A 56,725-nucleotide genomic window follows, 5' to 3' on the forward strand; every position below is an offset into this window, starting at 1 on the left:
CCGTGATCTCCCCGGAGACGAGTTCTTGGTTGACTCCGTCGCTGCCGTTCCCGCTTGCGCTTCTCCGACAGCTTGACACCTGCAACGGGTGCCAGGACCACACGGTTTTGCCGTACGCCCGTCCGCGCCGTCGTCTCAGCGCAAACCAGCGTCCACCGCAACCCGTCCAACGTCCGTGACGACGGCCGACGCCCTTCTGAGTAGGACGGGATGGCGGGAATATGCCTCTGATTTGCATTCTGGTAAACAGAAATATTTTTAATTTTAGGGCTTGACATGGATTCTGCAAATCAGAAGTGTTCTGCGAACGTGATGAGCATCACAGCTCCACAACAACCCACCGCCTATTCCATCCGGACTACGCTTTTAGGAGTTGTCCGTCCTCTTGGACTGCGACAGACGCGAAGCGTTTGCGCGAGAGATAAACATCCGTTCATCAACCTTGCCGGTTCATCCTGAAACAATCATTCGGGAAAAAGTGGAACATGCGCGCGCACCGCGCATTGATTGCCGATAGCCAGGAGGAGAAACACGATGTTCAAGAAATCCCTGATCGTCGCGGCGTCGCTCGCGTTGGCTTCGTCCGCCTTTGCGCAATCCGGAACCAAATCACCTGGAGCATCGGATAGCTCACCGGGCCATCAGATGCAGGGCGCCAAGAAATCAACGGCTCCGGGTGCGTCGGAATACGCGCCGGGTCACAAGATGAAGGCCGCCAAGAAATCGACGGCACCGGGCGCATCGGAACACGCGCCGGGTCAGCAGACCACGGGCAGCGCCACCAAGAAGAAATAGGCTCGCTCGCTAGAGCGACGCGCCGCGGAGGCCCGGCACCCAAAGTGTCGGGCCTTCGTTTTGCGCGCGGCAAGATTTCGCACCTTCGGCCGGAAATCAGCTTCGTCATTCCCCGATGCGCAATTGCGCATCGGGGAATGACGAAGGTCCGCAAGGCGGGTCAGGCTTCCGCCTTCACGCGCTGAGCTGTGTCGAACAGGTCCGCCTGCGCATGAGGCTCTACGGCAGAAAGGTCGTTGACCGGCCCTGCTTTGCCGGCGCCCAAAAACTTGACGCCGTAGGTCTTGCCGCGGCGCCAGACGACTTCGCAGGACTGGTGCTTTGGGCGATCGCGCACCAGCGCCAATCCGAACTTGTCCCTGACGTCGATCGCGACATCGGTCACGATCCTTGCGCCGCCCGGCGATACGTCGAGCACGAAGCATTCACGGTTGGTGAGGCCATCATCCACCGTCATCCAGGCCGGCTGCTTGTGCAGTTGCCGGCGCGGTTCGCGCACCACCTTTGGCTTAAGGGCATCCATCGTCACGGGTGACATCCGTTGGGTCAGACCACCAACTTGAAGGCAGGACCGTAAGGTTCCCTTAGCGCTTTAACGGCGCATTGAATCGAAGTTTATGGATTTGCAGCCGCGCGCCATCGGGGCGGCCGGCATTGTGACGTCGGTCACGGTGGCGGACCGGCCGCTGTGGTTCTTCCATCACCATCGCATGTGGCTTTGCCACCAATCAATGGAGACTGGACATGAACACCGACAATCGCGAACTCAACGCAATCGAGCTCGACGCCGCGAGCGGCGGCATGAAGTGGACGCCCGGCACCAAGAACCCCGACGTGATCGACGCCCGCGGCGGTCAATTGTCGTTCCTCGGCTTGACCTTCACCTTCGACATCAACGGCAAGGTCAGCAGCTACGGCCCGAGGCCGTAACCCGGCGCGGCGCGGCGTGGATGCCCCACGCTGCCGCCGCCTTGAGGAACTGATGTTGCCTTAGGGAGTTTTATTTCCATGACCGAACCATTGCCATTGCTGATGGAAAATTCGATCCAGATCGCCTGGGATTATCTCGAGGGGACCGCCGAACTCGGCGATCCCGAAGTCGCGGCGCGCTTCCTGACGGATGCCGTCGAGACCCTGATCCGGCGCGGCGAAACGCGAAAGCTGATGCTCGCGAACCGGGCGATCGACGCCTACAAGCGGTTCAAGGAAGAGCGCCTGCTGTCGCTGGTCTCCTGAACCCACCTGCCGACAGTAGCCGCATGAGCACCGCGATATGCGGGCTAATGGCTGATCTGGCTTTCCCTGTGTGATTCAGCGCACGGTTGGTTTTCAGAACGACGGCTAGTGTGCCTGCATGACGCGCGATCACCGCGCGTCCTTCGGACACAACGGAGCGGGACAATGACCAACGAAATTCGCGAACTGAACCTGAACGAGCTTGCGTCCGTCAGCGGCGGCACGGATCCCCTGCGCCTTCTGGCTACGGTGTCGCATTTGCAGGCCAGCAACGCGAACGACGCGTTGGCCGGTGCGCTGGCCGGCGCTCTGGGCGGCGCAGGGACAAAAGGCCCGTCGCGCAAGATTGGCTAACAACAAGACATTGAGGGCCGGCCCGGTCTGCTTGACGGGAGGCCTCGCCTCGACGCATCGGCGGACAGGCCCGAGCAAGTAGCCCGCATGAGCAGCCCGATATGCGGGGACCAAGACCCGGATGTCGCGTTGCTCAGCCGGGCTAACCTGCTGCCTCACATTTCCGGCGTTGAGCCGACGCCCGGCCGGGCATCGGCGTTGTCATCAACCATGTCAGCGAAAAATTAGACGAAGGTGCTGCGCTCGCCGCTGGAACCAACGCTTCGATTCAAACTTGAATAAGCGTTCCACGGAGTGCCCAGGCCATGACTGGATTGCCGTTAACCGTGCCCTATGGCGCCGATCAAACGCTGTATCTGGTGATGGATACGTTCGGTCCGAGGGATTTGCAGCTGCAGAATCCGATCGAGCGCCCCGATCTCGATACCGTGATCAACGATCTGATGCTGGCGCGCTTCAACAACCCGGTCGGAATCTACGCCTTCAACACGCTCGAACACTGGACCGCCGACATCTCCAAAAATGTCGCAGAGGAAATTCAGTGCCGCTGTGATATTGAGGGAGCTCCGGTGCCGGCGCATCTCGAAGACTTTATTGCGAACAGCCTGAGCAGCGTTCGGACCCGGAAGCCCTAGATGGATTGGAAGCACCAATGAATTGGGTTTACTGGAATACGTTCTTGTCGCTGGTCGTCAGCTCGATCTGGTTCATGACCATCGTCTCGCATCCCGACTCCGTCGTCGTCGACAGGCATCCCTCCAAGCCGCCCGCGCGTTAAGCGCACGAAATAGGCGCTGCCCAAAAAAGCAGCCGCTTCGCTCCCGCGGAATCCCGGGAGGTTGCGCCTCGACCACCCAGGGGATCGCTGAGCCATTGCGCCCAGCGCGCGGACGCATCCTCGCGCCGCACCGTGCGGGCGAAATAGCGGCCGCTACTGAAACCAGACTTTGCAGGCCGGTTTCGACCGGAAGACTGCAGGCACGCCCCGAACGCCTGACTGCGTTCGAGGATTCCAGGCCGGCAACGCCAAAGCGTCGATGCAGGGAAACGCAATGACACCGTAGTGATACGGAAGACAAATCACCCGCAAATCATTTATGCACGTACCATGGAAATCGCCCTCACCGTCATGCTCGCCTTCGTCGGCATCGCCTCCTGCGCGGTCGTGATGATCAGGATGTGGGGCCCGGAGGCATTGGCTTTCCGAAGAAGGTCGTCGCGGGATACGAAGTAGCTCGCACGCTGGTCAGGCAAATTGCTCGCCGTAGCCCACGGCGGACTTGTCGCCGCCGTAGCTCGCAGAGCGAAGGCGGAAAGAGGTCCGCATGCATTCGATGTTCGTCGCACTCACGCATTTGCTACTCGATGGCACCCGCCGCGAATGCGGGCTGCACCTACCACTCCACCGGTTTACCCGTCGTCTGGCCGGCGGTAACGCCCCCGGTTGTCGCCCCGTCAGGCGGGCCGGCAGGCCAAGGGTTGCGATCGTGACGACAAATGCAGGAGGGAGTTGGTGTGACGGTGAGGCGGACACGCCGAGTGTGGGTAGCTACTTCGTGATTTCTGCTCCGCCCCCTGAAGACAGGTCCGCTTGCGTTTTCTCGCAATACTCAGTCACCTTTGATACCCAAGTATCATAGTAATACCATTGGTTATCAGCCAGTTCGACGCCAAAGCCATTTTTCGGATTCTTCGCATCTAGTTGGCGCCACAGCACAATGTGGGTCGCCATGTTAAACCATTTGAAGCCACGCTTCCGCATCTCGGCAACAATCTGTGCGGGTTTAAATTTTGGCTTCTCTCGCTCTTTGAATATCACCCGTTCGATTTCACCAGCTGTTTCGGTTCCAGCCCGGATGAACTCAACAACCTTATTGGCTTGGCCAGGCCGGTTGCAGGCTTGCTCTACAAAAAGAACATTGAAGGCGTATTTGGTGTCGCCGAGTGTCCGCTCGCTAACTCTATCGTCCAATTTATCGATGATGGATGCAATCTTCGGATCAACACTTTGCGCTGCATACACGAGTTTTGCTTGGTCGTGAGAGAACGATGACATCTGAATTGCGACGCCAAAATCACTATCAATTCTATATTCGCCACCAAATTCACTCGCCAACCAACTAGCAAAGTTGAGGGCCGCAGCCTGCAGCTTGCTCGCCACCTTGAGGTCGATATTTCCGGTGAAACGATGCGCTATCGAATTACGAACTTCTATAAGATAACAAAGATTTTCTTTGACTGGTTTAGCCAGGGGACATTGCTTTGCCTCGAGGCAACTCGTTAGCTCCCAATAGCGTTCAAGCCCATCCTTTGTCAGTTCAACAGTACGGACTCCATTCACCTCCTTGTAATAGCGATAATCCACCGAACGTTTCTTGAAGAAAGCGTGAAATAGGTAGGTCCAAGCAATCACCGAGAGAACGATGAAGGTTTCTGCTCGAAAGTTGATGGCCGGATTGTTGAAAATTTGTATCGCTGCAATCTGCGACTCGCGGGCCTTTAGAATCAGCTCTTCAATCTCACGCTGCTTGCCGGATTTTACAGAATAGGAATACCACCGCTCCCGAAATACTCTGAGTTCTTCTTCACTTGCCATTTCGACGTCACCGAAATGGCTGCCGCTTCTGATTTCGCCAATAACTCGATGATTTATCGAACGACCAGGCCGGCTAAAATAGGGAAGTATTTCTTGGTCATTCATTTCTACAAAATGGATGAACGCTTTTATCAGAGCGATTTCCCAAGTACCCAAAGATTCGCGCGGTGCCACTAACTATTCCTCCGGCTCGCTCCTAAACCCGAGACGCTTTGAGAATGTGCCTTCTCGTTGACAGCGGACGGCGCCAAACTCGTCACATGGCTTTCAACCCAAAGTATTATAGAGTAGTTGTTAGGCACCTCTCACATCGCAACCGCGCTCAACGCTTTGTCGAGTGAAAATCGGTTGGTTGAGCCGTCCTCAAACCTCACGCCGAAACATTTGGTTGTGTACCCTTTGCCTTTTTCATGCATCGGGAAAAAAGCAACTGGCTGCGAACTAAGGGACCAATCGGTCTTCTTACAATACAACTCATAGAGTGAATTTAAGTCTTGGAGATCGCTACCAGCTACTTCGACGCCTAGCGGGGTGTCGTTCAATATCTTCTCGAAATAAGCTTTGCCGGTACTAATGCTATGAAATTGCAGCCCGTTATTGAGATCGATACTCTTGCTGACCATCACGCGTTCCCCATATCTGGCGGATCAAAAGCTCGAAGAGTGTGTTAGCAGAAGGCGTAATCCACCTTTTTATCATCGACGAACGGCGGACCGCTCTGCGCTAATCCGCGCCAAGAGCTACCGCTTCCTGACACACGCATTGACAGCATAAGCACATTGTTCGCCTGCGGTGATCAAGCCACCTGTTGGACCTTGATAGTTGACGGCACTCACGCTGCCCGCTGCAAAGACTAGATTGATTTTGCAGAAACGGCTTGAGGACACTCCGGAGAAGCTCCCGCCGGAGACGGACCCGCTGGCCACCACCGTTCCGTCTCCAGAGTTGTAAGACCACACTTCGGTTTGAGCTTCCGCCGCCTTGCTGGCGGGCGGTCCCATGCATGTCAAAATTTGCTCCTTTGACATCCCGACCAGTTGGGCTCTTGCGTCCTCAGCTACTTGGGCGCGTTGGATCGCGCAGCCGGCCAACGTGACGCTAAGCGCCACGACCCCCAAAATTCGCATTAAGATTATTCCCCAGCCGAATTCACCCAACCTCAACCATTGGTCGAATGCAATAGGAACCGCTAGTGAGCGGGATTCTACGGGGCCTTGGAAACCGTCGCGACGTTGGTCTGATAACTCAATGTGGCCGGGGCGATACGCAAGGCAGGTTGTCGAAACGTAACCCCTTTTTCGCCTCGTAAGCCGCCGATTGCCACACGGCCAGGGAAACCTTCGCTGCCTCGCGCGTTTGTTGGCAGGGGAATACGGAGGACGGCCGATGCGAACCCTGATTCCAGCCATGGCCCTGAGCGGGATGGCGTGCCTCGTGTTGTCGTCGTCAGCCGCATCGCAAACGCCGGCGCAAGGCGCGGATGCGGCGGCCGGCCAACAGGCGTTCAACAATGCGTGCCGGACCTGCCACACGGTCAAGGAGGGCGATAACCGGCAAGGCCCAAATCTGCATCGAATTATGGGACGGAAGGCAGGATCGCTGCCCGACTACGGCTATTCCAGCGCCATGAAGGAGGCAGGCTTCGCCTGGGATGCGGACAAGCTCGAGCGTTTCATGGCTAACGCCGATGCGGTCGTGCCCGGCAACACCATGAAGCCGTATGGCGGTCTCGCCTCGGCGGACGACAGGGCAAAGATCATTGCGTACTTGCAGTCGGGCACGGCCGGACAATAACAGGCGGGAGGGGTTGGCCCGCGTCATGGTCGCCAGGCTGGTCAAGCTCACCGGCTATGGCGGGGTTCGGCATGTCCGGGTGTCGCTGGCGCTGGTGCGCGCATTGATGGAAAGGAGTACACAAGACTGACGCGCGCTGGCTGCACGTGTGACCTATCCTGAATACATTGACTTGGATCCATACTGCCTGCGGTCCAAGTGCACCGATGGTGTGCCGACGTTGTGCCGACTTCGAGGAGGCTCCAATGCGCACTTTGGCTTTGACGATTTTGACGATGAGTATGGCCCTAACAGACGGGCAAGCCCGGGCTCAGACATATGGCCCAGGTTTTTACGGTCCCCAGGCTTATGAGAGCGTACCGAGCAGCTACTGCCTGCAAGGGCGCGTATGGGGCTATCCGGGCAATTGCCAATTCTCCAGCTACGCCCAATGCATGGCCACCGCCAACGGGACCGACGCCTATTGCGGGATCAATCCCCACTACGCTTTCGCACTGCAGCGGCGCGGCGACTATCGACCCCGATACTGAGCGGCAGTGAAGCAATGCCGCTGCAGTAGCTGATATCTCGTCGATAGCATCGTTCTCGGGGCGCGCGGACCGCTGACCGGATCATGCGCGCTCATCCGGGCTACGCGCCCTACTCCGCCGCCGCTTCCCGCACATAGCGCGCCGTGGGCGTCCGCATCGTCACGAGTTCTTCGGCCGCGGTCGGGTGCAGCGCGATGGTGGCGTCGAAATCGGCCTTGGTCGCTTTCATCTTCACGGCGATGCCGACGGCCTGCGTGATTTCGGCGGCGGCCTCGCCGACGATGTGGCAGCCGAGCACGCGGTCGCTCGTGCCGTCGACCACGAGCTTCATCAGCACGCGGGTGTCGCGGCCGGACATCGTCGCTTTAATGGGCCGGAAATCGGTCTTGTAGATATCGACGTGGCTGAACTGCGCGCGGGCTTCGGCTTCGGTGAGGCCCACGGTGCCGACTTCGGGCTGCGAGAACACCGCGGTCGGGATGGTGGCGTGATCGACCTGCACCGGGCGCTTGCCGAACACGGTGTCGGCGAAGGCATGGCCCTCACGGATCGCGACCGGCGTCAGGTTGATACGGTGGGTGACGTCGCCGATGGCGTAGATGTTCGGCGTCGACGTTTTCGACCAGGCGTCGACGGCGATGCCGCCGTTCTTCGGATTGATCGCGACACCCGCCGTCTCCAGCCCGAGATTGGCGACGTTGGGATGGCGGCCGATCGCGAACATCACCTGGTCCGAGGCGATGCTCGATCCGCTTGAGAGGTGCGTGGTGAATTCCTTGCCGTGTTTTTCGATTTTCGCGATGGTGCAGCCGGTGATGATGTTGATGCCCTGCTTCTCCATCTCCGCGCGCACATGCTTGCGCACGTCCTCGTCGAAACCGCGAAGGATGTTGTCGCCGCGATAGATTACGGTCACGTCGGCGCCGTAGCCTTTGAAGATGCCGGCGAATTCCAGCGCGATATAGCCGCCGCCCTGGATCACGATGCGCTTTGGCAACTCAGTGAGGTGGAACGCCTCGTCCGAGGAAATCACGTGCTCGATGCCGGGAATCTCGGCGCCGTGGTTGGGCCGGCCGCCGGTCGCGATCAGAATGGTTTGCGCGGTGACGCGCTTGCCGTCGGACAGGCGCAGCGTGTGGGCATCTTCGAGCACCGCGCGGGCCTTCACCACCTGCGCGCCTGTCTTCTCGACGTTGGTCGTGTAGATGCCCTCGAGCCGGGCGATCTCCCTGTCCTTGTTGGCGACCAAAGTGGGCCAGTCGAAGGAAACTTCCGGGATGGTCCAGCCGAAGCCGGCGGCGTCCTCGATCTCGTGACGGACATGCGAGCCGATCACGAACAGTTTTTTCGGCACGCAGCCGCGGATCACGCAGGTGCCGCCCATCCGGTATTCTTCGGCGACCATCACCTTGGCGCCGTAGCCGGCCGCGATGCGCGCGGCGCGGACGCCGCCCGAACCGCCACCGATGACAAACAGATCGACGTCGTATTCAGCCATGGTCAGCCCCTGTCAAATTCCCCCTCGCCCCGCTTGCGGGGTCTAGACGAGCAAAGCTCGCTCTTAGAGGGTTGGGGTGAGGGGCTCCCTCCACGAGCAACATGCGCGTTGAGACCTGTACCCCCTCACCCGGCGCTGCGCGCCGACCTCTCCCCGCAAGCGGGGCGAGGTAACCGAAGATCAGATTTCCTTGCCGCGCTTCCTCATCTCGGTGCGGAACTGGCCGTTGATCACCTCGGCAAAGGACTGCGCCCACTCGTTCATATAGGCCATGCTGCCCGAGATCGCCTTCGGCTCGTTCAGGATCAATTTCTGGCCGAGCGGCGATTTGTAGAACGTCGCCAGATCCTTCAATTCCTGCTCGGTGAACTCGTTGGCGTAGATCTGCGCCATGCCGTCGCCGATTTCCTTCTCGCGGCCGGCCAGATTCTTGGCGACGATCACGGCGACCTCGTTGAGGTCCTTCTGATAATTGAGGTTGGCGCCGAGCAACACGTTCTTGGTCTTATCGACGAGGCCTGGAACGGCGTTGGAATACATCGCGCTCGCGTTCTTCATGTTCAGGATTTCCTTGGCCGCGGCGATGGCGCCAGGCGACGCGGGCTTGCCGGGTATGGCCAGGGTGGGCGCAGGGGCATTTTTCTGCTGCGCCATGGCTGGCGCTCCGATCAGCGCCAGCGCCACCGCGAGACCCGCAGCCGACAAACTTCCGGAAAGACTCTTCATTCCAATTCTCCTCAAAGATTCGGCGCTATCGCCGTTCAACTACGCGAATTCCCTGTGCGCCGGCCAGCACGGCCGTGCGGGCCAGGCCAATGAACAGGCCGTGTTCGACGACGCCCGGGATCACGCTCAACAAGCCTGCCAGGCGCGGCGCATCCGGTATTTTCCCAAGATGGGCATCCACAATCCAGTGGCCGCCATCGGTGACAAAAACGTGGCCGTCTTTGGCCTTCCGGACCTCCATTTGCCCGGAAACGCCGCTTTGCGCAAATGCTGACACGATCGCCCGCTGCGTTGCGGCGAGCCCGAACGGGATCACCTCGACAGGCAGGGGGAAGCGGCCGAGAACATCGACCCATTTGGTGTCGTCGGCGATCACGATCATGCGATCGGAGGCGGCCGCCACGATCTTCTCCCGTAGCAGCGCACCGCCGCCGCCCTTGATGAGATTGAGCGCGCCGTCGCACTCGTCGGCGCCGTCGACGGTGAGATCGAGGTGGTCGATCTCGTCGAGCGTGGTCAGCGGCACGCCGCAGGCCTGCGCCTGTGCGCGGGTCGCCTCGGAGGTCGGCACGCCGATCACGCGCATGCCCTTCGCGACCTTCTCGCCGAGCAGTTCGACGAAGTGCTTGGCGGTCGAGCCGGTGCCAAGCCCGAGCTTCATGCCGTCCTGTACATGCTCCAGCGCGCGCGCCGCCGCCTGCCGTTTCAATGCGTCCATGTCCACGTGGATATGCCCTTTGAAAATCCGCCGGTCTGGCGGCGCATATCTAGCGTCGTTTGGGCGGCAGGAATAGCGCTAACGAGGCCAAATCGGGCCTATCGAGCCCTTGCATCATCACGCCCGGGCCGGTAGCGAATGCCAAATGACACCTCCCCGCACCCTCGTATTCGATCTCGACGGCACGCTGGTCGATACCGCACCGGATCTGATCAGCGCGCTCAATTTCGTGCTTCATCGCGAGGGCCTCGCCCCCGTGCCGCTGGCCCGCGCGCGCAACATGATCGGCGCCGGCGCGCGCAAGCTGATCGAGCGCGGCCTCGAACTCGAGGGCCGCACCATGAGCGTGGACGACGTCAACCGCCTGACCAGGGATTTCGTCGAATATTACGCCGCCCACATCGCCGATGAATCACGCCCCTTCGAGGGGCTGGAAGCGGCGCTGGATGAACTGGAAGGACAAGGCTTTCGCTTTGCGGTCTGCACCAACAAGCTGGAATGGCTTTCGAAACTGCTGCTCGACAAGCTCGACCTCAGCAAGCGGTTCGCCGCGATCTGCGGCGCGGACACTTTTGGCGTCTCAAAGCCCGATCCGGTGATCCTGCAGCAGACGCTGGCCCGTGCCGGCACGCAGCTCGAGGGCGCCATCATGGTCGGCGATGCCGGTCCCGATATCGGCGTGGCCCGGCGCGCGGGCATTCCGGTGATCGGGGTCGAATTCGGCTACACCGACGTGCCGATTGCCGAGTTGAAGCCGGACCGGCTGATCGGCCATTTTCGCGAACTGCCCGCGGCCGTGAACAGTCTTAGCGGGGCCGCGACGGCCTCCTAACATGCTGATTTATATATCATATCCGAATCGCTACGGAGCGACATTAACCATCCTTTAGCGAATCTGCACGCCGCGGTTGCGGCCCTCTTCTCACGCTCCTATGGTCCGGATCGGGGATTGTGGCTGATCGCCGCAGGTGAGTGATGATCATAGGTCGTGTGTTCGCGATTGCCGTCGCCGGAGCCTCTCTGGCCGGCTGTTCCTCGTTTTCCATGGATTCCTTCAAGCCGACGCCGCCGCCGATCCAGGTCCAGCTGGAGTCGGTGCCACCAGGGGCGGATGCCACCACCTCGGTCGGACCGGGCTGCAAGACCCCCTGCTCGGTTGCGGTCGCCGCCCCCGATTCCGGCTTTACGGTCACCTTCGCGATGCCGAGGTTCCAGCCGGTCACGGTTCCCGTTCAGATGATTCGCGACCCCGGCGACTACGTAACGCCGGCCTCCACCACGATCGATCCCAACCCCGTGGTCGCCGAGCTGAAGCCCGCGGGGCCGCCGCCGCGCAAAAAACCGATGCGGCCGAAGAAAAAGCCGAAGCCTGCGGCAGCCGCGCCCGCCGCCGCCTCGCCGTCCCCGAGCCCCGCCGCGCCGGCGGCGCAGCCGGCCCGCTGATCGGCATCGCACCCGAAAGCTGCGGATTGTAGCCGTCCTGCTTCGTGCCTATATCCCGGCTCTGATTGAAGATCAGAACCGGGATATAAGTCTTTCGTTTGACGCGCTTTCTTCACGCCAACCGGTATCCACGTCGCTCGAAAGCGCTATAGAATGATGGGCGACAGACGTTGCGGCGGTTCCGCCGCACGCGGCGCGCAGGCAGGGTTTGCAAGGCAGTTTGGATGAGCGGATTGTCGACTTCTCCCGATCAGCTGTTTTCTCCGATGACCGATCCGTTCGGGCGGAGCATCCGCTATCTGCGGGTCTCCGTCACCGATCGGTGCGACCTGCGCTGCTTCTATTGCATGTCCGAGGACATGACGTTCCTGCCGAAGGCCGATTTGCTGACGCTGGAAGAGCTTGACCGGCTGTGCTCGGCCTTCGTCGCCAAGGGCGTGCGCAAAATCCGTCTCACCGGCGGCGAACCGCTGGTCCGGCGCAACGTGATGTCGCTGGTACGCTCACTGTCGCGGCATCTTTCGAGCGGCGCGCTCGATGAGTTGACGCTGACCACCAATGGCTCGCAGCTGGCGCGCTTTGCCGGCGAGTTGCGCGACGCCGGCGTGCGGCGGATCAACGTCTCGCTGGACACGCTCGATCCCGCCAAATTCCGCGCCATCACGCGCTGGGGCGACATCGACAAGGTGCTCGCCGGCATTGAAGCGGCGCGCGCGGCGGGCCTTGCGGTGAAGATCAACGCGGTGGCGCTCAAGAACATGAACGAGGAGGAGATCCCCTCGCTGATGCAATGGGCGCACGAAAAGGGCATGGCGCTGACGCTGATCGAAGTGATGCCGATGGGCGATATCGGCGAAGGCCGGATCGATCAGTACGTGCCGCTGTCATTGTTGCGCGCGCGTCTCGCCCAGCACTACACGCTTGATGACCTCGACGACGACACCGGCGGCCCTGCCCGCTATGTCCGCGTCAGCGAGACCGGAGGCAAGCTCGGCTTCATCACGCCGATGACCCATAATTTCTGCGAGTCCTGTAACCGGGTACGGATCACCTGCACCGGCACGCTGCACACCTGCCTCGGTCACGAGGATGCCTCCGATTTGCGCAAACCCTTGCGGGCATCTGCCGACAACGACCTGCTCGCCGCCGCGATCGATCGCGCCATCGGCCTGAAGCCGAAGGGCCACGACTTCATCATCGACCGCCGCCATAACCGCCCAAGCGTCAGCCGCCACATGAGCGTCACCGGCGGTTGAAATTTCAGCGTGTATTTCAGCCGTCCGGCGCAACGAAGCGCGTCCTCCCCGCGCAACTGATAGCCCGCGTCAATTTGTCCATTTTCCGATTGACGCCGCTGCAACGCACTGAAATGGTGCGGCTGCTTTACGCCAGCACGGCCGGATGGGCCGCTGTTTCCCAATGGAACAGCCAAGACGGCGGAAGCGTGCGAACGGGGGAGGACTATCGTTGCAATCGCTCCAGCGAATGAGCTGCGAACCTGCGCGTTTTTCGCGCCGGAACGAAGCTGCGCGTTTGCCGCGCGGCAGCGGCTCTGCGCGCCTGACGCGGGGTGGCGACGCAATATCAATGAAGAAATCCGGCGCATGTCGATGACGTGCCCGAGGAGAACGTAATGCGTCCATTGTTGGCAATCAGTAACGGCATCGACTGGATCAACGAACAACTGGGCGGCATCTGCAATTGGCTCGTGCTCGCCGCCTGCGTGGTCAGCGCCGCCAACGCGATGATCCGCTACGCGTTCGGCTACAGCTCCAACAGCTGGCTCGAATTGCAGTGGTACATGTTCGCCGTCTTCGTGATGTTCGGCGCCTCCTATACCTTCAAGAAGAACGAGCATGTTCGCGTCGAACTTCTTTATCTCATGCTGTCCGAGCGCGGACAGCTCTGGCTCGACATGATCGGAACGCTGTTTTTCCTGATCCCGTCCTGCCTGCTGCTGGCCTATCTGTCGTGGCCTTTCTTCATGCAATCCTACGCCGTCAGCGAGATTTCGAGCAATGCCGGCGGCCTGGTGCGCTGGCCGATCAAGGCCGTCGTTCCCGTGGGCTTCGTTTTTCTCGCTCTGCAAGGACTCTCCGAAGTGATCAAGCGTATCGCGGCGTTGAAGGGCTATGTGATGATCGACGCCAAATACGAGAGGCCGGTGCAATGATTACGCTGGAAATGATGCCGCCGCTGATGTTCGGCGGCTTGATTCTGGCCATGCTGATCGGCTTCCCGGTGGCCTTCACGCTGGCCGCGCTCGGGCTGTCGTTCGGCTTCCTGTCGATCTATCTCGGCTTCTTCGACATGAACTTCCTGCAGGCCATTCCGGGCCGCATCTTCGGCAGCGTGCTCTCCAACGAATTGCTGCTGGCGATCCCGTTCTTCACCTTCATGGGCTCGATCCTGGAACGGTGCGGGCTTGCGGAAGACATGCTGGACTCGATGGGCCAGCTGTTCGGACCGATCCGCGGCGGCCTCGGCTATTCCGTCATCATCGTCGGCTTCATCCTCGGCGCGATCACCGGCACGGTGGCGGCGCAGGTCATCGCCATGGCGCTGATCTCGATGCCGGTGATGATGCGCTACGGCTACAACATTCGCTACATCACCGGCGTGCTCGCCGCGTCCGGCACGATCACCCAATTGGTGCCGCCCTCGCTGGTGCTGATCGTGATGGCCGACCAGCTCGGCAAGTCGGTCGGCGACATGTATCTCGGCGCCTGGGGGCCATCAATCCTCCAGATCGCCCTGTTCGCCGGCTATACGTTCATGCTCGGCCTCATCAAACCGGATCACGTCCCTCCGGTTCCGAGAGACGCGCTCACGCTGACGGGTTGGCCGCTCTGGAAGAAATGCCTGATGGGCATCATACCGTCGGCCGTTCTGATCTTCGTGGTGCTGGGTACCATGATGCTCGGCCTCGCAACGCCGACCGAAGCCGGCGCGATGGGCGCCATCGGCGCCATCGTGCTCGCCGCGATCCACCACAAGGATCTGAGCAGCAAGGGGCACAAGATGCTCCTCATCGGCATCGCCGCCACCGGTGTCGCCGTGATCGTCGGCATGCTGCTCGGTGAAGGCAAGGTATTGAAACTCACCTTCGCGGTGGTCTATCTCGCCGTCGTCTGGCTCTGCCTCGAAGCCGTCCGTATCCCCGACCTGCGCGGCCTGATCAAGCAGGGCTACGAGTCGACGATGCGCCTCTCCACCATGGTGGTGTTCATCCTGATCGGCTCGACCTGCTTCTCGGTGGTGTTCCTCGGCGTCTCCGGCGGCGTCTGGCTCGAGCATCATCTGACCTCGATCCCCGGCGGCGTCTGGGGCTTCCTGATCTTCATCAACCTCTTCATCTTCTTCCTGGCGTTCTTCCTCGACTTCTTCGAGATCGCCTTCATCATCCTGCCGATGGTGGCGCCGATCGCGCAGAAGGTATTGGCGCCGGTCGTGGGGCCCGATGCGGCGCTGATCTGGTTCGGTGTCATGCTGTGCGTCAACATGCAGACGTCGTTCCTGCATCCGCCGTTCGGATTTGCGCTGTTCTATTTGCGCGGCGTCGCGCCCAAGGAAGTAAAGAGCTCCGACATCTACTGGGGTGCCCTGCCCTGGATCGGCCTGCAGGCGATCATGGTGGCGATCGTGATCGCCTTCCCGATCGTGGTGACCGTGTTCCTCGACAAGCCGCTCGACGTCGATCTCAGCAAGGTCAGGATCGAGGTGCCGCAGATCGAGTTGCCACCACTGGATTTCGGCCAGCCTAAACAATAGCGGGCGCGCTTCCCGCCGAGATCCCTGCCAAGATTCCTGTAACGAAAAACCCCGGAGCTTTCGCTCCGGGGTTTTTGTTTGTCAAAGCTGCTGCTTGTTTGGCGATCAACCCTGCGGGTTGCGCGCCATGAAGCTGTCGTAGCCGAGTTCGGCGACCTGGAACCACTGGTAGCCGTTGCTGGTGAAGCCGTTCAGCGAGTCCAGAACCTTCTTGAAGTTCGGGTTGGTCGCCGACGTCTCGGCATAAATCTCCTTGGTCGCCTTCAGGCATGCCTGCATGATCGGCGGCGAGAAGCTGTGCAGCTTGGTGCCACCGGCGAGCAGCTTTTTGAGTGACGGCGGATTGAGCTGATCGTACTTCGCCATCATCCAGCTGTTGGCGGACTGCCCTGCCAGCTCGAGCACGGTTTGATAGTATTTCGGCAGCGTGTTCCACTTTTCCAGGTTGACGATGCCGAGCAGCATCGGACCGCCTTCCCACCAACCGGGATAGTAATAATGCGGGGCGACCTTGTTGAAGCCGAGCTTCTCGTCGTCATAGGGGCCGACCCATTCCGCCGCGTCGATCGTGCCTTTTTCGAGCGCGGGATAGATGTCGCCGCCGGCCAGCTGCTGCGGCACGACGCCCAGTTTCTGCATGACGCGGCCGGCGAAGCCGCCGATGCGCATCTTCAGTCCCTTCAGGTCGTCGACGGTGTTGATCTCCTTGCGGAACCAGCCGCCCATCTGGCAGCCGGTATTGCCGGCCAGAAACGACGTGACGTTATAGCTCTTGTAGAACTCGTTCAGCAGCTCCCTGCCGCCGCCCTGCATGTACCAGGCCTGGTTGAGGCGCTGGTTGGGTCCGAACGGCACCGCCGTGCCGAACGCAAATGTCGGGTCCTTGCCGAAGTAATAGTAGGACGCGGTATGTCCCATCTCGACGGTACCGTTCTGCACGGCATCAAGAACCTGTAGACCCGGAACGATTTCACCTCCGGCAAAGGTCTGGAGCTGGAATTTGTTGTCGGTGGCTTCGGCAACCTGCTTGGCCATCACCTCGACCCCGCCCCACAGCGTGTCGAGCGATTTCGGCCAGCTCGCCGTCAGCCGCCATTTGATTTCCGGCATCGATTGCGCGATCGCGGGCGCCGCCAGAGTTGCGGCACCTGCGGCGCCAATACCTGTGACCTTGAGAAAATCTCTTCTTTTCATGGAATCCTGCCCTTGTGGATGTGTGTCCGATAGCCTTCTTGCCGAGGCTTTGGCGGCACCATGGAACATCCGGTTCCCGATTTCCATCCCGAACTGCAGGGCGTAACGCAAAAAGCCCGGCCTCCTCGCGGAGACCGGGCTTGCTTGTGCGACTTAGATCAGCCGCGCGTGCGCGAGCGGATCATGAAGCTGTCGAAGGTGTATTCGGCAACCTGCCACCACAGATACTGGTCGGAGCGGTAGGCCTGCATCGAATCGATCGTCTTCTTGAAGTCGGCATTCTTGGCCGACAGTTCGGCCCACAGCTCGTTGGTCGCCTTCAGGCAGGCTTCCAGCACTTCGTTGGTGAAGGGGCGGAGCTGGGTGCCGCCGGCGACCAGACGCTTCAAGGCTGCCGGATTGAGCATGTCATAGCGTTCGTTCATCCAGCCGTTGGCGTGCGCCGCAGCGTTGGTGAGGATCGCCTGATAGTTCTTCGGCAGCGAATTCCACTTCTCCAGATTGGTGAAGGCGTGGACCATCGGGCCGCCTTCCCAGAAGCCGGGGTAATAATAGAACTTCGCGACCTTCTGGAAGCCGAGCTTTTCGTCGTCATAAGGACCGACCCACTCGGCGGCGTCGATGGTGCCTTTTTCCAGCGCCGGGTAGATGTCGCCGCCGGCGATCTGTTGCGGCACGACGCCGACCTTCTGCAACACCTGACCGGCGATACCGCCGATGCGGAATTTGAGGCCCGACAGATCGGCGACCGTCTTGATCTCCTTGCGGAACCAGCCGCCCATCTGGGTGCCGGTGTTGCCGCAAGGGAAACCGATCACGCCGAACTTCTTGAAGAACTCGTTGCCGAGTTCCCCACCGCCACCCTGCGACCACCAGGAGTTCTGCTGGCGTGCGTTCAGGCCGAACGGGACCGACGCATAGATCGCAAAGGTCGGATCCTTGCCGACGTAATAATAGGAGACGGTGTGGCACATCTCGACCGTGCCGTTGGAAGTGGCGTCGAGCGCCTGCAGACCGGGAACGACCTCGCCCGCGGCGAAGACCTGGATCTGGAATTTGTTGTCGGTCATTTCGGCGACATATTTCGACAGCTGGTCAGCACCGCCGTAAATCGTGTCGAGCGACTTCGGGAAGCTCGACGTCAAGCGCCATTTGATTTCAGGCGAGGATTGCGCGATCGCCGGCGAGGCAACGGCGGTCGCGGCAGCACCGGCCGCTGAAACTTTCAAAAAATCACGACGCTTCATTCAGGCATCTCCTTAAAGGCGGGGGCGTTTCCCAATTTCCGCGAGCGATCCTCCGGCGGGGCGAATTCCACGTCATCCGGGGCGCTCTGGCGGGGGCGCTTTAACATGGAAGTTGGCTAACGAAAACGCGACAAAGGCATGACTGCACTGATTAAACGAAAGTCTCAGGCAAGCAGAATAAGGCCCTCAGGCGGCTGCATTTGCGCCCTGAAGCTGGTCGCGGACCTTGGTACCGATTTCGCGGTAGATGGCGGCGTGCGGACCGTCCGGCTCGCTCGCCACCACAGGGTTACCGGAGTCCGAGGTGGTGCGAATCGACATGTGCAGCGGGATCTCCCCCAAAAACGGCACACCCAGCCGCTCGGCCTCGTGCCGCGCCCCGCCATGACCGAAAATGTCCGACCGGGTGCCGCAATGCGGGCACTGGAAATAGCTCATGTTCTCGACGATGCCGAGCACGGGCACGTTGACCTTCTTGAACATGGCAAGGCCGCGCCGCGCGTCGATCAAGGAGAGATCCTGCGGGGTCGAGATGATGACCGCCCCCTTCAGCGGCACGTTCTGCGCCAGGGTCAGTTGCGCGTCGCCGGTGCCGGGCGGCATGTCGACGACGAGAATGTCGAGCGTGCCCCATGCCACGTCGCGCAGCATCTGGGTGATCGCCGACATCACCATCGGTCCGCGCCAGATCATCGCGGTCTCTTCCTCGACCAGGAAGCCGATCGACATGATGGAGAGACCGAAGCGTTCGATCGGAATCATTTTCCGATCGTCGTTCAGTTTCGGCTTCTCGTGAATGCCGGTCAGCCGCGGCACCGAGGGGCCGTAAATATCGGCATCCAGCAGGCCGACGCGCAGGCCGAGATCGCGCAGGCCGAGCGCAAGATTGAGCGCCGTGGTCGACTTGCCGACGCCGCCTTTGCCCGAGGCCACCGCGATCACGGCCGCAACGCCCGGAATTTCGGCTTGCCTGGACATCGGCGACGCCGGGCTTTGCGGCGGCTTATGCGCCGATACCGGCTGCACGCCGTGGGCGTGGCGATGCTGATGCGGTGGCGGTGGCGGCGAAGACGCCGCGCCTGATGACGGCGAAGCCGCACCGGGCTTGCGCTCGGCGGTTAGCGCGATCATCGCCACGCTGACACCAGGAATGGCGCGAACCGCGGCTTCCGCCTGCGCCCGCACGCTTTCCCATGCGCGGGCCTCCGCGGCGTCGACATTGATGGAGAAGAACACCTTGCCGTCGGTGGCCGTGATCGCCGACAGCACATTGGCATTGGTCAAGGCGACGCCGCGCGGCGAAGCCACCTTGGCCAAGGCATCGAGAACCTGTTGCTGCGTTACGCTCACCGCACGTCTCCTGGAGCCTTCGGTTCTGATGAACATCAGAACCGGGGCCCTCTTAGAGCGTTGCAGCCCAAAAGGCTACCTTGCTCCGACGTCGTCCCGGCGTTCGGCCGGGGCCACGACCCCGCCCTCCTTGGCGGCCTCATAGTTCAATTCGACCATGACGCCGTTGGGATCCGTGACGAAGATCTGCCAGAGATCGCCGCCGGGAACCTGACGCGAGTCGAATTCCGTTCCTTTGGATTTGAGCCGCTGCTGCATGCCGGCAAAGCCCGTGCTGGCGAAGGCGACGTGATGGACCACGCCGGAGTCAGGCTTTTGGGGCTCGTCGGTCTTGGAAATATCGACCAGGTGCACCACCGCCTTGCCCTCCGAATACATCCACGCGCCGGGGAATGCGAAGTTCGGCCGGGCGCCCTTTTCCAGGCCCAGGATATCCTCGTAAAAACGGACCGTGTCGGCGAGATTCCGGGTCCGGATGTTGAAATGATCGAGCACGCCCACGCTGACGCCCATGCGATCTCACTCCCTTTTTTGTGAGTTGTTTGAACCGGGTGATCCTAGAGCATAATCGGTTCTGATGGAATCATAACCGACTTCTCTAGCCTCTTGTTTTGACGCGTTTTCCTGACGCGAACCGGTGTCCGGTCGCGCCAGCCAAACGAAGGCGTTGCCCTTCATGGCGCAGAGGTTATGGTGCGGCCACCCGCCTCAGGGTTCCGCCCGGCCCTTCCCAGCTTCGGTCGAAGTCCGGCCCCCCAAAGATCAAGCCCGCAAGGGCAAACGATAAGGTAGCACACATGGCTAAAGTCGCTTTTCTCGGTCTCGGCGTGATGGGTTTCCCGATGGCGGGCCATCTGGTGAAAAAGGGCGGCCACGAGGTCACCGTTTACAACCGGACCGGAGCCAAGGCGAAGGAATGGGCGGACAAGTTCGGCGGCCGCACGGCGCCGACGCCAAAGGCCGCCGCCGAAGGTCAGGACTTCGTGATGTGCTGCGTCGGCAATGACAATGATCTGCGCGCGGTCACGATCGGCGCTGATGGCGCCTTTGCCGGCATGACGAAGGGCGCGACCTTCGTCGATCACACCACCGCGTCGGCCGAAGTCGCCCGCGAGCTCGATGCCGCCGCCACCAAAGCGGGCTTCAAATTCATCGATGCGCCGGTGTCCGGCGGCCAAGCCGGCGCCGAAAACGGCGTCCTGACCGTGATGTGCGGCGGCGCCGCGGACGCCTATGCCGGCGCCGAGCCGGTGATCGCGGCCTATGCGCGGATGTGCAAGCTGCTGGGACCTGCCGGTTCCGGTCAGTTAACAAAGATGGTCAACCAGATCTGTATCGCGGGGCTGGTTCAGGGCCTCTCCGAAGGCATTCATTTCGCGAAAAAATCCGGCCTCGACGTCCAGGCCGTGATCGAGACCATCTCCAAGGGCGCCGCGCAGTCCTGGCAGATGGAGAACCGCTACAAGACCATGAACGACGGCAAGTTCGATTTCGGCTTTGCAGTCGAATGGATGCGCAAGGATCTGTCGATCTGCATCGCCGAATCCCGCCGCAACGGCGCCAATCTGCCGGTCACCGCGCTGGTCGATCAGTTCTATTCCGAAGTCGAGAAAATGGGCGGCAAGCGCTGGGACACGTCGAGCCTGCTGGCAAGGCTGCAGCGCTGAGCGAAGAGGTTAATTTAACCTCGCGTTAACGGGATTCTTTAGCTCTTTAAGTCATCGCTTAAGGATTTGGGCTCACAGATAGACAATACAAAAAGCCCGCGCGGTTCGCGGGCAGGGTTTGTGTTGTTTAATGAGTAATCCCGCAGAAAAGCCCGAGGTTGTCCAGCTTCCGGCGGACCCGCCAGTCGCCGCGCCGGTCAATACCCGGCGCGCCGCGGCGCAGCGGGTGCGCGAGGCGCGCGACCGGTTAACGTCGACCAGCGGAACCCGCCCGGCTTTCGACACCGAACTGCTCCGGCAATATGCCCAGACCCGGATGTCGGCCTCCTACGTCGTCATGCTGCTGGTGGTTGCGACCGGTGTGCTGTTCGGCCTTTGGCTGCACCCGATCGCGGCTTTGGCCTGGACCTTCGGCATGCTGTGCATCCATGCCGTCATCATCCGCAATTGCCGGAGATTCCTGGCGGTGCAGCCCTCGCTCGTCGCCACCCGCAAATGGCGCACGCGTTTTGTGCTGCTCGACCTGCTCTACGGCCTGTGCTGGACCGCGATCCTGATCCACCCCGCCGGCCTCGACGTCGTCTCGAACACGATGATGATGTTCCTGATGCTGCTGGTGATCGCGGTGTCGAGCATGCTCGCGGCCAGCCTGCCGATCGCGGCGCTGGCGGCCACCGCGCCGGTGACGGCCGCGATCGCGCTGAATTTCGTGCTGGGCGGCACCTTCGACACTTACGCGCTCGCCATGCTGGCGCTGGCCGCCGAAGGCTATTTCGCGCTGCTCGCCCATCGCCTGCACTCGACGACGCTGGCGACGCTGGAGGCGCGCGCCGAAAAGGATGCGCTGATCGGCGAGCTCGAGCAGGCCAAGGCGATCTCCGACGAGGCGCGGCATCGCGCCGAATCCGCCAACGTCGCCAAGTCGCGCTTCCTCGCGCAGATGAGCCACGAATTGCGCACGCCGCTGAACGCGATCCTCGGATTCTCCGAGGTGATGAAGAGCGAAATTTTTGGCGCGCACACCGTGCCGGTCTACAAGGAATATTCCGCCGACATCCATAATTCGGGCGTCCACCTGCTCAACCTCATCAATGAGATCCTCGATCTGTCGCGGATCGAGGCCGGCCGCTATGAACTCAACGAGGAAGCGGTGTCGCTGGTGCATGTCGTCGCCGACTGCCATCATCTCTTGAAACTGCGCGCCACCAGCCGCGGCATCACCATCCACGAAGTGTTCGAACAGGGCATGCCGCGGATCTGGGGTGATGAGCGCGCCACCCGTCAGATCGTGCTCAATTTGTTGTCGAACTCGATCAAGTTCACCCCGCAAGGCGGCGATATCTGGCTGAAGGTCGGCTGGACCGCGTCCGGCGGCCAGTATCTGAGCGTCAAGGACACCGGCTCCGGCATTGCCGAAGACGAAATCCCGATCGTGCTGGCGTCGTTCGGGCAGGGCTCCAACTCGATCAAGTCGGCCGAACAGGGCGCGGGGCTGGGACTGCCGATCGCAAAAAGCCTGATCGACATGCATGGCGGCACCTTCACGCTGAAATCGAAGCTGCGGATCGGCACCGAAGTCATCGTCACCTTCCCGCCGGAGCGCGTGATGTCGGCGCTGGCGCCGATGGCCGAAGAGGCCCCGCCCCTGCAGCCGGAGCCCGTCATCATTGCGACCGCCGACGAGAAGCGCCGGGCGCGCCACAAACCGATCATGAGCGCCGGAACAGGACTGTAACTGGAGCGCTTGCGCAAACCACCGAAAGCATTTCACACTCCCTGAATGAGCAAAGAAACGCCGTGTATCGCAGTCTGCATGATGGACCCCAAAACCAAACTCTGCTTCGGCTGCGGACGAACGCTGCCGGAAATCGCGCAATGGCACCGCATGGACAGCGCGGAGCGGCTGGCCGTGATGGCAGGATTGCCGGCCCGCATGGCAGAGGCCGGCCTGGCGCAGATCGCGGAGCGTCCGACGTCCAGCTGATCGATCGCAGGACTGCCCAGGGGGGCGCGCGATGAGCCGCATCCTGCTCGTCCTGATCATGCTCGCCGCCACCGCCGGCGCCGTCGTTGCTTACGGCGACCCCGAACAGATCGCACGCGCCAGCGATTCAGTCTCGCAGATGCTGCGGCGGCACAGCCCGCAGCCGGCGCCCGCGGTACAGATCGCGCGCGGCCAGGCCGGCGAGTTCGCGCTGCATGCCAAGATCAACGGCGTCAAGGCGCCGATGGTGATCGACACCGGCGCGACCTCGGTGGTGCTGACCTGGGAAACCGCGAAAGCGATCGGGCTGCCGCTCGAGATGCTCGAATACAATGTCGACGTCGAAACCGTGGGCGGGCACACCAAGGCGGCGCGGCTGACGCTCGACCGTCTCGCGGTCGGTCACCTCGTCGAGAAATCGGTCCCGGCGCTGGTGGTGCAGCGCGGGCAGATGAAAACCAACCTGCTCGGCATGAGCTTTCTGGATCGCCTGGAAAGCTGGGGCGTAAAGGCCGACCAGCTGATGCTGCACGGCTATCCCGACGTGACGGGCAGCGTCAGCCCCCCGCGCCGCCCCCGGCGCGACCGCGCGGCTGCCAACTAGCGCGGTCGCATCGCGCGGCCCGCCGGCGCCTTGCGGATGGGTGGCTCGGCTGCGTGCGGGTCAATTCGGCCCGAGCGGCGAAGCGGCGACTTTCGCTGGCATCACATACTCGATCTGCACCTTCTTGCGTTCGGCATCCCTGCGGGCCTGCAGCCAGCCTGGAAACCACATCGCGATCGCCGGGAAGATCAGCACCAGGACCACGCAGAGAACCTGGATGACCATGAAGTCCGCCATGCCGCGGTAGATCAACCTCAAATTCCATTCCCTCACGACCTGCTTGAGATAATAGGCCGACATCGCGACGGGTGGAGACAGGAACGCCGTCTGCAGGACGACCGCGACGATGCAGCCGAACCACACCATGTCGTAGCCGAGGCCCTTGGCCACCGGCGCGAGCATGGGAAGAAAGATAAACACGATCGCCGGCCATTCGAACGGCCAGCCGAGCAGGAATATCAGCGTCAGCAGCAGCGTCATGGTGCCCCAGGCCGGCAGCGGCGAGGCAAGCAGCGCATTGGTCATCCAGCTGGCGGTGCCGAGCCACGCGAACACCGCACCGAACACGTTGGAGGCGACCGCGAGCAGCAGCACCATGCTGGTGGTCGCCATCGTGCTGTAGCAGGCCTGCAGCAAACCGCTCCACGTGAATTTGCCGTAGAGGATGACCAGAAGGATGGCGCCGAGCGCGCCGAGTGCCGCCGCCTCCGCCGCCGTCGTGATGCCGGCCAGGATCGCACCCAGCGTGACGATGGTCAGCACCGTCACCGGTACGAGGCCGACCAGGCACTCCCACAGCACGATCTTCATCGATTCCGGCCGCTCCTCGAGCGGCACCGGGGGACCGAGCTTCGGATTGAAATGACAGCGGATCAGCGTGTAGGCGATGAACATGCCGGACAGCAGGAAGCCCGGGCCGAACGCGGCCGCATACAGATCGATGATCGAGATATCGAGCACGGGCGCCATCACGACCAGCATGACCGACGGCGGAATCAGGATGCCGAGCGTGCCGCCAGCCGCGATCGCGCCCGCCGACATGCGCACGTCGTAGCCGGAGCGGATCATCATCGGCCCGGCCATGATGCCGAGCAGCGCCACCGTCGCGCCCACGGTTCCGGCAGCGATGCCGAACAGCGTCGCGGTAACGATGACGACCACGTATAATGCGCCCTTCAGCGGCGCAAACAGATCGCGGAACGCCCTGAACAGTCGTTCCATCAGCCCGGCCTGATCGCAGATGAAGCCCATCAGGATGAACATGGGCACCGCGACCAGTTCGTCCTGCTTCATGATGCCGATGGTCTGCAGGTAGGCGAGGCTGAGCACCCGCGGCCCCATGCCGATGTAGCCGAACACGCCTGCGAGAAACAGCAACGTAAAACTGATCGGCAGGCCGATGAAGATCGCGCCCAGCATCACCAGCAGCATGAATAGGCCAAGCAGCTCGAGTCCGGTCATATCTCGATCTTTTCCTTGTGCTCGAACTCGCGCCCGAACTGGATCTGATACCAGCACTTCAGTACTTCGGAGACGCCCTGAACCATCAGAAGGACCGCCGCCAGCGGGATGGTGGCCCGGAACGGCCACATGATCACGCGCCACACGCTTTCCTGCGACCGCTCGCCGGTGTCCCAGGAATGCAGCGCGGCGTCGTAGCTGACCACCATGAAGGTGATCATGACCGGGTAGAACAGCAAGATGTAGGAGATCATGTCGATGATCCCCTTGGTGCGTTCCGAAAAATTCTCCCAGTAGATATCGGTTCGAACGTGCGCACCCTTGTAGAGCGCATATCCACAGGCGAGCATGAAGGCCGCGCCGTTGGCCATGAAGCTCGACTCGTAAACCCAGGCGGTCGGGGCATTGAAGCCGTAACGCATCACGACCTCGTAAGTGATCGTCACCACGAGGAACAGCATCGTCAGGGAGATGAGTTTGCCGGTGACGTCCGAGAACCGGTCAATGGCCCGAATGATCGTGTAGAAGGCGTGTGGAAACTCTCTTCCCACGCCAGCAGGATACGAGGCTCCGCCGTCAGTCGACATCATGATCCCCCTTGGAAAGCAACTGGCGCCTGTCAATGACGCCAGTTGCGCGCGCGAAAGCGGATCACTTCTTCTGCAGATAGACCTTGTCCTTCCAGTAGTACTCGCCGGCGAAATTATAAGGCGGGAACCAGGAAAGCTTGAACGGGACGATTTTCTCGGCGTAGGCCTTCTGACTGTCCATCGCCTTCTTGTAGAAGGGGTTCTTGGCGGCGTACTCGGCCTGGATCTTCTCCCACTCGTCGAGGAAGTTCTTCAGGACATCATCCGGCGTGCGATGCAACTGGACGCCCATCTTGAGGAGGTCCTGGCAGGCCTGCGCGGTCTCGCGGTTGAAGGAGAAATTGCGCTGCGTCGTGGCGTAGACGCTGGCAACCTTGATGATCTCCTGCAGATCCGGCGTCAGCTTCTTCCAGACATCGCCGTTGATCATCAACTGGCCGCCGGTGACGGGCTCGTGCATGCCAGGGGTGTAGTAGTGCTTCGCGACCTGGTGCAGACCGAGCTTCTTGTCTTCCTCGCAGTTGATCCATTCAGCGCCTTCGATCACGCCGCGCTCCATCGCCGGGACGATCTCGCCGCCCGGTATGGTGACGACCGACACGCCAAGCCGGCCGTAGGTCTCCGCGCCGATGCCGTAGATGCGATACTTCATCCCCTTGAGATCGGCGAGGCTGTTGATCTCTTTCTTGAACCAGCCCATGCCTTGCGGATAGTCGGTCGGAATCGGGAAGCCCACGACGTTGAGCTTGAGGACGTCGCGGTAGAATTCTTCCAGCAGGGCCATGCCGCCGCCGTCGTAGTACCAGGCCCAGTAGTCGCTTCCGTCCATGCCGAACAGCGGACCGTGCGACATCGGAATCGTCGCGGTGTTGCGGCCGAGGATGTAGCCGAACGGCGCCATTCCAACGTCGAGAACGTTCTTCGACGTTGCGTCGAAGACCTCGAACGGGGGAACGATGGCGCCGGCCGGGAGCGTTTCAATCTTGAGGCGGCCAGCCGTCATCTTTTCGACGGTCTCGGCCCACAATTTGAAGATGAGGTGGAAGTTCGACGACGCGGGGTGGGTCGATTGCCCTTTTAATACAAGGGGCTTGGGCGCCGGGGTCTGAGCCTGGGCTGGGTCCGTAAAGGTGGCGGCGAGTCCGAGGGCAGCAGCCACGACAATAGACGTGTACCTGAGCATTCTCACTCCTCCCTTTTGGCAGCAATTTCTCCTTGGTTGATGTTTTTTTGATCTTGTGAGCTGAAGTTACGGACGGGATGATTGCGCTGTCAAGGCGATATCTGTCGGACCGGCAAGTGAGCCGGTGAAAGATGGAGTGGCCAGGCTCGTGAAAGCGAGACAGCTAATTGAGAAATTGCCGGCAGCACCAACGCTGCCATCAGCCTGGGTCGCGCGCCAGAAGCGTTGCCGTCAGGCCGCGATCGAAGACGCCGCGCGGGCTTCGACCAGCGCAATCGCATCGCACAATACGTTGGCGCCGGCGCCTTGCCTGACGCCGTTTTCGGCGAGATGGCGGCGGAAGGCGCGCGCCCCCGGCACGCCGTGAAACGCACCGACGAAATGCCGCGTCATCGAATGCAGCCGCGTGCCCTGCCCGAGCTGGTTTTCGATGTAGGGCATCATAGCCTCAAACACATCCTTCATGGTCGCATGCGGCGCCGCCTCGCCGAATAACTCCGGATCGACCTTGAGCAATCGCCACGGCTCCTGATAGGCCGCCCGCCCCAGCATCACGCCATCGACATGGGCAAGATGCGCCTTCGCCTCGGCGAGGCTGCCGATCCCGCCATTGATGATGACGGGCACCTCGGGCAGCGCGGCCTTCAGCCGGTAGACTCTGTCGTAATCGAGCGGCGGAATGTCGCGGTTTTCCTTCGGCGACAAGCCGTTGAGCCAGGCCTTGCGGGCGTGCACGACCAGCGCATCGGCGCCCGCGGCAACGACGCCGCGCGCCAGCACGTCCAGCGCCACTTCCGGATCCTGGTCGTCGATGCCGATACGGCATTTGACCGTGACGGGAATGTTCACCGCGCGCTTCATCGCCGCGACGCCCTCGGCAACCAACGCCGGCTCTGCCATCAGGCAGGCGCCGAAGCGGCCGTCCTTTACCCGGTCCGACGGACAGCCGACGTTGAGGTTGATCTCGTCATAGCCGAAATCCTCGCCGATCTTCGCAGCGGTAGCGAGATCGCGCGGATCGGAGCCGCCAAGCTGCAGCGCAACGGGGTGCTCGCTCTGGTCGAAGCCGAGCAGCCGCATTCGGTCGCCATGGATGATGGCGCCGGTCGTCAGCATCTCCGTGTAAAGCCGCGCCCGCCGCGTCATCAGACGGTGGAACACGCGGCAATGCCGGTCGGTCCAATCCATCATGGGCGCGACGGAGAAGCGGTTGTCTAAGTCATTCATCTCATTAATCTTTTATGCCTCAAGCCGATCCTATAAGGGATTGGACCGACTGGCAAATTTGGCCCGAGTGTGCCCGCTTATGCCAGTTTTTCTAGGATCATACCCGCCCGCGCTGGAAGCCAAAATCGCCACATCTGCATTCTCAGTGCACACATGGTGCACGCGAACGCCCGAGTGCACACGACCTTCACTCAACTGCATTTCGATTCGACCCACGACAGATTTTTTGTTGGAAATATCCCCTCGCATCCCAGCGTGAGCCGCGCGAAGAAACGCCGAGAACGAACCACATTCAACCGAAATAAAAATCAGCTTCGGCAATGACGTCTGCGTTGATCAAACGTACCGACGATCGGTCATGCGCGGCGCAATGTTGGCGTAGTTCGGTCGTGGACCCGCAACCAACGAGACCGACGTTCGTTGATGGTGACCATTTGGTCGCCATTCGACGGTCTTTCATGCCCACGAGGAAGCGGAAGGCTTTGGCGCGCTTGTCCCTTGTCGCGATGTCATTTTCGCGGTCTAATCCGATCCGAGGCGTTTGATCGCCTGTTCGCACGCTTCGATGCCGCAGCGTGTCCCCGGCAAAGGCTGCCATTCCCATTCACGAAGGGACAATGGCGCTCGGCCGCGAGATCATTGATCCTTTGTCACACGCGGAGGATTTTTGATGAACCTCGACGTCTTCAGGATCGCAGCCGAACCGTATTATCAGCCGCTCGGCAACGAGATAGCGACTTTTCAGGCCGCCTATGCCGAACGTCTGCCTGTGATGCTGAAAGGCCCGACCGGCTGCGGCAAGACCCGCTTCGTTGAGCACATGGCCTGGCGGCTCGGAAAGCCCCTGATCACGGTTGCGGCGCATGAGGACATGACGGCGGCGGATCTTGCCGGACGCTATCTGCTCGAACCCTCCGGCACGGTCTGGCACGACGGCCCGCTAACGCTGGCGGTGCGCCATGGTGGGATCTGCTACCTCGATGAAATCGTCGAGGCGCGGCAGGACACGACCGTCGTGATCCACCCGCTCACGGACGCACGGCGCATCCTGCCGCTGGAGAAGCACAACGAGATCGTGCCGGCGCATCCCGACTTCCAGCTGACGATTTCCTACAACCCCGGCTACCAAAGCGCGGTGAAGGATCTCAAGGAGTCGACAAAACAGCGCTTTGTCGCGATCGATTTCGGCTATCCGCCGCCCTCAACCGAAGCTTCCATTATCGTGCGCGAAAGCGGCACCGACGACGCACTGGCCAGCATCCTGGTCGCGATCGGAGAGCGGTCGCGCAATTTGCAGGGGCACGGCCTCGACGAGGGCGCGTCCACGCGGATGCTGATCCATGCCGGACGCATGGTGCGCGCCGGCCTGCCGCTGGAAATGGCCGTGCAGTCCAGCATCGTTCTGCCGATAACCGATAATCCCGACATCAGGGCAGCACTGAGCGACGCCATTCAGGCGTGCCTGCCGTGAACGCCACCGAGCCGCCGCTCACGCTACATCTGGTTCCCCCGGATCAGGAGGATAGTGCGACGCGGCGCCTGCACCGACTGATGCGCGCGCGCGAGACGCTGCGACCGATGTTCCTGGCCGCCTGGGACGCTCTATCCCATCATTTCGACGCCAGCGAGCTTGAGGCCTGGGCCTGCGCCGTGCTCACGCTCGCGCATGTCAACGCCGGGCCGGCGTGCCTGATCGCCTATTGGGAGGCGAGCCGGTACGGCGATGGCCGGCGGGAGATCGCACCGCTGCTTGTGGCCGGACAAGCCGCCGCAGACATCTGCCGCCATGCCGGCGCGCAATCGGCAACCGCTGCGTTGCAGGCGTTGCCGGGCGCAGGACGCGTGCTCGGGAACGGTCCCGCACTGGCGCGATGGTGGCGGGTGATGGACGCACTGGCGCGGCAGGCGCCGGAGTCGGTCACATCGGTCGCGGCTAACATTGGCGAGATCCTCACGCCGGGCACGATCGACGCCTTTGAGAATTTCGTCGCGGCGGGGCTGAAGTTCGCCTCCGGCAACAAGGCGCGGCGGCTCGCCTTCTTCACCCTGCAGGACGAACTCGCGCGCCGCATGATCGCGCGCGATCTCGGCAGCGTCACGTTTCCGGAGACGGAGCTCGAACTCAAGGCGTTCGTTACCGCGCTATGGGGCCGCAGCCCGCTGCTGCGCAGTTTTCCAGCCGACAATAGCCAAACGCCGCAGCGGCGCACCTCGATTGCAGGACCCTTGATCCGGCTGCCCGAAACCTACCGCGGCGTGCGAGGAAAAGCTGCCCGCGCGCTGTTTCGCGCGGCGGCCACCCACGCCCAGGCCCATCTGGTGCTGGGTCAGGGACTGTTTCCGGTCGGCACGCTGAAGCCGCTGCAGATTGCACTCGTCAACCTGATCGAGGACGCGCGGATCGAGACGCTGGCGATGCAGCAATTGCCGGGCTTGCGCCGGCTCTGGGCGCCCTATCACGTCGCCACCCCGTCCGGCGTCGTGGCGGCGCCGACCTTACTGGCCCGGCTGGCGCGCGCGCTGTTCGATCCGACCTACGCCGACAACGACAGTTTTGTCGCCAAGGGCCGTGAGATGTTTGCAGCAAGCGCGCCGCGGATCGACGATCCCGCCATCAGCCGCGAGATCGGCATGCTGCTCGGCAACGATCTCGGCCAGATGCGCGTGCAGTTCAACGCCAAGACCTATGTGGTCGAGCCGGTCTATCGCGACGATGGCCTGGGTCTGTGGGATTTCGGCGAGGACGCGCCCCCCTCCGGCGAAGTGATGGAGCTTCCGGTCGATGCCGTGCGGGTGGAACGGCAGGAGGCGCCCAACGACGACGGCACCAGCCGCGAGCCCGACGAACAGGGCCAGCCGCGCGGGCGCGGGCGCCCGGTGGCGCCGGATGATCGCGGCGTCGTCATCGCCAAATATCCGGAATGGGACCGCGAGCATAGAATCGAGCGCGCCGAATGGACCGTGGTGCGCGAGGTGCCGGCGCGCGCTGGTGACCCGCGCAGAATCGAGGACGCGCTCGACCAGGCGGACGTGCTGCGCAACCGCATCGGCCGATTGATGCGCGGCGTGCGGATCGGACGCACCATCCGCCTCAACCGCCAGCACGACGGACACGATCTCGATCTCGATGCCGTGCTCGACGCCGGCATTGCGCTGCGGACCGGCCGCGAGCCCGACCCCCGCGTATTCCGCTCGTCGACGTCGATGCATCGCGACCTCGCCGCGCTGCTGCTGATCGACATTTCGGAATCAACGCGAGATAGGCTAGCCTCCGGCGCGACCATCCTCGACGTCGAGCGCCTGGCGGTCTCGGTGCTGGCCGAGGCGATGGACCGGCTCGGTGATCCCTTCAGCCTGCTGGCGTTTGCCTCCAACGGGCGCGAGGACGTCAAGATGACGACGGTGAAGTCCTTCGATGAGGCCTATGACCGGACCTGCAGGGCGCGTCTTGCCGGCCTAAAGTCGGGCCTGTCGACCCGGCTCGGCACGGCGCTCCGTCATGCCGGTCACGTGATCGGAAGGGAAACTTCCGCCCGCAAGCTCGTGATCGTTCTGACCGATGGCGAGCCGTCGGACATCGACGTCTCCGATCCGCTCGACCTGGTCGAAGACGCCCGCCGCGCCGCGGTTGGCCTGCATGCCGCGGGTATCGACGCCTATGGCGTCGTGCTCGGGCATCCGGGCATTCAGGCCACGTCCCGGATCTTCGGCCGCGGCAATACCATGATGGTGCATCGGATCGAGGATTTGCCGGGCCGCCTTTCCGAACTCTATTTCAGGCTGGCGCGGCGGTAGTGCCTCCATAGTCTTCCAGAATGCTCATTCCGACCCGGCGCGACCAGAACAATTCGCCGAGGCGAACAACATAGTTCTCTGCCCTCCCCTCGATGGCGACGAACAGCACCTCACCCTCGAAGCGGACCACCCGCCAGCCCAGATTGCCGACGTGGTAGCCGAGCTGATCGCATCGCTGATCGAGCGCGGCTCCAGCCGCAGCCAGCGCTCGCCGGCCACCCGCACGACGATGGCACTGACCTCGTCGAGCAGCAGCACCGCGCCATCGAACAGCCGCTGATGGCGCGGCAACGAGATCGCAAGCTCCTGCCCGTTGCGGGTCGTCGTCCGCAGCTGGTGCCGTTCAAGCTCCTCGCCCGACAGCCGCACCTCGTCGACGGCGTTGTGATGCTCCAGCCGCAGGATCTTCTCCGAGAAAGCCGGCTCGAGGCGGCTGCCGAGGACATGACTGATACTCAGCACGGCTCCGATATCCCTCCCAGAACAATACCCGGCCGAAGCTCCTGCTTTATGAGGCCAGAAGATCCTTCAGCTTCGTGTCGATGAAGTCGACATCCTTCGGATTGGTGCCGGGACCGCCCGCGAAATGCCCCCAGATCGAGGGCACCGGCATGAACTCGGCGTTCGGCATATGCGCCACCTCGAACTTGCTGTCCTCGGGCGGGAAGTACAGGTCGGTCTGGCCGGGCATGACGAAGGCCTTCGCCTTGATCGCACCGAGCGCGGCCTTGAAGTCACCCTTGTACAATTCGTTGTCGCTGATATCACCGTTCTGCCAGGTCCACAGCATGGTCAGGAGATTGTTGGGATCCTTTGGCAGGAAGAAGCCCTCCCAGAACGCGACCAGGAAATCCTCCAGCGAGGAATAGCCCAGCACCTCGAGGTCGAGCTTCTCGCGGTAGAAAGCCTGCGAGAATCCCCAGCCGGCATAGACCCGCGCAGCAGCCCTGAGGCCGCGGGCCGGCTTTTCGGTGTACCAGCCTTCCTTCCAGGCGGCATCCGCCGTAAGCGCGGCCTTGACGCCTTCGAGAAACACAAAATTGTGCCGTGAGCATTTCGCCGAGCCGCAGAACGGCGCGATCAAATCCATCATGTCGGGATAGAGCGCGCCCCAATGGAAGGTCTGCAGCGCGCCCATCGACCAGCCGGTGACGAGCCGGATATGCTCGATGCCGAATTTCTCGGTGACGAGGCGGTGCTGCACCCGCACATTGTCGCAGGCCGTCACCTGCGGAAAGCGCGGACCGTTGTAAGGCTCCGGCGTGTTGCTCGGCGACGATGACAGCCCGTTGCCGAGCATGTTCGGGATGATGATGAAGTATTTCTTCGGATCGAGCGCGCGGCCTTCACCGATCAGCCATTCATTGTCGTAGTGCTGGCCCGAATACCAGGTCGGATAGACGATGACATTGTCCTTCTTCGGGCTGAGCGTGCCGAACGTCTTGTAGGCCAGCTTGCAGTCGCGAATCGTCGCGCCGCGCTGCAGCTTGACGTCGCCGAGATCGTAGATTTCGTAATCGAGACTCATGATAAATGCCCTCGTTCAGGTTATGCCGGAGAAGCGGGTCGGCCTCCGTGAAGGCAGGCCGTCTTTTGGGAGCGTCAGAGCGGCTTCGCCACGGCGACCCGTGATCTGGCGATGGCGTAATAGGCGATGCTCGCAACCAGCGCCGCCGAGATCGCGGTCGACAGATATGGCATCCGCTCCTCGACGATGAAGGCGCAGACCGAACCAGCCGCCCAGGCGATGAACGCGTCAGGCCGCCAGTCGGCCTCGATCTTCGCATCCGGCCGGATCAGATACTGGTCGACCAGGATGACGGCGCCGATCGGCGGCACCAGGATGCCGAGCAGCGACAGCCACTGGATGAAGAACGCCCACACATTGCCGGCGGCGACGACGATGCCGATGGCGCCGAGGATCACTGCCATCATGCGCATGTGGTTGCCGAGGATACGCGACCAGCCGGTTGCTGCATTGTAGAGGCAGTGCGAGCAGACCGAACCGAGATTGACGTAAAGGAACAGGAATGCCAGCGCGCTCAGCCACGCCATCTGTTTGCCGTTCATGTAGCCGAACATGTTGTCGGCGCCGAACGGATTTGCGTTCGGCACCGCCAGCGCCGCCGTCATCACGCCGCCGACCAGCATCGCGATCAGATTGGCGAACGGAAACGCGCTGAAGGTGGCCAGCAGCGACGCCGTCGGCGTCTTGGCCCAGCGGTTGAAATCCGCGGTCACCGTGCCGGCGTCGATGAACAGCGCCAGCACCACCGTGAGACCGACGCCCATCGACATGGTGGCGACGCCGTTATTGCCGGCATAGTTGAAGATCGCCGACGCCGAGCTGGTGGACGCGGCGTCGAACGCGACGAACAGGCCGAGCACAACGAACAGCGGCACCGACACCAGCCCGATATAGTGCAGTCCCTTCACGCCGACGAAGGTGATGCCGATATAAAGGATCCCGGCGATGACCGTCATGGCGACATAGTTCAATCCATAGGTCGAACTGACGAGCGCGCCGGTGATCCCGGTCTGCACCGCGTACCAGCCGAGCAGCAGGGTCGACAGCAGGCCGGATGCGAACACGTAGCCCTTCTTGCCGAACACGATGCTCGCAATCAAAGCAAAGTTCATGCCGCGCTTGGTGCCGATCAGGCCGAGCAGCCCGACATAGGCGAACATGATGAGGTTACCGATGATCATCGCCGTCAGCGCCCGCGAAAAGCCCATGCCGAGCACGAGGATCGAGCCGGTCATGGCGCCAGTAATAATCATGGGAAAGCCGAGCCAGACCATCGTGACCGAGAACGCGCTGTGGCGCGCGCGCATCGGAACCGGTTCGTGCTCATATTCGCTGCCAAGGAGATGATCGACCTGGTCCTCGGCGGCATGGAGGCCATCCGCGGCGGAGGCGGGCTTGGGGACACTGCTATTCATGGTTCGTCGTCCTTTGAGTGGGGGTGCAAATCGCGCATAATTTCTCGTTCCCCGTCGCGGTGGCGACGGCGGCAGCAAGCTCCGTTGTTTGTTGAGTTAGGCCTCGCTTTGCGCGGCCCACCCCGAAGTGGAGGGGCCGGCCGGCAGCGCGAATTTCCTCCCCTGCTCATGCACCGGCGGAGCGAGCCGCCGGCGCAAAGTCTCGTATGCCATCAGCGATGGGCGACTTTCTTGGCCGGAATGCCCTCGATCGGACATTCCTCCACGCCCACCGTGGTGCGCGTGAACGACTCGACCATTTCCCGCGTGCCTTCGGGATCGGCGATCCACTTGGCATAGAACTCATAAGGACACGCCGCGACGCCGCGCTCCCCTTCGCCGGAGTTTATCAAGCCGGTGTAGCCGCGGTGGACCAGCTTGAAGAGATGGTTTTGCGACTGACCGGTCCTGCGCGCGTCGCGGATCAGCGACTTCGACAATTGGGCGTACTGGATGCCGTAGTCCTCCTCGCCGCACTCACCAAGCGTACGGCCGTCGAAGCCGACAATCGCCGAATGGCCGAAATAGGAGTAGACACCGTCGAAGCCGGCGGCATTCGCCACCGCGACATAGACGTTGTTGGCCCAGGCCATCGCCTTGGCCATGATCACCTGCTGGTCCTTGGCCGGGTACATGTAGCCCTGGCAACGCACGATCAGCTCGGCACCCTTCATGGCGCAGTCGCGCCAGATCTCGGGATAGTTGCCGTCGTCGCAGATGATCAGCGAGACCTTCAGTCCCTTCGGGCCATCCGACACATAGGTGCAGTTGCCGGGATACCAGCCCTCGATCGGAACCCAGGGCATGATCTTGCGGTATTTCTGCACGATCTCGCCCTTGTCGTTCATCAGGATCAGGGTGTTGTAGGGCGCCTTCTTCGGATGCTCTTCATGCCGCTCTCCGGTGAGCGAGAACACGCCCCACACCTTCGCCTTGCGGCAGGCTTCGGCAAATATCTCGGTCTCGTCGCCCGGCACCACGGAGGCCGTCTCGTACATCTCCTTGGAGTCGTACATGATGCCGTGCGTGGAATATTCCGGGAAGATCACGAGATCCATGCCGGGAAGGCCGGTCTTCATGCCCACCACCATGTCGGCGATCTTGCGGGCGTTGTCGAGCACCTCGGCCTTGGTGTGAAGCCGCGGCATCTTGTAGTTCACGACGGCGACGCCCACCGTGTCGTTGCTCGAAGAAATATCACCGTGCAGCATATATCGCTCTCCTTGCAGTTTTCTGATCACATTCCAGGTGCCGCTCCTCTGCACCGCTTACGCCCTGCCCTGCCACGCTCCGGTCACACCGCCATGTGGCGGTGAACCTATGCGTCGCTGAGTTCGCCGATCTCGCCCGCCGCCACCACGCCCGCCTTCCATCATGGCGCAGCGATGCGCCGCGCGGTGAACCGCCGGAGAACACGCCGCCATTGCTGTCGAGATCGCTCATGGGATGGGAACAGCTCCGCCACCAGCGGCGGAATCTCGCGAATGCCGTCGGCGCGGGCGAACGAACCCATCAGGATGGTCTCGCGGATCGAAAAATCCGGAATGATCTCGCCGTCCCTGCGGGACATAAGCGATCCCTGCCCTGGCGCGGCATCCATTCCCGAGAGACCTACGTCTGCTGACCGCCATAATCACACTCCCCCATGTGTCCAGGCACACCTAGCCGTTCGCGCCGAAGCACGTTATTTGGTTCCGAAAAACTCCCAGAGCGGATCGAGCCTCCGAAAACGCACGTAGCGTCGGCGGTGAGTCTCGGCCCAAAAGCAAAAAAGCCCGACAGATCCTCGCGGATCTTTCGGGCTTACCTAGCCAATGCCAAACCAGCAACATCGATGGTTCGGCGAACGTCGTTGGAAGATTTTTCTTCAGCGACGTATCAAAAACTAATCACCTTTCACGCGGTATTGCAATAGCTCATTTGCGTGGATGATTGCGGCTGCCATGTCGTCCATCGACAAGCGCTTCGACATCGCCTGACGACGAATGCTTTCGTAAGCTTCCGCTTCATTCAAGCCCTGCCCGTCCATCAGGATCACTTTCGCCTTCTGAATGCGTTGCATGCCGGCGATCTTGCGCTCCAGTTTGCGCACGCGTTTATCGGCATCGCGCCGTTCGAGCCACAGGCTGCGCGCGATCGTGATGTTGGTGAGAACGCCGAACGGGCGAATGGGCCGCTCGATCACGGCGACCGCACCCGCCTCGAGCACAAGCTGCAGCGTCGACGGGTCTTCGTAGCTGACCACCGCGATCAACGTCGGGCGGTGGCTATCATCCGATCTCAAAAGCCGCTGAATTTCCTGACGGACATCGTGCTCGATCGCCAGCAGCACGATGTCGGCGCCATCGGCCCAGCAATCCGGCACGGGCCATTGGGTTTCAACCATGCAACCGATGCGGCGGAGATGCTCGACCAGTTTCGTGCGTTCGGTGTCCGGCGGATGCACGACGTGGACCCGCAACCCCCGCAAGTCACGAAGAATTTGGATTGCCACTTCCAGTTCTCCGTTACGGGGTGCTCATGAGTGGAGCAGCGGCAGTTCGTCGACCGACCAGTCGTCCAGGCTCTGGACGACACAGTAAGGATCCGGCTTGACACGAACGCCGGGATTCCACACTGCCTGAAAGCGGCCGTTGCGGTCTAGGCGCGCGATGCGCGGCCAGAGATAAGTGTGGTTGTTCTCCGGATCGATCCGCACCCGCCCCTGCGGCGCGTCGAATTCGGAATCGCGCAAATTCGCCAGCACCTGCTCGGGATCATCCGTGCCGCATTTCGCCACCGCCCGCATCGCCAGATGCAGCTGGAAATAGGAGGCTTCCGCGCCCGCGGTGACCGGCGCGTCGGCGCCGTATTTTTCCTTGAAGCTGGTGACGAAGCGCCGGGCGGCCGATGACGACAGCGTTTCGAAAAACGGAGCGGCAGTGATATGTCCTTCGGCGGCCTCTGCACCCATCTCGGCAACCTCGGCCTCGCTGGTGGTCAGGCTCGCAATCGGCATGCGCGTGGGATCGAACCCCGATGCCCGATAGGCGCCGTAGAGCACGGCCGTGCCGCTGCCCACCACAGTCGAGAAGATGACGTCCGGTGAGGTCTTCTTGATCCGATCGATGACCCGCTCAAAGTCCTTCGGCTCGGGATAAAGCGGAACGTAGATCTCATCGAGGACCTTACCCTTCCCCTGGCTGACGAAGTCGCCCATCACGCGATTGGATTCATAGGGATAGATGTAGTTCGAGCCGACGAACAGAAACCGGTTGCCGTAGGCCGAGAGCAGGAACCTTGCGAGTTGAAGCGAGTTCTGGTTGGGCGCTGCGCCGGTATAAATACAGTGACGTGAATACTCGAATCCTTCGTAGAGGGTGGGATAGAACAGCAGGCCCCGATGAGCCTCGGCCACCGGCAGCACGGCTTTTCGCGTGCTTGACATGTAGCAGCCGAACAGCAGCTTTATCTTGTCTACCTGAAACAGCCGTTCCGCCAAGGAACGAAATTTTTTCGGATCGGATACCGGATCATACATTACGGGCTCTATGGGCCGGCCAAGTACGCCGCCGCTCGCATTGATCTCCTCAATCGCCAGCAGCGTCGCATTGAGCTGCGTCCGCTCGATCGCCGAGGTCACGCCGGTCTGCGAAAACAGCACGCCGACACGCCATGGGCCCGAATTATCCTCGACCAACGCCATAGTAAGCCAAATCACTCCGCATGCAGCAAGATGATCCCAACCTGCTCGTCGGAGCTTATTACCGAATTGACGCGATTGGAAAGATGCCTGTTGGATTATTATTGGTTGCCCTCCCGTCGAACCGGATAACTCGGCACACCAGGTAACGGCTGGGGGACAGGCTGGACGGTGGAGAACACACCCAAGCCGTACTTCCGCATTGAACGCAGGCGGCTTCGATTCGCGGGAGCTGTGACGGACTGCTCACCGCATGGATCGCGCGACGACAGAGGTCCCTGGAAGAGAACGAAAGATTGCCCTTTGCTTCTGTGTCGACATGCACCGGATTTTTCAGACCTACATTGACGGTCTCTGCGAAGCACGGATTTGACGGTGCTTCGGGAAAGCATGGTACAGGCAACTCGGCCTGCTCTACGCTGATTGTCTCTGGATTTTCTTTGACGACACTTTCATGATACCGACGATGGGTCCGAACGTCTCCTCGCATCATCACACGCATGGTGTGATCGACATCGATCAGAACCTGCGGCATCAGGTAAGCCGTTCCGGCTCGATCGACCACAAAATGCCTGGCGTCAATCAACGGACGCGCTCCTCTGGCAAGGGCCTTCCTGGTATGGACACGTACTGTATCGGCGAAGCGCGCGCTTGCCATCGCGGCGCAATGTTGGCGTAGTTCGGGAAACATCTCAACAAAACGCGAGGATGGATTTTCTGTTACGCTGCAGACGGCCGACGCCGTAAGGCCGGCGTGGCCCGCGCGACCATCCGTGGTGACGTATTGACCGCCGCGCCAAGACACGCCTTCGCATTGCGGTAGTCGCATGCCGTAGCTTCGATCAGCTTTCCGCCGTCGCCATCCGCCATAACGTTTCCACCAACACCGCATATCCCTTGTCGAGGGCTTCCGGATCGGTGAACTCGCGCGGATTGTGACTGAGCCCGCCCCGACCTGGCACGAAGATCAGGGAGGCGGGAATGCGTTTCTGGATTGCCAGCGCATCGCCGTGGTGTGCCAGCGGCGATGAAGGACGCCTTTCCGAGCAGGCCTTCCTTCGCGATTTTGCCGGCGACCTGCCGGAAGCGAACGCCAGGGTGTACGCCGTGCAGCAGCCGTTCCACAAGGCTCTGCTGGCCGGCAAGACCACGCACGCGGCCTGGCGATCGAAGCCGAGCTACTACGCGGTCTCCACGGACGACCGCACCATCACCCCGGACCTTGAGCGCTTCATCGCCAAGCGGATGGGCGCCAAGACTATCGAGGTAAAGGCCAGCCATCTCTCGCTGATCTCCCGTCGCGACGAAATCACGCGGCTGATCCTCGAAGCCGCGGGACAGCAAGCCTGACGAACGCCGCCGAGCGCATCAACGCAATTGGTGCATCCTGACCGTGGTTACGCGAAGATCCACGCTCGCTATTGATGCTGTCAGCTCGCCTTCTCCCTCACGTATCGGCCAGGCGCGGCTTCACCGGGAGAATAGAGGTTGCTGCCCAGTTGCGTGCGCGCCGGCAGTTGCTCTTCCGCCCACGGCTTGAGCCAGGCAATCCAGTCGTTCCACCAGCTGCCGGGCTTTTCATCGGCGCCGGCCAGCCAGGCCGCCGGGTCGTCGCATCGATCGGTCGACACCCAATAGCTTCGCTTGTTCTTCGACGCCGGATTGATCACACCGGCGATATGTCCGCTCGCACCGAGCACGAAACGCGTGTCGCCGCCGAACAGACCTGTTGTTCGATAGGCGGACCGCCACGGCACGATATGGTCCTCGACGGTCGCCAAAACATAAGCCGGCAGGTCGACCCGCCCCAAATCGACTGGCGTGTTGCACATCGTCAACCTGTTCGGTTCCCGGAGATTGTTCTCCAGGTACATGTTCCTGATGTACCAGCAATACATCGGTCCCGGCAGATTGGTGACGTCGGCATTCCAGAACAGGAGATCGAAACGCTCGGGCGATTTTCCCTTCAGATAATTGTTGATCACGTTCGGCCATATCAGCTCTTTCGAACGCAGGGTTTGGAACACGAATCCGAGTTCGGCGCCGCGGTAGATGCCGCCATTCCCAATGGTCTGCTCACGCTGTCGCACGCTCTCCTCGTCCACGAATACGCCGAGATCACCTGGTTCGCGGAAATCGAGCATGGTCGTCAGCAGCGTCACGCTGGCGACCGATTCGTCGCCCCGCGTCCGCAGGATAGCGAGCGCAGACGACAGGATGGTTCCCCCGACGCACCAGCCGACGACGTTGACCTTGTCGGCGCCGGAAATTGATCGGGCGATCTCGATGGCGCGCATGGCGCCATGCTCGACGTAATCATCCCATCCAAAATGTCCGCAAGAGGCATCCGGATTGCGCCAGGAAACGATGAAGACCGTCATGCCGTGCTCGACCGCAAACCGGACGAAGGAATTGGCCGGCTGAAGGTCGAGAATGTAGAACTTGTTGATGCAGGGCGGCACGATCAGCAACGGCCGAACGGCCACCTGCTCCGTCGCCGGTTCATATTGAATCAGTTGAAAAAGATCGTTCTCGAACACGACCGCGCCCCCGGATGCCGCGACGTCCTTTCCGACCTCGAATGCGCCCTCGTCCGTGATCGTCAGGCTGCCCCGGCCCAGATCCGACATCAAATTGTCGAGGCCTGCCTTGAGGCTTTGGCCTTCGGTGTCCGTTGCAAGCTTGATGATTTCGGGATTGGTGGCGAGAAAATTGGTCGGACTCATCGCCTCGACGAGTTGGCGCGTGAAGAAGCGCAGCCGTTGCTTTTCCTTTTCGTCCAGATCCAGCGCTTCTACGAAGTCAGTGCAATAGCGCGAATTCAGCAGATAGCATTGCTTCAGCAGACTATGGAGCGAATTGTCCCGCCATTCCGTGGCGTTGAACCTGCGATCGCCACGCGCCGGCCCGACGCTGCCTTCGCCCTGCACGCCTGCAGCCGATTTGATGACCTGTTCCGTGAGTTGGTACAGACGCATCAGGTGGTCAGCCTGCAATTCGGCGATGCGCCCCGATGAATTCAGCGTTGCACCAAGGCCCGCGCCGTCACGATCGCCGTTCGGTGTCCAACCCAGCGACCGCCAGAGGCTCGCGCCTGCCTTCATGAAACCTTCGACAAATTCGTCAGGCATATTGAATGGCCGATCCATCACTTACCCTCGCTCAGCAAGATTGAATGTTTCGTTCGTTTCCTCTTCGGGCAGCTTCTGTCTGGCGCCCTTCGCTCTCGTATGCGCCGAGACCTTGTCAGCTATCCGGCCGGACCCGTCGCAATGGCCGCTTGTTGTCGTCAGGAGCCGGAGCGAACACTTGTCCCCTCCCTGATCCCGTCAACGTTAACGGAAAGGCGTTTGATCTTGTCGTACAGCGTCTGCTTCGGGATGCCCAAAAGCGTCGCCGTCGCCTGAACGTCGCCCTGCTTGCGCCGCAACGCGTCCTCGATGATCGACCGCTCGATGTTCTCCAACTGTCGAGGCAACGACACATCGGATGCACCCAACCCCGGCTTGTTGATGGCCTTGCCGTCGAGCACGCCAAGCACGAAGCGATCGGCGACGTTACGGAGCTCCCGTACGTTTCCCGGCCACGAATAGGCCAGCAAGATGGACAGCGTCTGCTCGTCCAGTATCGGCGCGTCGCGCTCGAACCGTCTGGCGGCGTCCAGCGTGAAGTGCTCGAACAGCAGGGGAATGTCTTCGCGCCGCTCGCGAAGCGGCGGCAGTTCGATGAATGCGACGCCAAGGCGATAGTAGAGATCGGCGCGAAACAGCCGCTTCTCGCTCAACTCGAGCAGATTCGTCTTGCTCGCCGCAACGACGCGGCAATCCACCGAGATCGGCTTGTTCGTTCCGACGCGTTCGATCGATCGATCCTGCAGCGACCTCAGCAACTTCACCTGCACGCTCAGCGGCATGCTCTCGATTTCGTCGAGGAACAGCGTTCCGCCATTCGCATATTCGATCTTTCCGATACGCTGACGGGTGGCGCCGGTGAACGCCCCTACCTCATGGCCGAACAACTCGCTCTCGACCAGCGATTCGGGAAGGCCGCCGCAGTTCACCGCGACATAGTGGCCGCCGCGTCGCCCGCTGTGATTGTGGAGACAGCGCGCAACCACATCCTTGCCGGTTCCGGTCTCGCCATAGATCGTGACGTCGACGTTCGTCGCGGCCAATGTGGAAACGAGCCGGCGCACTTCCTGTATTTGCGGCGAGCGGCCCAGGAGGCTCGCCTCGATTGCCTGGCGGTCTGCGAGGGCCGATCGCAGCGAGCGCACCTCCAGGGTCAGTCGCCTCTTTTCGGTCGCCCTGCGTACCACCGAGACAAGTTGCTCCGACGAGCACGGCTTCTCGATGAAGTCGTAGGCACCGTTTCGCATCGCCTGCACGGCCATGGAAATATCGCCATGCCCGGTGATCAGGATCACTGGCAGATCCTGATCCAACCTGTGCAGATCGGACTGCCATTCAAGGCCGCTCTTGCCGCGCAGGCGGACGTCGCAGACCACGACGAACGGCATGTCGGCACGGACGGACACACTGGCGGTCTCGACCGAGGCGAACCCCGAGACGGAAAACCCGGCAAGTTCAAGCGCCTGAACGCCGCCGATCCGGACATCGTTATCGTCCTCGACGTAGATCACGCCGATCGATTGGTCATCGCTCATGCGAAACCTCTGATGTGCCAGCCAATGGAAGGGTCACTGCAAATTCGGCGCCGCATGGCGTCAGGTTTCGTGCGCGCAGTTCGCCGCCAAAGGAGTGCGCGATGTGGTTGGAGAGCATCAGACCAAGACCGAGCCCTTTGCCCGCAGGCTTGGTCGTCACAAAAGGTTCGAACATGCGCTGCAGGACATCGGGCGCGATTGAAGGACCGCTGTTGCTGATGACGATGCGGCAGCGCGCGGTCTGCCCCTGTTCCCGGCTCGCGCGGATCAGGATCGACTTCCGGTCGGCGCTCTCCACGGCGTCCAGCGCATTCGCCACGATGTTGCACAACAGCTGCTCAAGCCGCGTCTGATCGGCGATGACGCAGATATTCGCGTCAACGTCGGTTACGACGGTCACTCCCCCTTCCTTGACGCGCCCGGCGAGTATCTTGAGCGATTCGGCCACGGCATGTTCGACGGAGACCGCCTCAAGCGGGCTGCTCGACTTGTATGCGAAAGTCCGCAACTGGCCGGTCAGGCGTCCGAGTCGGCGCACCAATTCGCCAATCCGGGTCAGATTTCCGCGGGCATCGCCGATCGACCCGCGGTCGACGAGCAGAACCGCATTGTCGGCGGCCGTCTGCAGGGCGGCCAGAGGCTGGTTCAGTTCATGCACGATTCCGGCCGACATCTGGCCGAGGGCGGCGAGCTTGCCGGCATGGACCAAATCATCCTGCGCGGCCCGCAGTTCGGCGGTTCGTTCCTGCACCCTGATCTCGAGCATGTCGTTCGCCGCCTGCAACGCCGCCTGGTTGGCCAGGCGTTGCTTGATCGCTCGCCTGCGCTGCTCGACCAGACCAGCCGCCAGCAACGCAACGATGCAGGCGAGGCCCGACATCGCGCCGATGATCAGCGCAGTCTGCCGCGTCGGCGCCTCATCGTCGAGCAGGACCAGCTTCCACAGACCGCGGTTGATTGGCCGTTCGCTGAGGGTGTAGGCCACGCCGTTTTCTGCGGTGACGCGTGCAGCGCCCTCCGAGAACTGAGCGACGAAGGTCCATCCGAGCGGCGTCAGTTCGTGGTTTCCGTATGGCTTGGATCGCGAAATCTCTTCGTGCATCTGAGGCGACAGCGGCGCCATCGGATGAAAGCGCCACGCGTCCCGGGACGAGAGTATCGTGACCCGGCGTTCGTCGAGCAGAAGGATATCGCTCTCAATGTCGCGCCACGCGCGCTCGAACGAATCCAGGTTGACCTTGACGGTGGCAACACCCCTCGTCTCCCCGCCGTCCTTCAGGGCGTAGGAGAGATAGTAGCCGGCGCGCGCGCTGGTAATGCCGACGCCGAAGAACGTCCCTCGACCCTTCGAGAGAGCCTCGCTGACATAGGGACGGTACGACAGGTTTTGGCCAAACGGTGTACCCGGCTGCTCGAAATCAGCCGCGGCCAGTGTATCGCCGGAGACGCCGAGGACGTAGAGATTTTCGGCTCCCGCAAGCAGATTGATCGACTTCAAGTACTGGCTGACGGCTTCCCGCAGTGCGGGATCGCCGGGCGCGTCGAGCAGCCGGAAGACGCTGGGGGACGTCTCGAGCAAGGACGGCAGGTATTCAAATCTTGAAAGATGACCGTCGAGCCGGGCGGCCTCCACGGCCAGCCGCTGCTGCGCTGCCGCGCGCAAATGCTCCAGTCCGCGCTGGAAAGCCACGGCATATCCGAGCCACGAAGCGGCCACGACCAGCCCGGCTGCAATTGCTCCGCGCACAAGCCAACGCGTGGAACCGGGCGCCACCGAACTGATTGCGGGACTCCCCTTGATGTTCACCAGCGATGGAAGGTCCGTCATCTCGGGAACCAGACAAATCCGAGGAGCGCCGGCCACGACGGACGACCGCTCATGCATAGTCTAACTCTATGGTCTTGCCCCGGAATACGCGATAGGAAAATCCGGTGTAGGCGATAATGACAGGCAACGTGACGCAAACGCCGATCAGGATGATCTTGAGCGATTCGGGGCTGCTGGCGGCCTGCCAGACGGTAAGCCTGTCGATCACCACGAACGGATAGATGCTGTAGCTGAGGCCGAGGAAGCTCAGGAAGAAGACGAGCACCAGCAATGCGAAGGGCAGCCAGCACAGGCTGCCGCGTACGGCCGGCGACCCGAGCAGGAGGCGCGCCGTCAGCAGCGCAATGCCCGTCGTGATCGGGATCGACGCCACCGCAATCATCGCCGGCAAGGTAAACCACCTGACACGAACAGTCTCGCTGATCCACGGCGTTGCCATCGAGATCAGTATCAAGCCCACGACCATGGGCGGCCAGGCGATCTTGCTCCACTCGATCGCCTTGTCCTGGAGCTGGCCATCCGTCTTCATCACCAGCCATGTCGCACCGAGCAGCGCGTATGCCATCGGCAGCGCTACCGCAATGGCGCCTGCAAAGATTGGATAGTTCCAGCCCTCACCGAAGCCGCTGATATAGCGACCAAGCATCCAGCCCTGGCACATGGACGCAAGCATTGACCCCGCAATGAAGAGGCGGTCCCACATCGCCTTCCGGCTGGCCTTGCCCTTGACCCTGAAATCGAAAGCTGCGCCGCGCAGGATCAGGCCAACCAGCATGAGGGCAGTCGGCAGGTACAGTTCCGACAGGACCAACCCATGCGCCTTGGGGAAAGCGACAAGGAGCAGGCCGACGCCAAGAACCAGCCAGGTTTCGTTGGCATCCCAGAACGGACCGATGGATGCGACCATGGTATCCCGCTCTTCGGGCGTCGCCCGATGCATCAGCATGCCGACCCCGAGATCGTATCCGTCGCTCACGACGTAGACGAGCAGCGACACCCCCATCAACCCGATGAAGATCAGTGGGAGCAGTTCGTCGAACGACATCGAAATCATGCGAATTCTCCCCGGCGCTGATATTCCTGCGGGCTCTCCGCCAAGCCTTCCGATGTGATCATGCCCGGCTTCTTTTCCGATGTTTCCGACATGTGCTTCAGCACGCCGACATAGGCGACGAGCAGCGCCAGATAGACCGCAATGTAGATGCCGAGCGTCAGGGCAATGCTCGACGACGGAACACGAGAGGCGACGTCGCTGGTCCGAAGGAGGCCGGCAACGATGAACGGCTGGCGTCCGATCTCCGTGACGTACCATCCGGCGATGGTCGCGACCCAACCTGAAAAGGTCATCGCGGCGAACAGCTTGAGCATCGGCCGCGGCATCCGGGCGAAATCCCAGCCATCGCGCCAATGCCGCCACAAGCCGATCCAGCTGACCAGCAGCATCAGGATGCCAGTCCCCACCATGATCCGGAAGCACCAGAACACCGGAAAGACCGGCGGATGGGCCGATGGAAACTCGTTCAGCCCCTTGATTTCGCCGTCAGCATCGTGCCGGAGGATCAGACTCGCGAGTTTCGGCACCGCCAGTTCGAAGCGGTTCGTTCGCGTCGCGTCATCCGGGATCGCAAACAACAGAAGCGGGGCTCCCCGCGTTGTTTCCCAGATACCTTCCATCGCTGCGATCTTCTGCGGCTGATGCTGGAGGGTATTGAGCCCGTGAAGATCACCCGCCACTATTTGCGCCGGTATAGCCAGGGAGGCGAATACCAGCCCGGTCCGCAGCACGCGCGACGCACTGGCCGTCGCGACACCTTTCAGGATCTGCCAGGCGCTGATCCCGATCAGCAGGAACGCGCAGGTCAGCGCGGATGCCAGCATCATATGAACGAAGCGGTACGGGAAGGACGGGTTGAAGATGATTTCCAGCCAGTTCCGCGCGTGAAACTGGCCGTCGACGATCTCGTAGCCCGCCGGCGTCTGCATCCATGAATTCAAGGCAAGGATCCAGAATGCGCTCAGCATTGTGCCGAATGCGACCAGGAAGGTCGACCCAAGGTGGATCATCTCCCCGACCCGGCGGTGGCCGAACAGCATCACGCCGAGAAAACCCGCTTCCAGAAAAAAAGCGGTCAGCACTTCATAGCCGAGTAGCGGGCCGGCGATATTGCCGACGCGCTCCATGTAGCCCGGCCAGTTGGTGCCGAACTGGAAGCTCATGGTGACGCCGCTGACGACCCCGAGCGCGAATGTCAGGGCGAATATTTTTGTCCAAAGCCGGTAGGCGCGCAACCAATCCAGTTTTTGCTGCGGGTCGGTCGCGCGCAGGTGCTTCAGCCGAAAAAACAGCAGAACCCACCCCAGCGCGATCGAAATCGAGGGAAACAGAATGTGGAACGTGATATTGGCGGCGAACTGGATGCGCGCAAGGACCACGACGTCCATCAGCATTCCCTCCAGGTTCGGCGCAGTGCCTCACCCCCAATCCAGTGCACAACGGCCGACACAGCACCCATCCCATCCATGCCCTGCAATCAATGGAGCTTCACGTGCGGCTCGGTGCGCCGGGTGATCAGGCGGGCCAGCGTGTCGAGCGCCACCTTCACCGAACCATGCAACGCGTGTTCGTGCATCTTGTAGAGCGACAGGTACATCATCCGCGCGAAGATGCCTGCGAAGACCAGATTGCCGCCCACGAGCGCTCCCATCATCGAGCCGACCGTGCTGAATTCACCGAGCGACACCAGTGATCCGAAGTCCCTGTAGCGATAGGGCTTGAGCGGCTCGCCGCGCAGATAGCGCGGAATCTGTGAATACAGGTGAGAGGCCTGCTGGTGAGCCGCCTGCGCGCGAGGCGGCACATTGCCGCGCTCGCCCCACGAGCAGGCCGCGCAGTCACCGATGGCAAAGATGCCGTCGTCGCTCGTTGTCTGCAGCGTCGGCCGAACCACGAGCTGATTGATCCGGTTGGTTTCGAGGCCGGCGATATCCTTCAGGACGTCGGGCGCCTTGACGCCCGCAGCCCAGACTATCAATTCGGCGGGAATCGTCCGGCCGTCCGTCAGGTTCACCTGGTCGGACCCGACCTCGGAGACCTTGGCGCCGACCAGCACATTGACTCCGAGCTTGCCAAGCAACTTTTCCGTCTCTTTCGAAACCCGTTCGGGCAAGGCGGGCAGCACCCGTTCGGCGGCTTCGATCAGCGTGATCCTGATGTCCTTTTGGGGATCAACCTGATCGAGGCCATACGCCACCACTTCGCGCGTTGTTCTGTGGAGCTCGGCCGCAAGCTCGACGCCGGTCGCACCGGCCCCGATGATTGCGACTTTCAACTGGTGCGCTCCCAGAGGCGCCGATTGGGCATGCGCGCGGATACATGCATTGACCATTCTTTCGTGGAACCGACGTGCGTCCGACTGCGATTCGAGCTTAATCGCATGATCCACGACTCCGGGCGTGCCAAAGTCGTTGTTCTGGCTTCCGACGGCAACCACGAGGACGTCATAGTCAAAGGCCCGCTTCGGGGTAACCTCGCGGCCCTCGGCGTCGAAATACGGCGCCACCTGCACCTGACGGCGATCCCGATCGATCCCGATCATCTCCCCGATCCGGTAGCGAAAGCCATGCCAGTAGGATTGGGCAAGATAATCGACCTCGTGGGCGGCGATATCCATGCTACCGGCGGCAATTTCGTGCAGCTTCGGCTTCCACACGTGCGTGCGCTTTCGCTCGATCAGCGTGATGTCGAGCTTTCCCTTGCGTCCGTACTTGTCGCCAAGGCGCGTCGCCAGCTCCAATCCGCCGGCTCCGCCTCCGACGATCACGATGCGGGATTTTCCCAACTGTGGCTCACTCATGATGGCCTCGACCGATCAGTTCACAACCCGCCCAAACGCGTCCTCCTGATCAGGCTCTCTCGGAGACTGCATCTGCGACCGCGACGGCGGCCATGTTCACGATTCGCCGGACCGTCGACGATGGCGTGAGAATGTGGGCCGACTTTGCCGCCCCCAGCAGGATGCCGCCGACCGTCAGTCCCTGGCCCGCCGCCATCCGCAACAAATTGTAGGAGATGTTGGCGGCGTCGAGATTCGGCATCACCAGCACATTCGCCGGACCCACGAAGCCGGAATCGGGAAACTCGTGATCAAGTACCGACTGCGACAGCGCGGCATCCCCGCGCATCTCGCCTTCCACGGCCAGATCGGGCGATCGCTCGCGAATGATTGCGCGCGCCTCCCGCATCTTGTGCGCCTCCGGGACGGCCGAACTACCGAAGCTCGAATGCGACAACAGCGCAACCCTCGGCGTGACGCCAAACCGCCTGACCTCGGCAGCCGCCAGCAACGCAATGTCGGCGACCTGCTCGGCGGTCGGGCTGAGATTGCAGTGGGTATCGCAAATGAACAGCTGATGCTGCTGCAGAATGAGCATCTGCATCACTGCAAGCGTCCGCACGTTCTCCCGCGTCCCGATCACGTTGCGTATGGCGGCAAGGTGATCGGCGGTCCTTCCGATGACCCCGCATAGCATCGCATCGCCGACGCCCCTCTCGAGCAGGATCGATGCGAGCACCGTCGCATTGCTCCGTGTCTCCGACAGCGCCAGCGCGGCCGACACACCATCGCGCTTCCTGCTCGCATGGTAGACGTCCGCGCACTTGGAATAGACCTGCGCATCATGCGGATCAATGATCTCGCAGTCGTTACCGGGCTCGAGCCGGAGACCGAAGGCCCTGATTCGCTCCTCGATCGTCGACGGCCGGCCGAGAAGCAGCGGTCTTGCAATCCTCTCGTCGACGACGACTTGTGCCGCGCGCAGCACCCGTTCATCCTCGCCTTCCACCAGCAGGAGCGATTTGCCGCTTCCCTTCGCCACCGAGAAAACCGGCTGCATCGCGTTGCCGGACTGGTAGACGAACCGACCGAGTTTCTGACGATAGGCCTCCATATCGGCGATCGGACGCCTGGCGACGCCAGTGTCGGCGGCGGCCTTGGCTACCGCCGGCGCGATCATTTCGATGAGACGCGGGTCGAACGGCTTGGGAATGAGATAGTCGCGGCCAAAGCGAAGCCCCTCCCCCTTGTATGCGGCGGCGACCACCTCGGGCACTTCGGTCATGGCCAGATCCGCAAGCGCGCGGACCGTCGCAAGCTTCATCTCCTCGTTGATGGTGGTCGCCCCGCAATCCAGCGCGCCCCTGAAGATGAACGGGAAGCACAGGACATTGTTGATCTGGTTGGGGTAGTCCGAACGCCCTGTCCCGATGATCGCATCGGGACGAACGGCCAGCGCGTCCTCCGGCATGATTTCGGGGATCGGGTTGGCCATGGCGAAGATCAGGGGATCTCGCGCCATCTTCTTGACCATGTCGGGCGTCAGCACATTGCCGGCCGACAGGCCGAGGAAGATGTCAGCGTCCTGAACGATCTCGCCCAGCTTTCGCGCCTCCGTTTTCACCGCATAGCGCGCCTTGTTGTCGTCCATGCCCTCCGTGCGGCCCGCATAGACGACGCCTTTTGCGTCGGTCACGATGATACGGTCGTGCCGCAGGCCAAGGCTGACGATGAGATCGAGACATGCCAGCGCCGCCGCACCGGCTCCGGAGCACACCAGCTTGACGTCGGCAATGTCCTTCTTGACCAGCTTCAACCCGTTGAGGATTGCCGCCGCCGCGATGATCGCAGTGCCGTGCTGGTCATCGTGAAAGACCGGAATCTTCATTCGCTCGCGGAGCTTCTGTTCGATGTAGAAGCATTCCGGCGCCTTGATGTCCTCCAGGTTGATGCCGCCGAAGGTCGGCTCCATCCTGGCGATCGTTTCGATCAGCGCGTCAGGGTCTTCCTCGGCGAGTTCGATATCGAATACATCGATCCCGGCGAACTTCTTGAACAGGCACGCCTTGCCTTCCATGACCGGCTTGCTCGCCAGCGGGCCAATATTGCCGAGACCAAGCACGGCGGTGCCGTTGGTGACGACGGCCACGAGGTTGCTGCGCGCCGTCAGTTCATCGGCCTGCAACGGATCCTTGGCAATGACCAGGCAAGGTTCCGCCACGCCGGGTGAATACGCCAGGGCCAGATCGCGCTGCGTTGCCATCGCCGTGGTCGGCACGACGGAGATCTTCCCCGGCCTCGGCAAGCGATGATATTCGAGTGCGGCTTCCCTCAGATCCTGATCCATCATATTCCCCGATTCTACCCTTGGTTCGAGAGGCGGATGCCCCCTCTCCTGCTCTTGCTCGGTCAGCGGCTCTCAGACGCTTCCGCCACGGGCGCGCATCGCGGCCATCCCTTCCTCGAAGCGCCGGCGCAATATTTCGATCGTCTGCTTCTGGGACTCGGTCGCGGTCTCGGCGAGCTGGCGCATGTTGGCGAGAGCTTGCTCGAATCCCAGCCGCGCGATTTCAGTGCGCCGTCCCGCAACGGTTTCGTTGCTTGCCTCGGCGGCGATCGCCTTCATGGTTTCCTGGAAAACCTCGGTCTGCCGTGCCATCAGGTTTCGCCAGCTCTCGTACGCCGAACGATTGACCTCGGTGAGCGCGTCGATGTTCTTCTTCTCCATGTCGATCAACGACATCATGTCGACGCCGCTGATCTGGCAGGATTCGATGAGCTTGGCGAAGTCGAACCCGGGGAGGCCCCAATCTGCGCCCGGCATTGACTTGTTGTCAGACATGTCCGTCTCCTTCATGAGTGAGTGGTGCGGTGTTGATTTGTGGCAGCGGCGTCGGTCACGTTTGCGATCGGCGACGGTCGTCCTTCGGCGTCGAGCGAGACGAACGTAAAGATGCCTTCGGTCACCTTCACACGGTCCCCCAGGCGGCGGCGCAGCGCCCAGGCCTCCAGGCGGATCGCCAGCGATGTCCGCCCCACACGCTCGGCCGCGGCGTAAACGCACAGAACGTCTCCGACATGGACCGGCTTGATGAAGTGCATGGCCTCGATCGCAACCGTCGCGACGCGCCCCTGTGCGCGCTGGCCGGCATGGATGCCACCCGCAATATCCATTTGGGAAAGCACCCAGCCGCCGAAGATATCGCCGCTCGGATTTGCATCCGCAGGCATGGCGAGCGTTCGCGTCGTCAGATCCCCTTGTGGCTGCATCGACATGGCGGCGCCTCAGACCATGCTCTGCCCACCGTTTGCGGATATCGTCGAGCCCGTGATGAAGCCGGCATCGTCGGATGCCAGGAACAGCACCGTGCGCGCGATTTCGTGCGGTTCGCCCAGACGGCCGACCGGGATCAGGGGAAGGATGTTCTTGGCCACGACCTCGGGGTTGATCGCCTTGACCATCTCGGTGGCGATGTAGCCGGGACAGATGGTGTTGACGGTGATGCCGGAGCGAGCCCCCTCCTGGGCCAGCGCCTTCACGAAGCCCATGTCACCTGCCTTGGCGGCGGAGTAGTTGACCTGGCCCATCTGGCCCTTCTGGCCGTTGATCGAGGAGATGCAGATCACGCGGCCGAACTTGCGCTCGCGCATTCCTTCCCACACCGGCCTCGTCATGTTGAACAGCGAGTTCAGGTTGGTGTTGATAACCGCGTACCATTGGTCCGGCGTCATCTTGTGGAACATGCCGTCCTTGGTGATGCCGGCGTTGTTGACCAGTACATCCACCGGGCCCAGATCGGCCTCGACCTGCTTGAGTCCTGCGACGCAGGCGTCGTAGCTCGACACGTCCCATTTGTAGACGTTGATGCCGGTCTCGCTCTTGAACTTCGCGGCCGCCTCATCATTGCCGGCATAGCTCGCAGCCACCTTGTAGCCGGCCGCCTTGAGCGCGATCGAGATCGCCTCACCTATGCCTCGCGTACCGCCCGTCACTACCGCAACTCTGGACATGGTCTCCTCCTGATTTTGATCGGTTGAACTTGTGTTTGCCGGCTCTCGGGGAGCCGTTGTCGTTCGCAGGCGGCCCGGTGCCGTCCGCGCCTCGCTCCGGCCGGAACGACCGGCCCGTCCGCCGGTCTAACGCTCGACCGTCAGGGCGACGCCCATGCCGCCGCCGATGCACAGCGTGGCAAGCCCCTTCTTCGCGCCACGTTTCTGCATCTCGAACAGCAGCGTCGTCAGGACGCGCGCGCCGGATGCGCCGATCGGATGCCCGATGGCGATGGCGCCACCGTTCACGTTCACGATCGACGGATCCCAACCCATGTCCTTGTTGACCGCGATGGCCTGCGCCGCGAAGGCCTCGTTGGCCTCAACGAGATCGAGATCCCTGACTTTCCAGCCAGCCTTTTCCAACGCCTTGCGGGAAGCCGGAATTGGGCCCGACCCCATGACCGCGGGATCGACGCCCGCGGTCGCCCAGGAGACGATCCTGGCAAGCGGCGTGAGGCCGCGTTTTTTGGCTTCATCGGCGCTCATCAGCACCAGCGCGGCCGCGCCGTCGTTGAGACCGGAAGCATTGCCGGCGGTCACACTGCCCTCCTTGTTAAAGGCGGGCTTCAGCTTCGCGAGCGCGTCCTGTGTCGTGCCCGGGCGGATATATTCGTCCTGGTCGACGACGACGTCGCCCTTCCTGGTCTTGACGGTGACGGGAATGATCTCGTCCTTGAACCGGCCGGCCTTCTGCGCATCCTCGGCCTTGTTCTGCGAACTGGTGGCGAACGCGTCCTGCTCTTCCCGGGTGATCTGCCATTTGGTGGCGATGTTCTCCGCGGTGACTCCCATGTGATAGCCGTGGAACGCATCGAGCAGGCCGTCCTTCAGCATGGAGTCGATGAACTTGGTGTCGCCCATCTTGGTGCCGTTCCGCATGTGCGACAGATGCGGCGCCATCGACATCGACTCCATGCCGCCGGCGACAATGACCTTTGCATCCCCGTTGGCGATCTGCTGCAGTCCGAGCGCCACCGACCGCAGGCCCGAACCGCAAAGCTGGTTCATGCCCCACGCCGTCTTCTCCTGCGGAATGCCGGCCGCCATGGCGGCCTGCCGCGCCGGATTCTGCCCCTCGCCGCCGGATAGGACCTGGCCCAGGATCACTTCATCGACTTCTTCCGGCGAGACCTTGGCGCGCTCCAGCGCGCCCTTGATCGCCACAGCCCCCAGTTCGTGGGCAGTCAGCGAGCCGAACGCTCCATTGAAAGAACCAACCGGCGTCCGCGCGGCGGACACAATCACTACATCAGTCATGTTCAACTCCTCGTTTAGTGTTCCCTGCGCTTCCCACGCCGTTGCCAAGCGGGTTAACAAACTCCAGGCTGGCAGCCTCTGCCGTTTTCAACGTCAAGCGACGACTGGCCGGGGCGCGCCTGCCTCTATCTCGTCATCCGCAATCTTTACGGACTCCGGATCATCAGCTTCGACATCGCTCTCCTGGTTCAGACGTCGATGAAGCATTCTTTCGTCGAGCGCCCCTTCCCATTTGGCGACGACGACCGTCGCAACGCCATTTCCTATGAGGTTGGTGAGCGCGCGCGCCTCCGACATGAAGCGGTCGATGCCAAGGATCAAGGCGATGCTCGCGACCGGAATTGTCCCGACCGATGCAAGTGTTGCGGCCAGGACGATGAAGCCGGATCCCGTGACACCAGCGGCGCCCTTGGATGTCAGGAGCAGAACGCCGATGATGCCGAGCTCTTGCCAGATCGTCAGGGGCGTGTTCGTCGCTTGCGCCAGGAAGATCGCGGCCATTGTCAGGTAAATACAGGTGCCATCGAGGTTGAACGAATAACCGGTCGGAATAACCAATCCGACGACCGACTTTTCGCAGCCAAGATTTTCGGTCTTGGCGATCATGCGCGGCAGCACTGATTCCGATGACGAAGTGCCAAGCACGATCAGGAGCTCTTCCTTGATGTAACGGATGAACTTGAAGATCGAAAAGCCGCTAAGGGCCGCAACGGAGCCGAGCACGACGAAGACGAACAACAGGCATGTTACGTAAAACGCCAACATGAAGTTTGCCAGCGAGATCAGCGTCGCCACGCCATACTTGCCGATCGTGAACGCCATTGCGCCGAACGCTCCGATCGGCGCAAGTTTCATGATGTAGCCTACGATCTTGAAGAACACGTGGCTCACGACATCAATCAGCCGCAGCACGCCCTCACCGTGATGACCGAGAGCTTGCAGGCCAAATGCAAACAGGATTGCGAAGAACAACACCTGCAGGATTTCGCCGTTGGCAAACGCGCCGACGACGGTCGACGGGATAATGTCCATCAGAAACTGGACCGTGCCCTGCTCCTTCGCTTTCGCAGTGAAGGCCGCGATCGATTTTGTGTCAACGGTCGACAGATCGAGGTTCATGCCGACGCCAGGCTTCCACAAATTGATAACGATAAGCCCGATGATCAGCGCAGCCGTCGTCAGCACTTCGAAATAGATCAATGCCTTCAAGCCAACGCGTCCGACCTTCTTCATGTCGCGCATGCTGGCGATACCATGCACAACCGTGAAGAAGATGATCGGCGCGATAATCATCTTGATGCATTTGATGAACGCATCGCCGAGCGGCTTCATCTGCTCGCCAAGCTGAGGATAAAAATGGCCCAGTAGGACGCCGGCCGTGATTGCAGCCAGAACCTGCACATAGAGGTGCTGATACCATTTTGCGGAATGGTGACCGCCTGTCGTTGCTGCTGTTGCCATATCCTATTCCTTCCCTAAGGACTGTTTCTCAATCTGAATGCACAACCCCGGGCGTAACCCTGCTGCGATACCAACTGACCGCGCCGCCATGAAGCGGAATGAAATTGTTGCGCATGATGTTGGAGGGGATCGTTTCCGCCGCCGCCGGATGAACTTCGACCAGCCGCTCGTTATTGGCGAACACTGTGTCGACGATGGCTGTGACCAGATCGTTCGGCAAATCCTTGTGCGCTACGGCAAAGTTGAAAAGGCCGATCGTGTCGTACCGGCGCCGCAAAGTCGGATACGAACCCGCCGCAACAACGGATGCGGAGAGTTCCGGCATCGTCAGGCGCAGCGTTGCGATCTCCTGCCGCGTGAGAGGGAGGTAGCGCACCTTCGCCTTGCGCTCGATATCGATAAATACCGGAACCGGCACGCCGGCGCCAACCGCGAGCGCATCGATGCTTCGCGCCAGCGACTTCTCCGCGAGCTCCGCCCAATCGCCGTGAACCAGGGTGGCTTCGATCTTCAGCGCCTTGAGGAACTCGGGAAAGTAGGCGGCGGTGGTGCCGCCCTCGGGCCCGACACCGATACGCTTGCCGGCGAATTCGGCAAACGATTGAATCGGCGATTCACTGAGCACCTGAAACTGAAATGGCGTATCATACATCGCGAACATGGCGCGCATGTTTCGGTATTGCCGCCCATCGGTCCAGGCAGCGCCGGCGTTCCAGGCTTGCAACGCCACGCCCTGTGTGACGAAGGCCAGCTGAATTTCGCCGGTCTCGAGCAGCTTGATATTCTCGACCGGGCCGCCAGTCGGTCGCGCCACCACCGCGATGCCGAGTTCTCGCGAGAGCAATCGAGCCAGCCCTTCACCATAGGCGTAGTAGGTGCCGCCTTCCGACGCGGTGCCGAGAGTAAGCGTCTCGGGCCAATGCGCCTCCGCCGCCGACGCCAACTTGGGCGGAAGCAGAACAAATGCGAGAAGGATCAGAATCCGCCACGCTTTTGAAACCATGACTGCCTCCTTCATTTCAACCGCACCCTTGTTCTGGCAATTGATTGGACTTCAGCGTCACTTTTTCTTTTGCGGCGGCAGGTCTGTGCAGTGGCCTTCGAACACCTCGGCCGCCATGCCGATTGACTCGCCCAGCGTCGGATGCGGATGAATGGTCTTGCCGATGTCGGCCGGCTCGCAGCCCATCTCGACCGCAA

At 61.7% G+C, this 56,725-nt stretch carries 57 protein-coding genes and 1 pseudogene (1 of these 58 cut by a window edge); 21 read left to right on the top strand and 37 right to left on the bottom strand.

Features of this window, described 5'->3' with window-relative positions:
* Positions 1-534 precede the first annotated feature (534 nt).
* Positions 535-795 (top strand): hypothetical protein, encoded by a 261-nt coding sequence (locus JQ600_RS23705; protein ID WP_212269462.1) that lies wholly within the window; start codon positions 535-537, stop codon positions 793-795.
* 160 nt (positions 796-955) lie between these two features.
* Here the strand turns inward: JQ600_RS23705 and JQ600_RS23710 are convergent, their stop codons facing one another.
* Entirely contained in the window at positions 956-1,318 is a 363-nt protein-coding gene (locus tag JQ600_RS23710) for a PilZ domain-containing protein (RefSeq protein WP_249132919.1), read from the bottom strand.
* A gap of 221 nt (positions 1,319-1,539) precedes the next feature.
* On the opposite strand from JQ600_RS23710, the gene JQ600_RS23715 reads away from it, so the two are divergent.
* The 5 genes from JQ600_RS23715 to JQ600_RS37270 all read left to right on the top strand — a co-directional run bounded on the left by JQ600_RS23715 (position 1,540) and on the right by JQ600_RS37270 (position 3,163).
* Positions 1,540-1,725 (top strand): hypothetical protein, encoded by a 186-nt coding sequence (locus JQ600_RS23715; protein WP_212269460.1) that lies wholly within the window; start codon positions 1,540-1,542, stop codon positions 1,723-1,725.
* Positions 1,726-1,803: 78 nt separating this feature from the next.
* Entirely contained in the window at positions 1,804-2,031 is a 228-nt protein-coding gene (locus JQ600_RS23720) for a hypothetical protein (RefSeq protein WP_212269459.1), read from the top strand.
* 165 nt (positions 2,032-2,196) lie between these two features.
* Positions 2,197-2,385: a Blp family class II bacteriocin gene (locus JQ600_RS23725; RefSeq protein WP_212386098.1), complete on the top strand. Its 189-nt coding sequence runs from the start codon at positions 2,197-2,199 to the stop codon at positions 2,383-2,385.
* A gap of 305 nt (positions 2,386-2,690) precedes the next feature.
* On the top strand, positions 2,691-3,020 hold the full coding sequence (locus JQ600_RS23730; protein ID WP_212386099.1) for a hypothetical protein: 330 nt from the start codon (positions 2,691-2,693) through the stop codon (positions 3,018-3,020).
* Positions 3,021-3,037: 17 nt separating this feature from the next.
* Complete coding sequence (locus tag JQ600_RS37270) at positions 3,038-3,163, top strand: hypothetical protein (protein ID WP_283813472.1); 126 nt, start codon at positions 3,038-3,040, stop codon at positions 3,161-3,163.
* A 771-nt stretch (positions 3,164-3,934) separates the two neighbouring features.
* Here JQ600_RS37270 and JQ600_RS23735 read toward each other — a convergent pair.
* Together JQ600_RS23735 and JQ600_RS23740 are read right to left on the bottom strand one after the other, a co-directional pair.
* On the bottom strand, positions 3,935-5,155 hold the full coding sequence (locus JQ600_RS23735) for a DUF3644 domain-containing protein (RefSeq protein ID WP_212490120.1): 1,221 nt from the start codon (positions 5,153-5,155) through the stop codon (positions 3,935-3,937).
* A gap of 131 nt (positions 5,156-5,286) precedes the next feature.
* Positions 5,287-5,604: a hypothetical protein gene (locus tag JQ600_RS23740; RefSeq protein WP_212490121.1), complete on the bottom strand. Its 318-nt coding sequence runs from the start codon at positions 5,602-5,604 to the stop codon at positions 5,287-5,289.
* Between the two features lie 763 nt (positions 5,605-6,367).
* On the opposite strand from JQ600_RS23740, the gene JQ600_RS23745 reads away from it, so the two are divergent.
* Both JQ600_RS23745 and JQ600_RS23750 read left to right on the top strand, forming a co-directional pair.
* Positions 6,368-6,775: a cytochrome c family protein gene (locus tag JQ600_RS23745; RefSeq protein WP_212386101.1), complete on the top strand. Its 408-nt coding sequence runs from the start codon at positions 6,368-6,370 to the stop codon at positions 6,773-6,775.
* Positions 6,776-7,056: 281 nt separating this feature from the next.
* Positions 7,057-7,305, top strand: a complete 249-nt coding sequence (locus tag JQ600_RS23750; protein WP_212386204.1) for a DUF3551 domain-containing protein — start codon at positions 7,057-7,059, stop codon at positions 7,303-7,305.
* A 109-nt stretch (positions 7,306-7,414) separates the two neighbouring features.
* On the opposite strand, the gene gor is transcribed toward JQ600_RS23750, so the two are convergent.
* The 3 genes from gor to rpiA all read right to left on the bottom strand — a co-directional run bounded on the left by gor (position 7,415) and on the right by rpiA (position 10,253).
* Positions 7,415-8,803, bottom strand: coding sequence for a glutathione-disulfide reductase (gene gor, locus JQ600_RS23755; protein WP_212269454.1), 1,389 nt, complete (start codon positions 8,801-8,803; stop codon positions 7,415-7,417).
* A 180-nt stretch (positions 8,804-8,983) separates the two neighbouring features.
* On the bottom strand, positions 8,984-9,529 hold the full coding sequence (locus JQ600_RS23760; RefSeq protein ID WP_212269453.1) for a DUF2059 domain-containing protein: 546 nt from the start codon (positions 9,527-9,529) through the stop codon (positions 8,984-8,986).
* Between the two features lie 25 nt (positions 9,530-9,554).
* Entirely contained in the window at positions 9,555-10,253 is a 699-nt protein-coding gene (gene rpiA, locus JQ600_RS23765) for a ribose-5-phosphate isomerase RpiA (protein WP_212386103.1), read from the bottom strand.
* Between the two features lie 139 nt (positions 10,254-10,392).
* On the opposite strand from rpiA, the gene JQ600_RS23770 reads away from it, so the two are divergent.
* The 5 genes from JQ600_RS23770 to JQ600_RS23790 all read left to right on the top strand — a co-directional run bounded on the left by JQ600_RS23770 (position 10,393) and on the right by JQ600_RS23790 (position 15,461).
* Positions 10,393-11,079: an HAD-IA family hydrolase gene (locus JQ600_RS23770; RefSeq protein ID WP_212269451.1), complete on the top strand. Its 687-nt coding sequence runs from the start codon at positions 10,393-10,395 to the stop codon at positions 11,077-11,079.
* Between the two features lie 143 nt (positions 11,080-11,222).
* Positions 11,223-11,690: a hypothetical protein gene (locus JQ600_RS23775; RefSeq protein WP_212386104.1), complete on the top strand. Its 468-nt coding sequence runs from the start codon at positions 11,223-11,225 to the stop codon at positions 11,688-11,690.
* Positions 11,691-11,914: 224 nt separating this feature from the next.
* Positions 11,915-12,946 carry a GTP 3',8-cyclase MoaA gene (gene moaA / locus JQ600_RS23780; protein ID WP_212386105.1) on the top strand — a complete coding sequence of 344 codons (1,032 nt, stop codon included), beginning with the start codon at positions 11,915-11,917 and terminating at the stop codon, positions 12,944-12,946.
* A 377-nt stretch (positions 12,947-13,323) separates the two neighbouring features.
* On the top strand, positions 13,324-13,863 hold the full coding sequence (locus tag JQ600_RS23785) for a TRAP transporter small permease subunit (protein WP_212269448.1): 540 nt from the start codon (positions 13,324-13,326) through the stop codon (positions 13,861-13,863).
* The gene (locus tag JQ600_RS23790) at positions 13,860-15,461 is read left to right on the top strand and encodes a TRAP transporter large permease subunit (protein ID WP_212386106.1); all 1,602 of its coding nucleotides are present in this window, start codon (positions 13,860-13,862) and stop codon (positions 15,459-15,461) included. The genes JQ600_RS23785 and JQ600_RS23790 overlap by 4 nt, the downstream gene beginning before the upstream one ends.
* Before the next feature lie 105 nt (positions 15,462-15,566).
* On the opposite strand, the gene JQ600_RS23795 is transcribed toward JQ600_RS23790, so the two are convergent.
* The 4 genes from JQ600_RS23795 to JQ600_RS23810 form a co-directional block, all read right to left on the bottom strand.
* Positions 15,567-16,655, bottom strand: a complete 1,089-nt coding sequence (locus tag JQ600_RS23795) for a TRAP transporter substrate-binding protein (protein WP_212269446.1) — start codon at positions 16,653-16,655, stop codon at positions 15,567-15,569.
* A gap of 158 nt (positions 16,656-16,813) precedes the next feature.
* Complete coding sequence (locus tag JQ600_RS23800; protein WP_192734707.1) at positions 16,814-17,902, bottom strand: TRAP transporter substrate-binding protein; 1,089 nt, start codon at positions 17,900-17,902, stop codon at positions 16,814-16,816.
* A 186-nt stretch (positions 17,903-18,088) separates the two neighbouring features.
* The gene (locus JQ600_RS23805) at positions 18,089-19,252 is read right to left on the bottom strand and encodes an Mrp/NBP35 family ATP-binding protein (RefSeq protein WP_212386107.1); all 1,164 of its coding nucleotides are present in this window, start codon (positions 19,250-19,252) and stop codon (positions 18,089-18,091) included.
* 75 nt (positions 19,253-19,327) lie between these two features.
* Positions 19,328-19,765: a VOC family protein gene (locus JQ600_RS23810; RefSeq protein ID WP_209836065.1), complete on the bottom strand. Its 438-nt coding sequence runs from the start codon at positions 19,763-19,765 to the stop codon at positions 19,328-19,330.
* A 284-nt stretch (positions 19,766-20,049) separates the two neighbouring features.
* Here JQ600_RS23810 and JQ600_RS23815 point away from each other — a divergent pair, with 284 nt between their 5' ends.
* From JQ600_RS23815 to JQ600_RS23830, 4 genes are all read left to right on the top strand, one after another.
* Positions 20,050-20,919, top strand: coding sequence for an NAD(P)-dependent oxidoreductase (locus JQ600_RS23815; protein WP_192734704.1), 870 nt, complete (start codon positions 20,050-20,052; stop codon positions 20,917-20,919).
* A gap of 130 nt (positions 20,920-21,049) precedes the next feature.
* A complete protein-coding gene (locus tag JQ600_RS23820; RefSeq protein WP_212386108.1) occupies positions 21,050-22,654 on the top strand; it encodes a HAMP domain-containing sensor histidine kinase in 1,605 nt (534 codons plus the stop codon).
* 45 nt (positions 22,655-22,699) lie between these two features.
* A complete protein-coding gene (locus JQ600_RS23825) occupies positions 22,700-22,903 on the top strand; it encodes a DUF1289 domain-containing protein (protein WP_212031756.1) in 204 nt (67 codons plus the stop codon).
* 31 nt (positions 22,904-22,934) lie between these two features.
* Positions 22,935-23,507 (top strand): TIGR02281 family clan AA aspartic protease, encoded by a 573-nt coding sequence (locus JQ600_RS23830; protein WP_212386109.1) that lies wholly within the window; start codon positions 22,935-22,937, stop codon positions 23,505-23,507.
* Positions 23,508-23,567: 60 nt separating this feature from the next.
* Here the strand turns inward: JQ600_RS23830 and JQ600_RS23835 are convergent, their stop codons facing one another.
* The 5 genes from JQ600_RS23835 to JQ600_RS23855 form a co-directional block, all read right to left on the bottom strand.
* Positions 23,568-24,968 carry a TRAP transporter large permease subunit gene (locus JQ600_RS23835; protein ID WP_212386110.1) on the bottom strand — a complete coding sequence of 467 codons (1,401 nt, stop codon included), beginning with the start codon at positions 24,966-24,968 and terminating at the stop codon, positions 23,568-23,570.
* Positions 24,965-25,555, bottom strand: a complete 591-nt coding sequence (locus JQ600_RS23840; protein WP_212031759.1) for a TRAP transporter small permease subunit — start codon at positions 25,553-25,555, stop codon at positions 24,965-24,967. Before JQ600_RS23840 ends, JQ600_RS23835 begins: the two co-directional genes overlap by 4 nt.
* A gap of 64 nt (positions 25,556-25,619) precedes the next feature.
* A complete protein-coding gene (locus tag JQ600_RS23845; protein ID WP_212386111.1) occupies positions 25,620-26,741 on the bottom strand; it encodes a TRAP transporter substrate-binding protein in 1,122 nt (373 codons plus the stop codon).
* Positions 26,742-26,972: 231 nt separating this feature from the next.
* Complete coding sequence (dusA, locus tag JQ600_RS23850; protein ID WP_212386112.1) at positions 26,973-27,968, bottom strand: tRNA dihydrouridine(20/20a) synthase DusA; 996 nt, start codon at positions 27,966-27,968, stop codon at positions 26,973-26,975.
* 292 nt (positions 27,969-28,260) lie between these two features.
* Positions 28,261-28,566, bottom strand: a complete 306-nt coding sequence (locus tag JQ600_RS23855; protein WP_212386113.1) for a hypothetical protein — start codon at positions 28,564-28,566, stop codon at positions 28,261-28,263.
* A gap of 72 nt (positions 28,567-28,638) precedes the next feature.
* On the opposite strand from JQ600_RS23855, the gene JQ600_RS23860 reads away from it, so the two are divergent.
* Positions 28,639-29,439, top strand: a complete 801-nt coding sequence (locus JQ600_RS23860) for a CbbQ/NirQ/NorQ/GpvN family protein (protein ID WP_212386114.1) — start codon at positions 28,639-28,641, stop codon at positions 29,437-29,439.
* Positions 29,436-31,763: a VWA domain-containing protein gene (locus JQ600_RS23865; protein ID WP_312010868.1), complete on the top strand. Its 2,328-nt coding sequence runs from the start codon at positions 29,436-29,438 to the stop codon at positions 31,761-31,763. The genes JQ600_RS23860 and JQ600_RS23865 overlap by 4 nt, the downstream gene beginning before the upstream one ends.
* A gap of 24 nt (positions 31,764-31,787) precedes the next feature.
* Here the strand turns inward: JQ600_RS23865 and JQ600_RS23870 are convergent, their stop codons facing one another.
* The 7 genes and pseudogenes from JQ600_RS23870 to JQ600_RS23900 all read right to left on the bottom strand — a co-directional run bounded on the left by JQ600_RS23870 (position 31,788) and on the right by JQ600_RS23900 (position 38,430).
* Positions 31,788-32,225: a hypothetical protein gene (locus JQ600_RS23870; protein ID WP_312010869.1), complete on the bottom strand. Its 438-nt coding sequence runs from the start codon at positions 32,223-32,225 to the stop codon at positions 31,788-31,790.
* A gap of 46 nt (positions 32,226-32,271) precedes the next feature.
* A complete protein-coding gene (locus JQ600_RS23875) occupies positions 32,272-33,291 on the bottom strand; it encodes an alpha/beta fold hydrolase (RefSeq protein WP_212386115.1) in 1,020 nt (339 codons plus the stop codon).
* 74 nt (positions 33,292-33,365) lie between these two features.
* A complete protein-coding gene (locus JQ600_RS23880; protein ID WP_212386116.1) occupies positions 33,366-34,706 on the bottom strand; it encodes a cytosine permease in 1,341 nt (446 codons plus the stop codon).
* A 212-nt stretch (positions 34,707-34,918) separates the two neighbouring features.
* A complete protein-coding gene (locus tag JQ600_RS23885; protein WP_212386117.1) occupies positions 34,919-35,956 on the bottom strand; it encodes an aliphatic amidase in 1,038 nt (345 codons plus the stop codon).
* Positions 35,957-36,146: 190 nt separating this feature from the next.
* Positions 36,147-36,337: pseudogene (locus tag JQ600_RS23890) on the bottom strand (ABC transporter ATP-binding protein); the annotation flags it as partial.
* 293 nt (positions 36,338-36,630) lie between these two features.
* Complete coding sequence (locus JQ600_RS23895) at positions 36,631-37,239, bottom strand: ANTAR domain-containing protein (RefSeq protein ID WP_212386118.1); 609 nt, start codon at positions 37,237-37,239, stop codon at positions 36,631-36,633.
* A gap of 24 nt (positions 37,240-37,263) precedes the next feature.
* Positions 37,264-38,430 (bottom strand): transporter substrate-binding domain-containing protein, encoded by a 1,167-nt coding sequence (locus JQ600_RS23900; protein WP_212490128.1) that lies wholly within the window; start codon positions 38,428-38,430, stop codon positions 37,264-37,266.
* Between the two features lie 463 nt (positions 38,431-38,893).
* Here JQ600_RS23900 and JQ600_RS37430 point away from each other — a divergent pair, with 463 nt between their 5' ends.
* Complete coding sequence (locus JQ600_RS37430; RefSeq protein ID WP_212490122.1) at positions 38,894-39,106, top strand: hypothetical protein; 213 nt, start codon at positions 38,894-38,896, stop codon at positions 39,104-39,106.
* Positions 39,107-39,269: 163 nt separating this feature from the next.
* Here JQ600_RS37430 and JQ600_RS36975 read toward each other — a convergent pair whose 3' ends face one another.
* Entirely contained in the window at positions 39,270-39,524 is a 255-nt protein-coding gene (locus JQ600_RS36975) for a M20/M25/M40 family metallo-hydrolase (protein WP_409410665.1), read from the bottom strand.
* Between JQ600_RS36975 and JQ600_RS23915 the strand changes: the two genes are divergently transcribed.
* Positions 39,409-39,777, top strand: coding sequence for an alpha/beta fold hydrolase (locus JQ600_RS23915; RefSeq protein WP_409363254.1), 369 nt, complete (start codon positions 39,409-39,411; stop codon positions 39,775-39,777). The genes JQ600_RS36975 and JQ600_RS23915 overlap by 116 nt on opposite strands.
* A gap of 80 nt (positions 39,778-39,857) precedes the next feature.
* Here JQ600_RS23915 and JQ600_RS23920 read toward each other — a convergent pair whose 3' ends face one another.
* The 14 genes from JQ600_RS23920 to lpdA form a co-directional block, all read right to left on the bottom strand.
* Positions 39,858-41,558: an alpha/beta hydrolase gene (locus tag JQ600_RS23920; RefSeq protein ID WP_249136052.1), complete on the bottom strand. Its 1,701-nt coding sequence runs from the start codon at positions 41,556-41,558 to the stop codon at positions 39,858-39,860.
* A gap of 158 nt (positions 41,559-41,716) precedes the next feature.
* Positions 41,717-43,093: a sigma-54 dependent transcriptional regulator gene (locus tag JQ600_RS23925; protein ID WP_212269437.1), complete on the bottom strand. Its 1,377-nt coding sequence runs from the start codon at positions 43,091-43,093 to the stop codon at positions 41,717-41,719.
* Positions 43,083-44,783: an ATP-binding protein gene (locus tag JQ600_RS23930; RefSeq protein WP_312011862.1), complete on the bottom strand. Its 1,701-nt coding sequence runs from the start codon at positions 44,781-44,783 to the stop codon at positions 43,083-43,085. Before JQ600_RS23930 ends, JQ600_RS23925 begins: the two co-directional genes overlap by 11 nt.
* A 187-nt stretch (positions 44,784-44,970) precedes the next feature.
* Positions 44,971-45,966: a cytochrome d ubiquinol oxidase subunit II gene (locus JQ600_RS23935; protein ID WP_212386207.1), complete on the bottom strand. Its 996-nt coding sequence runs from the start codon at positions 45,964-45,966 to the stop codon at positions 44,971-44,973.
* A gap of 5 nt (positions 45,967-45,971) precedes the next feature.
* Positions 45,972-47,363, bottom strand: coding sequence for a cytochrome ubiquinol oxidase subunit I (locus JQ600_RS23940; RefSeq protein WP_212386122.1), 1,392 nt, complete (start codon positions 47,361-47,363; stop codon positions 45,972-45,974).
* Positions 47,364-47,452: 89 nt separating this feature from the next.
* Positions 47,453-48,775, bottom strand: a complete 1,323-nt coding sequence (locus JQ600_RS23945) for an NAD(P)/FAD-dependent oxidoreductase (protein WP_212386123.1) — start codon at positions 48,773-48,775, stop codon at positions 47,453-47,455.
* A 49-nt stretch (positions 48,776-48,824) separates the two neighbouring features.
* Positions 48,825-51,101, bottom strand: coding sequence for an NADP-dependent malic enzyme (locus tag JQ600_RS23950; protein ID WP_212386124.1), 2,277 nt, complete (start codon positions 51,099-51,101; stop codon positions 48,825-48,827).
* A gap of 72 nt (positions 51,102-51,173) precedes the next feature.
* The gene (phaP, locus tag JQ600_RS23955) at positions 51,174-51,596 is read right to left on the bottom strand and encodes a TIGR01841 family phasin (RefSeq protein WP_212490123.1); all 423 of its coding nucleotides are present in this window, start codon (positions 51,594-51,596) and stop codon (positions 51,174-51,176) included.
* Positions 51,597-51,607: 11 nt separating this feature from the next.
* Positions 51,608-52,030, bottom strand: coding sequence for an acyl-CoA thioesterase (locus tag JQ600_RS23960; protein ID WP_212386125.1), 423 nt, complete (start codon positions 52,028-52,030; stop codon positions 51,608-51,610).
* A gap of 9 nt (positions 52,031-52,039) precedes the next feature.
* A complete protein-coding gene (gene phbB / locus JQ600_RS23965) occupies positions 52,040-52,765 on the bottom strand; it encodes an acetoacetyl-CoA reductase (RefSeq protein ID WP_212386126.1) in 726 nt (241 codons plus the stop codon).
* Between the two features lie 126 nt (positions 52,766-52,891).
* On the bottom strand, positions 52,892-54,064 hold the full coding sequence (locus JQ600_RS23970) for an acetyl-CoA C-acetyltransferase (RefSeq protein ID WP_212386127.1): 1,173 nt from the start codon (positions 54,062-54,064) through the stop codon (positions 52,892-52,894).
* 93 nt (positions 54,065-54,157) lie between these two features.
* A complete protein-coding gene (locus JQ600_RS23975) occupies positions 54,158-55,525 on the bottom strand; it encodes a dicarboxylate/amino acid:cation symporter (protein ID WP_212269428.1) in 1,368 nt (455 codons plus the stop codon).
* Between the two features lie 28 nt (positions 55,526-55,553).
* Positions 55,554-56,528, bottom strand: a complete 975-nt coding sequence (locus tag JQ600_RS23980) for a TAXI family TRAP transporter solute-binding subunit (RefSeq protein ID WP_212386128.1) — start codon at positions 56,526-56,528, stop codon at positions 55,554-55,556.
* 57 nt (positions 56,529-56,585) lie between these two features.
* Positions 56,586-56,725, bottom strand: partial view of a dihydrolipoyl dehydrogenase gene (gene lpdA / locus JQ600_RS23985; protein ID WP_212386129.1) — the end only. Its footprint extends 1,612 nt past the window's final position; only the last 140 of its 1,752 coding nucleotides appear in the window; its start codon lies off the right edge, out of view; its stop codon occupies positions 56,586-56,588.

It is taken from the genome of Bradyrhizobium sp. AUGA SZCCT0176, from assembly GCF_018130145.1.
In the GTDB taxonomy this organism is placed as follows: domain Bacteria; phylum Pseudomonadota; class Alphaproteobacteria; order Rhizobiales; family Xanthobacteraceae; genus Bradyrhizobium.

Coding starts and splice junctions, on each gene's coding strand:
- JQ600_RS23705 (WP_212269462.1), top strand. CDS start 535: ATGTTCAAGAAATCCCTGATCGTCGCGGCGTCGCTCGCGTTGGCTTCG.
- JQ600_RS23710 (WP_249132919.1), bottom strand. CDS start 1,318: ATGGATGCCCTTAAGCCAAAGGTGGTGCGCGAACCGCGCCGGCAACTG.
- JQ600_RS23715 (WP_212269460.1), top strand. CDS start 1,540: ATGAACACCGACAATCGCGAACTCAACGCAATCGAGCTCGACGCCGCG.
- JQ600_RS23720 (WP_212269459.1), top strand. CDS start 1,804: ATGACCGAACCATTGCCATTGCTGATGGAAAATTCGATCCAGATCGCC.
- JQ600_RS23725 (WP_212386098.1), top strand. CDS start 2,197: ATGACCAACGAAATTCGCGAACTGAACCTGAACGAGCTTGCGTCCGTC.
- JQ600_RS23730 (WP_212386099.1), top strand. CDS start 2,691: ATGACTGGATTGCCGTTAACCGTGCCCTATGGCGCCGATCAAACGCTG.
- JQ600_RS37270 (WP_283813472.1), top strand. CDS start 3,038: ATGAATTGGGTTTACTGGAATACGTTCTTGTCGCTGGTCGTCAGCTCG.
- JQ600_RS23740 (WP_212490121.1), bottom strand. CDS start 5,604: ATGGTCAGCAAGAGTATCGATCTCAATAACGGGCTGCAATTTCATAGC.
- JQ600_RS23745 (WP_212386101.1), top strand. CDS start 6,368: ATGCGAACCCTGATTCCAGCCATGGCCCTGAGCGGGATGGCGTGCCTC.
- JQ600_RS23750 (WP_212386204.1), top strand. CDS start 7,057: ATGGCCCTAACAGACGGGCAAGCCCGGGCTCAGACATATGGCCCAGGT.
- gor (WP_212269454.1), bottom strand. CDS start 8,803: ATGGCTGAATACGACGTCGATCTGTTTGTCATCGGTGGCGGTTCGGGC.
- JQ600_RS23760 (WP_212269453.1), bottom strand. CDS start 9,529: ATGAAGAGTCTTTCCGGAAGTTTGTCGGCTGCGGGTCTCGCGGTGGCG.
- JQ600_RS23770 (WP_212269451.1), top strand. CDS start 10,393: ATGACACCTCCCCGCACCCTCGTATTCGATCTCGACGGCACGCTGGTC.
- JQ600_RS23775 (WP_212386104.1), top strand. CDS start 11,223: ATGATCATAGGTCGTGTGTTCGCGATTGCCGTCGCCGGAGCCTCTCTG.
- moaA (WP_212386105.1), top strand. CDS start 11,915: ATGAGCGGATTGTCGACTTCTCCCGATCAGCTGTTTTCTCCGATGACC.
- JQ600_RS23785 (WP_212269448.1), top strand. CDS start 13,324: ATGCGTCCATTGTTGGCAATCAGTAACGGCATCGACTGGATCAACGAA.
- JQ600_RS23790 (WP_212386106.1), top strand. CDS start 13,860: ATGATTACGCTGGAAATGATGCCGCCGCTGATGTTCGGCGGCTTGATT.
- JQ600_RS23795 (WP_212269446.1), bottom strand. CDS start 16,655: ATGAAAAGAAGAGATTTTCTCAAGGTCACAGGTATTGGCGCCGCAGGT.
- JQ600_RS23800 (WP_192734707.1), bottom strand. CDS start 17,902: ATGAAGCGTCGTGATTTTTTGAAAGTTTCAGCGGCCGGTGCTGCCGCG.
- JQ600_RS23810 (WP_209836065.1), bottom strand. CDS start 19,765: ATGGGCGTCAGCGTGGGCGTGCTCGATCATTTCAACATCCGGACCCGG.
- JQ600_RS23815 (WP_192734704.1), top strand. CDS start 20,050: ATGGCTAAAGTCGCTTTTCTCGGTCTCGGCGTGATGGGTTTCCCGATG.
- JQ600_RS23820 (WP_212386108.1), top strand. CDS start 21,050: ATGAGTAATCCCGCAGAAAAGCCCGAGGTTGTCCAGCTTCCGGCGGAC.
- JQ600_RS23825 (WP_212031756.1), top strand. CDS start 22,700: ATGAGCAAAGAAACGCCGTGTATCGCAGTCTGCATGATGGACCCCAAA.
- JQ600_RS23830 (WP_212386109.1), top strand. CDS start 22,935: ATGAGCCGCATCCTGCTCGTCCTGATCATGCTCGCCGCCACCGCCGGC.
- JQ600_RS23835 (WP_212386110.1), bottom strand. CDS start 24,968: ATGACCGGACTCGAGCTGCTTGGCCTATTCATGCTGCTGGTGATGCTG.
- JQ600_RS23840 (WP_212031759.1), bottom strand. CDS start 25,555: ATGTCGACTGACGGCGGAGCCTCGTATCCTGCTGGCGTGGGAAGAGAG.
- JQ600_RS23845 (WP_212386111.1), bottom strand. CDS start 26,741: ATGCTCAGGTACACGTCTATTGTCGTGGCTGCTGCCCTCGGACTCGCC.
- dusA (WP_212386112.1), bottom strand. CDS start 27,968: ATGAATGACTTAGACAACCGCTTCTCCGTCGCGCCCATGATGGATTGG.
- JQ600_RS23855 (WP_212386113.1), bottom strand. CDS start 28,566: ATGGCAGCCTTTGCCGGGGACACGCTGCGGCATCGAAGCGTGCGAACA.
- JQ600_RS23860 (WP_212386114.1), top strand. CDS start 28,639: ATGAACCTCGACGTCTTCAGGATCGCAGCCGAACCGTATTATCAGCCG.
- JQ600_RS23875 (WP_212386115.1), bottom strand. CDS start 33,291: ATGAGTCTCGATTACGAAATCTACGATCTCGGCGACGTCAAGCTGCAG.
- JQ600_RS23880 (WP_212386116.1), bottom strand. CDS start 34,706: ATGAATAGCAGTGTCCCCAAGCCCGCCTCCGCCGCGGATGGCCTCCAT.
- JQ600_RS23885 (WP_212386117.1), bottom strand. CDS start 35,956: ATGCTGCACGGTGATATTTCTTCGAGCAACGACACGGTGGGCGTCGCC.
- JQ600_RS23900 (WP_212490128.1), bottom strand. CDS start 38,430: ATGGCGTTGGTCGAGGATAATTCGGGCCCATGGCGTGTCGGCGTGCTG.
- JQ600_RS37430 (WP_212490122.1), top strand. CDS start 38,894: ATGGGTCCGAACGTCTCCTCGCATCATCACACGCATGGTGTGATCGAC.
- JQ600_RS23915 (WP_409363254.1), top strand. CDS start 39,409: ATGCGTTTCTGGATTGCCAGCGCATCGCCGTGGTGTGCCAGCGGCGAT.
- JQ600_RS23920 (WP_249136052.1), bottom strand. CDS start 41,558: ATGCCTGACGAATTTGTCGAAGGTTTCATGAAGGCAGGCGCGAGCCTC.
- JQ600_RS23925 (WP_212269437.1), bottom strand. CDS start 43,093: ATGAGCGATGACCAATCGATCGGCGTGATCTACGTCGAGGACGATAAC.
- JQ600_RS23935 (WP_212386207.1), bottom strand. CDS start 45,966: ATGTCGTTCGACGAACTGCTCCCACTGATCTTCATCGGGTTGATGGGG.
- JQ600_RS23940 (WP_212386122.1), bottom strand. CDS start 47,363: ATGGACGTCGTGGTCCTTGCGCGCATCCAGTTCGCCGCCAATATCACG.
- JQ600_RS23945 (WP_212386123.1), bottom strand. CDS start 48,775: ATGAGTGAGCCACAGTTGGGAAAATCCCGCATCGTGATCGTCGGAGGC.
- JQ600_RS23950 (WP_212386124.1), bottom strand. CDS start 51,101: ATGGATCAGGATCTGAGGGAAGCCGCACTCGAATATCATCGCTTGCCG.
- phaP (WP_212490123.1), bottom strand. CDS start 51,596: ATGTCTGACAACAAGTCAATGCCGGGCGCAGATTGGGGCCTCCCCGGG.
- JQ600_RS23960 (WP_212386125.1), bottom strand. CDS start 52,030: ATGTCGATGCAGCCACAAGGGGATCTGACGACGCGAACGCTCGCCATG.
- phbB (WP_212386126.1), bottom strand. CDS start 52,765: ATGTCCAGAGTTGCGGTAGTGACGGGCGGTACGCGAGGCATAGGTGAG.
- JQ600_RS23970 (WP_212386127.1), bottom strand. CDS start 54,064: ATGACTGATGTAGTGATTGTGTCCGCCGCGCGGACGCCGGTTGGTTCT.
- JQ600_RS23975 (WP_212269428.1), bottom strand. CDS start 55,525: ATGGCAACAGCAGCAACGACAGGCGGTCACCATTCCGCAAAATGGTAT.
- JQ600_RS23980 (WP_212386128.1), bottom strand. CDS start 56,528: ATGGTTTCAAAAGCGTGGCGGATTCTGATCCTTCTCGCATTTGTTCTG.